Consider the following 47,872-nt stretch of genomic DNA (forward strand, 5'->3'; position numbering starts at 1 on the left):
GGAAAACGCTACTGTTTTGGAGCAGCTAGAGGAGATTTGCTACCTGGAGCAAGCTACAGCTGCCAGTGGCTACCTCGCCCCTTGGGAGTGGTACCGTTATTCTTCCGATCAGTGGTCGGTGCCGGATAGTACGACGATGCCACTGGGGGCTTTGCTGTTCAGTGCGGAACAATCACGGCGCTTGCTGGAATGGTCGACCAACCTGGCGCGTTCGCTCTACGGCAAAGAGTTGGAGATGTTTACAAGCATAGAACCCAAGGCACGCACCTTCATCGACGATCTGATTCGCTCATCGGTATTGTTGCCGCTGGGGATGTCGGTAGAGCGTCTGAGTGCTTTCGCAGCAGCGGAAGCCAATTTGAAAAATGATATCGCTGCATTAAGCAATCCGTCTACCATGCGTGGCCTAAACCCTGGTTTTGCGAAAGGAGAATTGGTGGTTATCAACGAAGCCAGCGAAGACATGGAGATCGACGCCACCAAAATTTATGTTTTCGACCACCCGCCTGCCGACCTTAAGCCAGTCGCTGGAATTGCTACGGTGTCCGAAGGCAACATGGTTTCCCACGTGCAGCTGCTTGCGCGAAACCTAGCTATCCCCAACGCGGTGCTTAGTGAAGAGAACCTCAATGACTTGAAAGACTGGAATGGAGAAGAGGTATTCTACGCTGTTTCTCCAGGTGGTACCATCATCATGAAATTGGCCAAGAAAATGTCGGATCAGGAAAAAGAACTCTTCGCCGTTGCGGAGCGAAAGGAAGAGCGGGTGACGGTTCCTTTAGACAAGATGGAATTGGATACCCGCCGGATCATCAACATGCGGGAGTTGAACGCGGCTTCTTCTGGCCGTTGGTGTGGCCCTAAAGCCGCCAACCTGGGGCAGCTCAAACAGATGTTTCCCGAGCAGGTGGTGGAAGGTTTTGTGTTGCCCTTTGGCTTGTTCAAAGCCCATATGGAGCAGACCATTCCTGGCCGCGACCTCTCTTATTGGGCGTTTTTGCAGCAAGGATTTGCCACCGCAGATAAAGAACGCTCGGCGGGCAAAAGCGAGGAAGAGATTGAAGCCAATTTACTCGCCCACCTTGGTGAACTGCGTACTCTACTGGAAACCATTCCGTTTTTACCGGGTTTTCAGCAGGAGTTTCGCGACTCATTTGCCAGTATTTTGAACCAGCCTTTCGGCGAATTGCCTGTCTTTCTGCGGAGTGATACCAATATGGAAGACCTCAAAGACTTTACCGGGGCGGGACTGAACAAGACCATCTTCAATGTTCGTGAGGAACAGAAAATATGGCAAGGCATCCGAGAAGTGTGGATTTCGCCTTATACCGAACGGAGCTTCAAGTGGCGCCAGCGTTACTTGAATAATCCAGAAAACGTTTATCCTTCCCTTTTGGTGATTCCTGGTGTAAATGTTGATTATTCCGGGGTGGTGATTACCCAAAATGTCAGCAACGGCAGGGAAGACGAGATCACTGCGGCCTTCAGCCGTGGAGTAGGGGGGGCAGTAGATGGCCAGCGTGCCGAAACCTATACCATTTTCCCTACCGGCCACATCGCGATGCTGAGCCCGGCACGGGAAGTCAATTACCTCTATCTGCCCATAACTGGCGGAACCAATCGCGGGCTTGATCGCCTGTCGAAGCCCTTACTGAACCTCAAGAACCTCACTTCTGTGAAAAATCTGAGTGATTTTGTAGAAGCTAATTACCCTCGTGAAGAAGGCAGCGAAGCTATTACTTATGATATGGAAATGGGCTTTAAAGATGATCACTTGTGGTTGTTCCAGGTTCGCCCCTTTGTAGAAAACAAGCAGGCGGCAGCCTCGGGCTATCTGCAATCCATTAACCCTCGTTATGAACCCTACCAAGCGGTAGACTTGACCCAAAAAATCTAATATGAAACGTTGTGTAATAGTATTGTTGGTATTGGCGGTAAGCGTGCCCTCTATAAGTTATGCTTACCCCATTGACGGTTATCTCTACAGCGGGATTCGCCGATTATTGAAATTGGAAAGGATTATTTTGGGCGAGCTCGACGAGAAAATGCCCCCCAATGGAGCTTTACTCATCACAGAGCAGATCAACCTCAATTTGTACAATGATGATCACGGGCCAATAATCGATTACCCCGAGGCAGACCCCGAGTTGCAGGAAGCACTCAATAGCCTGTTTCCTAACCTCAACGAAAGTTATTCGGTTGCACTGTTTGATGTGACTCCTGGCCGGCCAGTACGTTATGCAGACCGGCAGCCTACCCGTGGTTTTCAACCGGGAAGTGTGGGTAAATTGGCGGTGTTGGCAGGGCTGTTTTGTGAGTTAGAAAACATCTATCCGCATAGTTTCGACGACCGCATAGCTTTGCTCAAAGAGCGGGTGGTCTCTGGTGGGCCGTTTGCGGTATATGATGAACATACTGTTCCGTTTTACGAATTGGAAGGTGGTAAGCATTACAAGCGGCAAGTCAAAGAAAGTGACCGTTTTAGTCTTTTTGAATGGGCCGACCACATGGTCTCTGTTAGTAACAATGGTGCTGCGTCGGTGCTGTGGCGCGAGGTACTTTTGATGCGAGTTTTTCAGTCGGAGTACCCTTGTCTCAATGAAACGGACGTTCAGGAATACTTGAAAAATACGCCTCGAAGAGAGTTGATGGATTTGGCCACTGACGTCGTAAGCTGTCCGCTTGTTTCACTAGGTATTGAGCCGGAAGAATGGCGGTTGGGGCAAATGTTTACCCGTGGTGCAACTGGCATCATTCCCGGCCAAGGTGGAAGTATCGGCAGCCCCAAAGGATTGATGAAATTCCTCATCGCAGTAGAGAGTGGCCGAGTGACAGACCCTCGTTCTAGCCTGGAAATCAAGCGTCTGATGTATATGACGGATCGGCGTATCCGCTACGGCGCTTCTGATGCATTGGACGATGCAGCCTTGTATTTCAAATCAGGAAGTTTGTACAGTTGTGACCCCAACAAGAGCGGCCCTTGTGGTAAATACGCGGGCAATCGCTTCAATTATATGAACTCGGTAGCGATTGTGGAACAACCTGAAGGTGCTAAATACATCGTTGTGTTAATGAGTAATGTGCTGAGTAAAAACTCCAATTTCGATCACCGCCGCTTGGCCGGTCAAATTGATGAAATCGTGAAGGTTGATGTTGAAGAGGCTACTGAGGATCAATAAATTCAAGGGTTTCCTGAGCGATGGTGCGTAAAAGTGGCTGCGTAGAGTTTAGTAGTGGTCGCACCATCGAGGCATAATGACTGGCTTTATCCTGCCGTATCAACGTGAGTAGGCTCATACTCAGTTGATGGTCGTTGAGGGCGAAAATTTCTCGATAACACGTTTCTTCTTCCAGTAATTTCAAGGGGAGGTCTTTGTCTTTACTGTTTACAGAAAGGTCCATGACGACCAACTCCGCTACAGGAAGGATAAGCTTCATGAGCGATGGTTCGAGCAAGTTTTCCAAGAACTCAAGAGCACTGCTACGCTGATCGGGTTGTCCATCTTTTAAGTTGACGTAGATCGTCAGGAAATCGTTGGAGGAATAGCGTAGGTCGAGCAAGCGGAAGATACGTTCGATATTGCGATCAAGGCGGGATTCAAGGAGTTCCAGTAAATTTCGTCGGGCGTTGCGCAGGTGTTCTTCATCATTGGGGTAGGCTTGCAGCTGAGCGTAGAGCAAAGACAGCATTCGTTGAAAAAGCGAGGCTTCTTCCAGTAGCTGGCGCTGAAGGCGCTTACGGTCAAAACGAACTTGTGGCCATTCCGATTGGATTTTACAAAGTGCATTGATGGCTTCATCCCTGATCGCTTGATCAGGAGAGTTTAGCCAATCTAGCAGAAAGGCTACAGCTTTGGGACTAGGTAAATTGCCTAATATCCGTGGCGCAAGATGGAGCTCTTCCGGAGATTCTTTTTGCAGCTTTTCTTCTAAAAAGGGGAGCAGTATATCTTCGTCAAAAGCAGCGAGAACATTAGAAGCCAATACCCCTTGATCTTTCTTTAGTTGATCCCAAATGAATGGTAAAAAGCGCTCGGCCTTCAGGTTTCCCATGGCCTGAAGAATACCTTTGCATACATCAAAGTTGGAGGAAGGTAGCCATTCTTCTAGTTTATAGAAGAAGTCAGGTTCTCGAGCCGCCTCGATGGCCCTTACGGTGATGAGTTGAAGCTCATTGCGATGGGTGCCGGAGGGGAGCATGCTCACCGTAGCGATCATGGTTTCGAGTCGGCTCTTAATTTTTAGTTTCTCCCATAGAACGGGATTACCGCTCACTTCTGCCACCAAGGTCAGTAATGCCACATCGGCGAGTAGATCATTTTCATCATCAAGAAAATCAACCAATTGCTGAAGCTGCTGGTGAGGTTGGCGGCGGACCAGGTAAAATAACGCCTCTACTTTTACAGAAATAGAAGGATCATTTTCTAATAAGTCCATGATCTTTTTGTCAATGCGAACCCTTTTGTAGTCTGTCAGACAAGTGATTGCCCGCACCCGGATTTCAGAATGGGGGTGATCCAGGAGGTGTACCAGTGGTTGTTCAAAAATGTCTTGAGGGCCGACACTCGGTAGCTTTTTTAAGACATAATTCATTTGGCTAATACTCCCTTCTTCGAGTAATTTCGCCATACCCGGCAAAATTTTACTTTTCTTTAAGCTCAGCCCAGGAACAACATCTGCTATATCTCGTTTATTGAGCCGCAAACGGAAGGTGTTCAAATAGGCCTTTCCTAAATGAACGGTTACCCATACCCATATCAGTAATAAGCCAATCGTAAGTAAGGTGACTGCCTCTGTAGGTAAAGCGGCTTTTCGTACAAAAAAGATGAGTAGTAATCCACTGATGCCTGTAGCAATGCTATCCACAAAAACATCAATAAAAGTTTTGCTGAATTTCTTTTCGGCATTGGGTAGCGGCAAGAGTAGGAGCTCAAATGCCGATTTGTGCAGTGATTGCTTAAACCCACCGTCGATAGCCCGAGCAATAACAACCGCCCAAAGGAGCGGAAAAAACAAAAGGATCAACATTGCTGCCAGCAAGCCCAGGGGGAGCATTTGCAAACTTTTGCTAACGCCTATGTTCTTCAGTGCATATTTGGTAAACAAGAGCTGGACACCTAGTGAGAGCAGGCTGATTGTCGACAACCAAAAGCCAAAGAAGGCCGCAAGGTCTTCCACATCTTTGTAGGTTTCCAACGCAAAACTGCTGTATTGATATTCAACGAGCTTGGCGACAATGACAGCAAGAAATACAATACCTGCTACTAAATGAAGGTAATGTGATTGTCGGAAATATTGGAAAGGATACCAGAATTCCCGCCAAACAACAGACAGAGAATTGACTTCCTGTGTTTGCGGTATATGGGAAAATTGCCGGAGGTAAAGTGCTGCGATAATACAGGCACCTGACAGCCCCGCCGCCGTACTGAGGAGGGTTGTACCACTGAGGAAGGTCGCCAGGACACTGGTAAGGTAACCACCAAAAACACCGCCACTAATGGCTGCAACACCCACCCATACAAAGAGCCTTTTGGCTTCTCGAATACCAAATAACTCGCCTGCCAGCAGGTAAACCTGCGAAACGGTAATAACGCCGAAGAGGTTGCTCCACACGTAGAAGATATACAACTGCCCACGCCCAGGTTCGCCAAATTTGAGCAACAGCATAAACCAAACTGTTATGCTAGCCGTAACCACATGGGTGAACTGAATGAGTGTGGTGAGTGAAAATCGTTGGGTAAGCACCGAGAAAATTAAGGTACTGACTGCAGCTGTAATCGCTACCCATAAAAATGCAATGGGCAATTGTTCGGCACCGAGTTCCGCTAAAAATAGGCTACTCGCCGTAGACTTTAACAGGATGAGGTTGGTGAGCGTCAGAAACATCAGAAAAAGCAATGGAAAGAGGCGACGGCCTTCTCCTTCGTGCATTTGCAGCTTCCTTCTGAGCTGGGGAACCGACATCTATGAGCGTGGTTTGTGGGGTTTAAAATAGACCGATTTCAGATAATCGTCGTTTCAGGCCGAACCTACGGAAATTCTCAAATAATCAACAACTTTCTCCAGTATCCGTAGGAAATTAGTGAGGATTCGTTAAATAAAAAGCGGTTCGTTACGCTTTTTGCATAACGAACCGCTTTTGTTAAAAGTTCGGTTGGTCGCTTCTAAGACTGCGCTGGAGCATTGGCCAATGCTTGTTCGATAGCCGTTACCAATTCTCTGCAAATAACTTCGCCGCCAGCATCATCAATCAATGCAGAGAGGATGTATTGGCGGTTGGGGCCCATTACCATCACTGAATCAGAGTGGTAGGTTTTCCAGGAGCCAGACTTGCGGAATACGGTCGCATCAGGAGCTATCCGATCCAAGGTGTTGACGAACTTGTGGTGCAACTCCGGATCAGCCATGATGTCCATCATCTGTTCTGAACGTTCCGGCGTAACAAATTTTTTCTGTGCCATCAGGTAGTAAAAACGGCATACCTGAGTCGTAGTAGCAGCGTGGCTGAGTCCTTTGATGGGGTCAGGGTTACGTCCGCCGCCACTGCCGTAGCGCTTGCCTACCCAAATGCCTCCACCTTGTTCAGGATCGTAGAGCTTGTAAGCGGGGTCGGTCATCACCGCTTGGATTTTGGCAAACCCCAAGCGATCAATCATGCGGGTAGTTGCTGCATTGTTAGAGCGAGCGATCATGAGCCGCATATCACTCTTTACTTCTGGTGTTTCAATGAGTTCGCCTTTTTCGAGCGCATCCATAGACGCCAGGAGGACTGCAATTTTCGGTAAACTGGCGGCGTACATCATATGGTCGCCATTAACACCAGCTAGGCGAGGGGCATCAGCTTGTGTCATGTCTACCAGACTGACGGCCATTCTCTTGTTACTAATCAGTGAGCGCCATTGTGGATTGCGATTGAGGACGGTTTCCAAGGCTGTTTGTAAATCCGCATCAGCTGTACTACGCAATGGTTGGAAAGGAGTCGTTTCGATGACCTCCTCTTCAATCATTGGACTAATCGTAGTTGCTGGGGAATTACCAAAAAGCATGCAGGCGAAGAAAACAGAAAAAAACAATAAACTTTTTGACATAAAAAAGGCTTGATGACGTATTGTTTCGGCTAAAGTCACACGCATAACGGCGTGTAGCGGCGAAAGTAACACTTCAAATATCGAATTTATTATTCAAATTTTTCAGCAATAAGTGTTAAAAGTACAATTTGTGCCTTAAATGACTGTTTTTTACGTGGTTATGACCATTGGGAGGTCGGCCCCGAAGGCCCCGTAGGGATCACTACGTGGGATGCCTATGGCAAAATCGGAAGTGTGAAGTCGGAAATAAAAGGGAAAGTTTTATACTTCCGACTTTGGTGCGAGGTGCGGGTTTGTGCGGAGTGCGAGGTATAAAGCACTGAATTAATCAACTTTCCTCTTCCGATTTTACCGAAGGCGCCGAAGGGATCGCTATGCGGCATTCCTACGGAGCCCATTTCCGACTTCCGATCTCCTACTTCCGACTTTGATAAACCCTCCTCACCATCTCCCCAATCTCTGAAGGCTGTAGCCAGCGGGTGACGATCACGAGGTCGTTTTGCTCATCTACCACGATGAAATTGCCCCCAAAGCCGGCGGCGTAGTAGAGGTGGCCGGGGACATCTTCCCAGGCGCGTTCGCCTTGGTTGAGCCACCACATATAGCCATAGCTGGTATTGGCCGGGGTGGGCGTCTGAATCATGTCTGTCCAGGATTTTGCGATCAGTTGTTGGCCAGCCCATTGTCCCTTGCGGGCAAACAAGAGGCCCAGGCGGGCGTGGTCCAGTGTATTGATGAAAACCCCGCCGCCGTGATGGCCACCACCACTGACAGATTGCATCTCTATGCCATCTATATTGACCCAAGTATTGTCGTAACCATACCACCGCCAGGTTGTGCTGGCCCCGATAGGGTCCATGATCCTTTCTTTGAGGATTTGCGGGAGGGGGCGACGCCATACTTGAAGCAGTGAATATGCCAGTACATTGACGCGCACATCGTTGTATTTGTAATACGTGCCTGGCTCGTGCAATTCGCGGTAGCGCCATTCGTCGTAGGAGCCTTTGCGGTCAGGGCGGTCGGCCCAATCATAGAGGCCAAAGAGTGCGCCAGACCAGTCTGAGGTTTGGTGTAGCAGGTGCTCCCAGGTAATTTTACTGTTGTGCTCGCCATCGAAAGTGCCGTCCCAGACGTAATTCTTTACGGGGTCTTTCACCGATTGGATAAGCTGATCTTCAATAGCCAACCCTGCCATGGTCGACAAGTAACTTTTCGTGACACTGAAAGTCATATCTACCCGCTGCAAGTCGCCCCACTGCGCTACAATATAACCATCTTTGATGATCATTCCGGCGGGGCCACCTCGCTCTTTGGTGGGCCCTTGGAGTGCATGCCCCGGCTCACGACTGAAACCTTCGAGGATAGCGAGCCGCAGGTCTTTTTGTCCGCTATATTCGTTGTTTAGCGCAAAGCTTACTGCCGAATCGAGTAGCGCTTCGTCAAAACCGAGGGAAGCTGGCGTCCGCTCTTCCCATTCCCATTTTTCTGGATAGTATTGGGCATTGAGTTGTACAAAGGCGAAGACCAAACATACGAGGAGAAAGGAGTTGCGATTTTTCATATAACGAAGATAAGCGATTGTGGTATAATCCCATTAGCCATTGCAATTTTCAATTATCTTTGGTGAATTGTGACTGCCAGGCCTTGGCAAAACCGAACCCATTATGGCTAGTAAGAATTTTGATAAAGTTATAAAGTTACTCCGCCGCTATAAGTCCTACGTGGTGCTTGCGATAGGCGTATTGGTGGCTGTAATAGTAGCTTCCTTGTTGATTTACTACCTGGTAGAAGAGGGCCATCTCGAGAGTGAAGTTTGGCTTAAATTCGCAGACTTGTTGATGAATATTGGCGAAACGATGATTGGAACGGTCGTGATTGGTGGAGGGTTAGGAACCCTGATCAACTTCATCTTTGAAGAAATGAAAAAGGAGGAAGAAGAAGCCAAGGAACGAGTGAAAGACTGGCAAGACAAGCGCGAAAAGAACAAGCTCTTCCGGTGGGAAATGCAAAACAAGCTACAGGAAGCCCACGATCATGTAGAGTTGGCGCGTATTTTAATAAAATCGCACAAGTCTGGCAAAACCTACGGTGAACAAATTCGCAATCGGATCATGCCCAGCCTGATCTCCCTACAGGATTTTAAACGCAAACTGGCCCACGCTGAAGACCGAGAGCTGGTGAAAAATATGGATTACTTACAGGTCAGTCTGACCTATATGATTGCTTACCTGTCGGTGCTGATTGAAGAATTTGAGTGCAGTTACCTGAAGATTTCTAACCTGCAAAATTACCAGGATGCGCTGGCTAACCGGATGCGTACCCTGTTTACGGAAGTGACGGAAGGCAAAAAAGAAGAAGCCATTACACTAGAGAAAAAGAAAGTGTTCTTAGAGAAAGCAGAAGAACTATTTGGCAACATTGATATCCCTTCCAACATCGAAGTCGTGTGGCAGGCAATGGGTGAGTTAGACTATATCTGGGATTTTATTGACGAACTGAGAAACGACAAAGGCCAGAAATCACTTTACAATCAATTCTTTCTTCAACATTATTTCCATTGCCTCAAAATTCTCAAAACGAAGCAGAGTTCTATCAACGAAAAGATGGTAAAAAAGCCCAAGTTTGTTGCCAATATGGAAGAGTTGAAACGCATTGAGGAAAAGAAAAGCAGCGACCAGCCGCTTACCAACCAAGATAGCCTGACGCGTAAAATCATGCGAGAAGAATTGCATTTTGACTTTGCAACAGCGAAACGGAAGAGTGTCTAAAAATCGGAGGTCGGAAGTATTTGAATCAATGTTACTCTGGACACTTTTTAAGCGAGCTTCAAATTTAGAAATAAGTAATTTGTCCGAATAGTTCCATCGTAGAATGAGCAATACACTATTAGGCTACACATTGCAGTCCACTTTCGTAAAACCTTGTGTAAAAAACACTTGTCAACGATCCTCTAGCCCCATCCCCCAACCCTTTTCATTGTCAATAAAGGCGCCGTTTCGGGATGCGTGCCGCAGGGAAAGAGAGGTTTTGTGCAAAATCGGAGTTCGGGAGTGGGAAGTCGGAAGTATTTAGCGTGCCCAAATTTCCATCAACCATCAATCCCCAACGATCAATCCCAAAAAAGAATTTTCTTATCTTGTTCACTCACTCTTATTGTATTGCACAAAATAAGCTCTTAGCAACTATCCATGAAGAATATAGCGCTACTACTTCTGTTGAGCCTGTTGGCGATGACAGTTCAATCCCAGAATATAATTACATCTACCGTTAGTGACTACCCTCTAGCCACTTTTGAAGACGTAAATTTGGTAACAGAGGCCAGCCCTATAAACGCATCTTTTCGCCAAGCCAACCCCGCTTTGGACCATGGTATTACATTTACATTATCACAGCTAGATATAGACGAATTATTGCTTCGTAGAACGGGGCGCATTCGCTTGCCATTCCTTTTTCCTGACGGGCAAACCCGTAATCTCTTACTGATTCCTGCTAGAAGCCAAAGTCCTTCGTTTGCGGTATATAATCAAGACAGAAGATCGTATACGCCTACCGAACAGGATGCGCATCACTACTGGGGGATGGTAGAAGGAGAAGTACATTCGATGGTTTCGATCAGTGTTTTTCATGAGCAAATGATTGGTATGATCATGAGTGAGACTGGAGCGTACAATATTGCAGCCTTGAAGGATGATCCGGAAGGTCGCCACCTGCTTTATCGGCAAGAAGATTTGAATGCCGCCCTGGATTTTGAGTGTGGCGTTGATGAGCCTGTTGATTTTGAGGTAGATCACCAGGCAGTTATCAATCGAAGCTCGACGAATCCCGGTAATTGTGTGCTGATGTATGTGGAGGTTGACAATGATATCACTGTTGACAAAGGCGGTGTGGCCAATACTACGGATTATATTACGGGCTTATTTAATCAGATTAGCCTGATGTATTTCAATGAAGCTATCAATCTGAATATTCACCAACTAGTGGTTTGGGATCAAACAGATCCCTATACTGGCCCTTCAACGTCCAACTACTTGTCGCAATTTAGGACAGCAACCGGCTTAGACTTCAATGGTGATCTCGCTCATTTGGTCGGTTACCAAGGCGGGGGCGGTATCGCTTCTTTAGATGTACTTTGTAGCACTTTTTATAGCAAGCATGGTTACTCCGGAATCAACCCTAATTACAATGATATTCCGGTTTATTCCTGGTCTGTAGAGGTCGTGACCCATGAAATAGGACACAATTTAGGATCACGGCACACCCATGATTGTGTTTGGAATGGTAATAACACCGCTATTGATCGTTGTGGTATCGAGGCGGGTTATGGTACCAATCAACCTTGTAATCAAAACGCCGGACTACCTGTTGATGGTACGGTCATGAGTTATTGTCATTTAGTTGGCGTAGGCATTGACTTAGCGCTTGGCTTCGGTCCACAACCTGGTGATCTGATTCGTGATCGCGTCTATAATGCAGAATGCTTATCACCCTGCGAACCCAGTCCGGAGGTTTGTAATGATGGTTTTGACAATGATTTTGATGGCCTGACGGACTGTGAAGACCCCGATTGTGATGAATATGTAGCTTGCCTACCTTGTGAACAAAGTGTTTTCAACTTTAGCCTCACTTTTGATAATCGCCCTACAGAGACCTCCTGGGAGCTGACCAACCAAGATGGCGATGTGGTAGAGAGTGGAACGGCTTATGCTAATAATTTGATCGGGCAGACCATCACCGAAGAGTTTTGCCTGGATGAAGCTTGCTATACTTTAACCATCTTCGATAGTGGAGGAGACGGTATCTGTTGTAATTATGGAGAAGGAGGCTATACCCTAACGGATGTCGATGGCATGATTATCGCCAACGGTGGAGTATTTACTTCTGAAACGAGCATCGATATTTGTGACGGTGTTGTCCAGGAAAATTGCTATGATGGTATAGATAATGATTTGGATGGACTAGTAGATTGTAATGATCCCGATTGTACGGAGAACGCCGACTGTCTTGCTTGTCTGGAAAATGTACTCAACTTCATTATCACCTTTGATGACCGTCCAGAGGAAACAAGCTGGGAAATTCTGGATGGAGATGGAATGGTTGTGCATTCCGGTGCCGGTAGCACTGATATTCCGGATGGTGCAACCCTTCAATATGATTACTGTTTGTCAGATGGATGTTATGATTTCCGCATTATGGACAGCGGTAATGACGGTATCTGTTGCATCTTCGGCCTGGGTACTTACGTGCTACAAGGTTCAACAGGGGCAGTGTATGCTGCCGGTGGAGAATTTGCTTCGGAGGAACTGACTAGCTTTTGTACAGAAGTCTCCGTTTGCCCACAGGGTACCACCTTTACGGTAACGACTACCCAAGATAGTATAGCCGGGAGCTTGCGCCAAGCTATTAACTGTGCCAATGCGCTAGCTGATTTGGATACAATCGTATTTGACTTGGCGCTGGATGATACGCTCTTTATTAATGGGGCACTCCCTTCAATTGTAGATGACAATATCCTTATCGATGGTGCTGGTGAACGTATCATTGTGTTTGATGATACTCAGCCATTGTTTACAGTAGCCAGTAATTTCAATACGATTCAAGGCTTTACCCTATTTCATGCCCGCCCAGGTTTTGGCCGAGCGATCCTGCTGGAGGAAACGTCAACTAACTTCAATATAAGAAACAATGAAATTGAAGATTTTCGCGAGTTGATAGATATCAGAGGGCGAAGTGGGTTAGTACGAAATAATACCCTTTCTGGTTTTGATGGGCAACGTATGATCACGGTTCTAGCCAGTGCTAGTCAGATTCTTATTGACAGTAATACGATTAGCAGTCCGTCGCAGGCCACTGGTGTTTATGTAACCACTGATGATGTGGAAATTCGAGGCAATGAAATGTTCAATCTCCGCAATGGCGTGCAGACATCCCGAGCTAACCGGATACTGATAGCAGGCAATACCATGTACGATAACTGGTGGGGGGTGAATATAGATGGCATCCAAGGCGATGGCCAATCGCACCGGATTACGCAAAACAGCTTTTACTGTAACCGATTCAATGGCGGCATACAATTACGAAATGGTGCTAACGGCGATAAGGCATCACCTGTTTTAACGGAAGTAAACGAAAATGAATTATACGGTACCGCCGCACCTGGTGACCTGATCGAAGTTTTCCTGGCGCATGATGGCAGCTGTGCTTTCAATGTGCTTTGCCAAGGGAAAACGTACCTCAATACTACTTTTGCTGATCCCGATGGCAATTGGATATTGGATGGACTGAATTTAACAGGGGATGAAGTATTGACAGCTACTGCCACTGATAGTGATAATAATACCTCTCCATTTGCCGAATGTTTAACCTTTGTGCCCAGTTGCCCGGAGGTGGTTTTAAGCCTGGAAGTCAATCGCTCTGTATTGTGCCCGGGAGATGGTGTTGAGCTATCCCTTTCGGGGGATATTGCCTGGGGCGGTAGCTTTAGTTGGATATTAGAGGTAAATGGTGAACCGCAAACGGTAGTCGATTTTACATTGGCAGATATCTTAGTACTTTATCCGGAACTAGCCACCGAATACAGCTTGGTAAGCGCCGTCAATACTTTTGATTGCGACCTGGAATTGGGCAATACATCCGTTATGGTAGATGTGGTAAATGAAGAAGATTTGATGAGCTCTCAGACGATAGAAATCTGCTCAGGAGAGAGCGTTACCATTGACGGAGAAGAGGTGGATGAACCAGGAATGTACACCGCCACCTACGCTAGCGTGAATGGCTGCGACTCTTTGGTACAGATTGAATTAATCGTATTTGAAAGTCAGCAAACGGAAGAAGAATTGTCCATTTGTGAAGGCGAAGAAATTGAGTTGTTTGGCGAGGTCGTTACCGAAGCAGGTCTCTATCAATCGACTTTTGATGGGCAAAATGGCTGCGATTCTACCCACAGTATTACCCTTTCTGTGTTTAGTCCGGTTAATACCGACGAGATGCTCCAAATTTGTGCCGGAGAAAGTGTAGAACTCTTTGGTGAGGAAGTAAGTACAAGTGGCACCTACACGGGCAGCTTTACTTCTGTTAATGACTGTGATTCTACGCATACTGTCGTCCTGACGGTAGTGGATCAAATAGAGACCTCAGAAGCACTTTCACTTTGTTCGGGTAATAGTGTGATGCTGTTTGGCGAAGAGGTGAGTGAAGCTGGAACTTATGAAGGAACATTTCTGTCAGCAGCAGGTTGTGACTCTATTCACCAGGTAACGGTCACACTGATTGATGTCGTAAACACGTCTGATATGGCCCAAATTTGTACAGGCGAAAGCATTGAACTGTTTGGTGAAGTAGTCAGCGAAGCCGGAGAATACAGCGAGACCTTTGAGAGTAGCTTGGGCTGCGATTCTACCCACACGATCACGCTGATAGTGGCCGAACCCTTCTTTACGGACGAAACCATACAAGCTTGTAGCGGGCAATCGGTGACCGTCTTTGGCGAAACCTATACAGATGATGCTTCGGCAACAGCCACCTTTACGGCAAGCAATGGCTGTGACTCTACCCATACGGTAGAAATCGTATTTGCCGAACTCATTGAGACCAGCGAGATGCTGAGTATTTGTGAGGGAGAATCTATACTCATCTTTGGAGAAGAAATCAGTGATGCTGGCGTGTACGCCGAATCATTCGTTTCTGCTGCTGGTTGTGATTCTATCCATGAGGTAAATCTAATGGTGTTTGAGCACGTAGCCATCGAAGAACTCATTGACATTTGCGAGGGTGAAAGCGTGGAAATATTTGGAAATATGGAAAACACCAGTGGCACCTACGAGGCGACCTTCGTTACCAGTAATGGCTGTGATTCCACCCATACCGTCGTGTTAACAGTGACGGACCAAATAGAGACTTCAGAAGCACTTTCACTCTGTTCCGGTAATAGTGTTGTGCTGTTTGGTGAAGAGGTGAGTGAGGCTGGAACTTATGAAGGGACATTCCTGTCAGCAGCAGGTTGTGATTCTATCCATCAGGTAACGGTCACACTGATTGATGTCGTAAACACGTCTGATATGGCCCAAATTTGTACAGGCGAAAGCATTGAACTGTTTGGTGAAGTAGTCAGCGAAGCCGGAGAATACAGCGAGACCTTTGAGAGTAGCTTGGGCTGCGATTCTACCCACACGATCACGCTGATAGTGGCCGAACCCTTCTTTACGGACGAAACCATACAAGCTTGTAGCGGGCAATCGGTGACCGTCTTTGGCGAAACCTATACAGATGACGCTTCGGCAACAGCCACTTTTACGGCAAGCAATGGCTGTGACTCTACCCATACGGTAGAAATCGTATTTGCCGAACTCATTGAGACCAGCGAGATGCTGAGCATTTGTGAGGGAGAATCTATCCTCATCTTTGGAGAAGAAATCAGCGATGCTGGTGTGTATACCGAATCATTTGTTTCTACTGCGGGCTGCGACTCTGTTCATGAAGTGAGTTTGAGTATTTTAGCGCACATCGTAATAGAAGACTTTATTAATATTTGCGAAGGAGAAAGCGTGGAGATATTTGGCAGTTTGGAAAATGCCAGTGGTACTTACGAATCGACCTTTACGGCAAGTAATGGTTGTGACTCTACACAAGTCTACTACCTCGATGTATTAGCACCCACTTCTTCAGATGAGGAACGCTATGTTTGTGAAGGAGAGAGCACGGTCATCTTTGGCGAAGCCCAAAATGAACCCGGTTTGTATACCGCGACTTTCACCGCTGCTAATGGCTGTGATTCGGTAGCAAATGTTGAATTAAGTTTTTACGACTTACCGACGATAGAAGTACTCACGACCCCCAGTTGTGCAGGTGAACCCAATGGTACGATTACTTTGACAAGTGATCAAGCTACAATAGACTATCAATGGGCGCATACGCCTGAAAATACGCCTACGCTAGATGGATTAACGCCAGATGAGTATGTGGTTACCATAACGGACGACAATGCTTGTGAAAGTGTATGGGAATTCTTGGTAGAAGAACTACCGTTCCCGGAATACGAGATAGAAATTAGCGAGGTAAGCTGTGCGGCCAATACCGATGGTTTGATCGAAATCATTAGTAATGACCCTGGTTTGGAGATCAGCTTTGCAGGTGGTCCTTTTATGTCCAATACCATTTTCGGTGGGTTGAGTCCTGACACTTATATGCTGAACATCCGAACGGCAGAGGGCTGTGAATCCACAGAGGAAATAACCTTGGAAGCATCAGAGAGCGTAGAGTTAATGGCAACAGAGGTAGAAGAACCGACCTGTGCTGGACAGGAAGATGGCAGTATTACCCTGGAAGTAGCTGGTGGAAATGCAGGCCATACTTTCATGTGGAATACAGGGCAGTCAGGGCCACAATTGAATAGCCTCGATGTGGGTACCTATATTGTTACAATCACAAATGCCAATGGCTGTAGCCTGGAAAGCAGTATCGAATTGCTCGGCGAGGCGCCTATAGCTACCAACCTTCAGGTATTGTTGGGTTGTGGAGATGGAGAAATCATTGCGATAAGCCAGCCAAGCGCTGGTCAGCCGCCTTATGAAGTGACCTGGAGCAATGATCAGAGCGGTAATGTAGCTTCTAACCTCACCGCAGGAATGTATGATGTAGTGCTAACAGATGCCAATGGTTGTACTGTAACAGAGAGTTTTGAGGTGCCTTTTGTTCCACCATTTGAGGTCGATTATATAGCCGTTGATCCAGCTTGTGCAGATGATAATGACGGGCAAATAAATCTACTGATTAGTGGAGGCATCCTTCCTTATAATATCTCCTGGAGCAATGGCAGCGACAGCCCTGTTTTAGAAGGACTTTCCACCGGCGTGTATACCTATAATGTGAGTTCCGCCAGCTGTGGTTTGTCAGCTAGTGTCCAGATACAGGCACCGGCCAACTTGGGAGCTATCGTCAACTTCTCTGTTGACGCTCAGCAAAACGTACAAGCTACGGCTTTAGCAAGTGGAGGCACTCCGCCATACAGTTTCCAGTGGAGCAATGACAGTACAAACAATCCGCTTAACGGCTTACAGGCAGGTCAAGTGATAGCACTGACAGTTCGAGATGCCAATGGCTGTACATTTACAGAAAGCTATACCGTCATGCTTACCAATACGCTAAGCCCGGAAGCAGCCACCCTGCGGATTTTCCCAAATCCTAGTTCCGACCGTTTATTTATTGAGCATGATAATGCCAATAGTTGGTCTTACGACTTGGAACTGTATGATATTAATGGAGCAGCATTGCTAAAAATGCCAGCAGTGCGGACAATAAGCCAGGAGCTCTCCTTAAGCACATTCCCTCCAGGCGTATACCTGTTGGTTTTGTCAAATGACAGTTTCCGGCGCGTAGAGCGAATAGTGGTTATTCGTAATTAAAGAAATGGAAAATGAATTTCATCCAAGAAATAAGAAAAAGATATGCATCAGATGCCATTGAATCAATTCGGCAGACCACTTGGAAGAATTATGGTAATCTACTTTTTGGATCTCGGATAAATTCATTTCAAGAATTTACGGATTTTCAGGCATCCTTTCTGTCACTGATGGATGAAAAATGGGTGGAGTTAATTTATCCTTTAATCCAAAATAATGTCAAAGCCGAATTTGATGATTGGTATGAAGAGGGTGGATCATACAAGGAGATTCGCTTGCAAGCCATAGATTTGAGAGAATTAGAAAGCGGGATGTGGCAACTATTGTTTGAAGATGACAATGTAGACGTGATTGTCCATTTATACATGAAGGAATGGGAATTTGATTATACTGTAAGAACAGGATAATCAAATTTCCATTGTCTTTGCTGTCGAATTCGTGAATTTAATCTATAGATACGGCCACTTTTACACCCTTACACTTAGGCTGCACAATCTGATATTAAAGGAGAGTGACGACTTTAGGCTTGTGTTCACGACCCACCCTCTAATTCTCTCCCTTGTGATGGAGGGAGGATTTTAATTCATAAAATATTGATTATCAAGAGATAAGTGATTCAAAAGCCCCTCGCCTGACTAGGGAGGGGTTGGGGTGGGTTGTGAATTAAAGCCCAAATAAGTCTCAGCCCAAACAGGTCACATTGAACATTCTACCCTTACACTCACTCAACCTTTACACCGTTGATCAGGCTCAATACAACAATTACAACCAACCATATTATTAAGCCCCAAAAATTGCCAATAGCGTATTTAGCTGTTCCTCAAGGTAGCCTGAATACCAGGCGATTCCATACTCCACAATTAAGGAGCATAGGAATATAAGGCCAACTATACCCAGAATGAACGAGACATTCTGGCTTTTCTTTCTCTTCCCAAAAAAGAAGGTAAGCAAGGCATACAAAAACCATGCACCCAAAACATTAAACCCTGTAAACAAACCAGCCATGTCGTTAATATTGAATCCGTTTTCAACCATCAACCATTTTTCAAATGCTTCCTGATCATAGCCCATTCAAAAATACGGGGGAAGAAACGCGGCATAATTCCCGTTAGTTTACCGAGTAAAGAAAGGGTCTGCTTGTATTTCCGCTTCTCGATGCCGCTCACAAAATATTGAGCAACTTCCTCTACCGGCATCTTTTTAAACTGGTCGCGCACTGGCATGGTCACCACCTCGCCCTGCTCGTTGAGGTATGTTTTGGTGGGGTCGTTTTCGGCAAAACCGATGTAGTTGATCCCTACATGAACACCCGTTCCAGCCAGCTCTATCTTGAGTGATTGCACCAAAGCCGTCAGCGACATTTTCGAGGCCGAGTAGGCCGAGTAATTGGGGATACCCATAAAGCCAGCGATGCTGCCCGAAAAGACGACGCTCCCTTTGGTCGCTTTCAAATGAGGAATCGCCGCCTTGGTAGGGTAGAGGACTCCCAGAATGTTGGTATGAAAAACCTTCTGGAAAGCATCAGCCGGAGCATCGGCAATACTGCCTGTCATCGCTAGCCCGGCATTGTTGACCAAAATGTCTAAAGCACCGTATTGGGCGACAGTCTGAGCGATCAACCGTTCACAATCTTCGTAGATGCCCACATCTCCCTGGATGGGAAATACCTCCAAACCTTGTGCTTGTAGCTCATTTGTAGTACGGGTAAGCTTTTCCAGGTTGCGACCATTCAAAACCACTTTCACCTGTTTGTTGGCCAACGCGATAGCTACCGCTTTACCAATACCCATACTTGAGCCCGTAACAATGGCTACTTTTCCTGCTAATGTTGACTGACTCATTTACACTTTGTTGAGATAACCATTCTCCTGAAACCAATTAAAGGCCTCACGAACGGCGATTTTGATGGGCGTTTGTGGTAGTTTTAACTCTTTTACTGCTTTAGCAGCAGTGTAATAATTGGTGTCCAGGCTTATCTGCGCCACGGCATAACTCACCACCGGTGGCTTGCCCGTCAGGTAAGCCCACATTTGCGAAACTGCACCGTAAAGCAAGATAAAAGGCTTTGGAATCAGTAGCTTAGGAGGCTGAACGTTCAGTTCGTCAGCTACCAACTGGTTGAAATCCTTGTACGACAAGTTTTCATTGGCCATGATGTAGCACTCGCCGCTCTTGCCCATGGTCAGGGCGTTGGCAGCAGCAACAGCCACATCTTTCACATAAATAAAATTGCGGCCACTGGCCGTATATCCCGGTATCTTTTGGTGGTACAAGGCCAGCAATAATTCGCCACTACTGGGCTTGGTGTCGTATGGCCCTAGCATAAAAGTAGGGTTGATGATAACCGCATTAAGACCATGGTTTTCGACATGGTCAATGATGGCTTCCTGCGCATCCCGCTTCGAGTCGATGTAGTCCAAACCATATTTTCCAGCCGCAAAAGGCGAACGTTCATCGCCGGGATTTTCCAGCGAACCATTGCCAAACGAATTGGCCGAACCCACCGATACCATACGTTTCACCTTGGCCTGCAAAGCCGCCTTGATAACGTTCAAAGTACCTTCGTAATTCACTCTACGGGTAATCTCCGACCGCTGCGGCCAGATCGAAGTGTTCGCTGCTGCGTGAATAATATAGTCGCAGCCTTCGGCCGCTTGAGCGACCTCCTCGGCATTGAGCAGGTCACCATATCGCTTGGTAATCGATAGCTCATCCAAGGTCTTGATGTGTCTTCCTTGCTGTATAAATGCGTAGACTTCATGCCCGCGACCCAATACTTCCCTGACAATATTATTGCCCAAGAAACCATCGGCTCCTGTAACCAATACTTTCATTATTAATGCTATAGGTGAGTGAAGGGGTGTAGGCGTCCAAGTTTCGCAAACTACTCCAGTATTTGCGACGGGCCGAAAGATAGGGAAAATTACGTGGGGTTTTGCTTTTCCATGAGGTCGTAACAGCGGTTTAGGAAAGAAGGCCACTAGCAAATTAGTATAAAATTCTCTGCTTTTGGGGCCATGCCTTCTCCCGCCCCGACTTTTCTAGTCGGGACGGGATCGGCACCGGGCTATCCAGTCGCTACCGCTCCTTTTTATCCCTTGTCCTCGGTCGCTCCGCGCCCCGCGCTCCGGCCTGTTGGCCTACGCGTTTATATGCTGTTCGTTACAAGCTGCACCTACGTCACTGATAACTCCTAAAGCCCTGTGTCTTTAGCTGTCACAGCAAGTAATGCCCTTAACGACATCAGCGTTTTGCCCAGCAGGTTTTGGCCTCGCCAGTTTGCGGAATCCAGTATGTTATCATCTTTAGCACCCAGCCCCACGCCCCAAATGAGATCATAGGGCGAAGCTTCGGCTAAAATTTTATCACCTGTCTGCAATAGCCTTTCTTGCAAATCGGGATGCTGTGTAAATTTTAAATAATTTCCGTACCAAACGATTCCGAGCTTATGTTTATCCCATAATTCTGCCTTGAATCCGCGAATCAATCGGCCCATTTTCTGCTGTGCAGATGGATCTTTTTCAGCAAGTAGCTGTTGGGCTATTGCTTTATCCCCGAAAAGAATGGCTTTCTTATACATCATAAATTGCTCACAGCAATTGTATTCTATGCCATCGACATCTACCATATTCCTAAGTGTCCATTGGCCAAATTGGTGTTTCCAGAAAAAGTAATAATCGTCGGTTTCTCTCATGTGTCTGGGCGATTGAAGTGATTGGATTAACAAGACATATGTACAATGTTATGACAAAGTATTCAACTCTTTCTCCCCGCATCAAAAACTTTCTCCTAAATTTGCCCAACGGCTTGTTGTAGGTTGCACCTACGTCGCTGACAACCGATAATACTGCATTCATGAAAACCGTTGCTACTTATTTTCTCCAGGGCCTCCTGTACCTCACTCCGATTACGGTCACAGGCTACGCGCTGTACTGGAGCTTTACAGAATTGGACCAACTGCTCGGGTTCAGTTTCCCCGGTGTGGGAATTTTGCTTATGTTGGTAGGCGTGACACTGGTGGGCTTCATAGGTAGTTTTCTCATCAAACTGCCCTTTTTTCATTTTCTGGATCACCAACTAGAGCAGGTACCTTTCATCAAGACCATCTATACCTCGGTCAAGGACATGCTCAAGGCCGTAGTAGGCCAAAAACAAGGTTTTAACCGCCCGGTTTTGGTGAAGTTGGGCAACGATACCGAAATCCGCCGCCTCGGTTTTGTGACCGACGAAGGGCTCAAATTCCTCAAGACAGAACAGCAATTGATCACCGTTTATGTGCCTTTTAGTATCTCGTTTAGTGGGCAGCTGTTTCTTGTTCCTCCGCATTATTTGCAGCCAGTAGCCGCCAAATCCTCAGAAATAATGAAGTACGTCATGGCCGGCGGGGTTACTACTTTGACAGAAGATTTGTCGGAGGAGAACGATGGGGGAGAGAAGAATAATAGCATATAAAGCTACGTGCGTGAGTAGAAATGGCACATGAATCAGCAAAATAATCAAGCACCGTATTGTTTTATAGACTACATTGCGCCGATTTTTGAGGAGAAATAACATCTCCGAATAACTTGTCTCTTTCAACCATTTATTGCGACTATGATTCATCCAAATACGGAGCTTAGATTCATCAGTGAATCTATCGGTTACGGGGTGTTTGCAACCAGTGATATCCCCGAAGGAACCATCGTTTACGTCAAAGACAGCCTGGAACTGGTGATTAGCCCCACCGACTATTTATTGCATACACCAGAAATGCAAGAGGTCGTTGAGAAGTATTCCTACATTGATGAAAAAGGCAATCGGATTATTAGCTGGGATTTTGCCAAATACGTCAATCATTGCTGCAATTGCAATACCATCAGTACGGGCTACGGTTTTGAAATTGCCATCCGCGAAATCAAAAAGGGAGAACAAATCACCGACGAATACGGCATCTTTAACCTCGATTACCCAATGACCCTCGTCTGTGGAGAACCGGGCTGCCGCAAAGTCATTCAGCCCGAAGATTTTGACAACTATTACGAGCAATGGGATCACAAGATTCGCCAATCGATTGGCCACCTCTTTGCGGTAGAGCAACCGCTGATGCCTTTCGTTGAAAAAGAAACCCGCGAGCAACTGGATGCCTTTTTTCAAAACCCAGAACATTACAGATCGGTGTATTCGCTTCGCTTGAAGAAATAAGCTTTTCAAGAGGTAAAAGTGTAAGGGTTGGAGCGGTGTAAAGGTTTTAGACCTAAGCCAAAAGCAGTTCGTGAAATTCCAGGGCAAGTGCTTAACTTTAGCCTACGATGATAAAAAGAATTCTCTCCTTCCAGCGTGTTTTCCTATTGCTACTACTGGGCATTCTCTTCCTTGCTTGCCAGTCAAAGGAAGCACCACGTTATTTGTTTTTCCTTCACAACCGCTTCCTGGAGGATCATCCGCTTGAAGCAGAACACCTCCAGTATGGCCGAACGGAATATGAAGAGATCAAAACTGCTTTTGCCAATGCAGGCTTAAAGGTTGTTAGCGAAAAACGGCCACCAAATACGAATGCCCGCACCTATGCTTCAGCAGTTGTTCGACAAATTGACAGCCTGATAACCTTGGGTGTACCGGCAGATCATATCACGATAGTGGGTACTTCAAAAGGAGGCTATATTGCGCAGTATGTTTCTACGCTTGCCGCAAATCCACAATTAAGCTTCGTTTTTGTAGCTTCGTTTCAAGACAGTGACATTGAACAAATTCCGGAAATTAACTATTGTGGTAATATCCTGACGATCTATGAGTGTAGTGATCGCTTTGGCGTATCGGCCATTCGCCGTAAGGAGACATCAAACCTACCTATCCCTCGATTTGAAGAAATAGAACTAAACACGGGGCTTGGACACGGATTTCTGTTTAAGCCCTTGCCGGAATGGATCGTACCAACGATAAAATGGGCAAAGGCTGAGGGTTAAGGGGCTTGCTAAAGCTTGCGGGCGCTTACCAGTACGGCACCTTTCACTTTAGTTGTAATGCAATTATCTTATGCAAGCAGTGAAGTTTGAAGAATAATATTTCGAAATAAGCGCTTATCTTTGGTTCTTGTAAATACAACACTAAGTGTTAGTGAGTGTGCATTACCAAAATTTAAAACCTAATCATCGTATGATCCACTCCTTGAGAAATTATGCCTTCCTGGGGATGATAGCCCTTCCATTCCTGTTTTTGGCGTGCGAAGCACCTGCTGCTCCCGTCGAGGAAGAAACCGAGAAAGCACCTGATATAGAAGCTGCCATTGATTCACTCATGAGCCAGTTGACATTAGAAGAAAAAGTGCACATGATTCACGCCAGTTCTGCTTTTACAAGCGGTGGGGTAGAACGTTTGGGTATTCCTGAGCTCATTATGTCGGATGGCCCTCATGGTGTACGCCACGAGCACGGCCGTGATTGGGTGAAAGACGAAGGTGTAAGAGATAGTAGCACCTATTTACCTGTAGGTACCGCCTTGGCTGCCACCTGGAACCGTGATCTTGGTTATGCCTTCGGTAGTGTTCTTGGCAGCGAGGCCAATTATCGCGGCAAGGACGTTATTCTGGGCCCCGGTCTCAATATCATTCGTAGCCCACTCAATGGTCGTAATTTTGAATACTTGACGGAAGACCCTTACCTCAATGCTGAGATGACCGTAGGGTACATCAAAGGTGTACAAGACCAAGGCGTAGCCGCTTGTGCCAAGCACTTTGTGGCCAATAACCTGGAATACGAGCGCGAGCAAGTGAACGTAGAGATGGGCGACCGTGCTTTGTACGAAATCTACCTCCCTGGCTTCAAAGCTGCCGTGCAGGAAGGTGGCGTTTACACGGTAATGGCTGCCTACAATAAATTTCGGGGCGATTACTGTGCGCACAGTGAATACCTGCTAGATGGTATCCTGAAAACAGAATTTGGCTTTGATGGTGCTGTTATCAGTGATTGGAATGCGGTTAAAAACACGATGGAAGCCGTCAACGCCGGGATCGACCTCGAAATGGGCTCCGATCTGCCCATGCTGGCTATGGGGGATCCAGATTATAGCAAATTCCACATGGGCGATACGGTCGTTACCTTGGTTAATAACGGTACGGTTGATGTAGCGCTCATTGATGCGAAAGTACGCCGTCTGTTGCGGACCATGTACCGTATTAATGCTTTTGGCGAACGTGATCCTGGTGCTTACAATACGCCGGAGCACCAAAGAATTGCTCGCCAGATTGCCGACGAAGCGATCGTCTTACTCAAGAACGACGGTATGTTGCCATTAGATCAATCGGCGACCAAAACGTTAGCGGTCGTAGGTGCCAATGCTACTCGTAAGCATGCCGGAGCGGGGGGGAGCTCTCAAGTAAAAGCTTTCTACGAGGTGACGCCTTTGGATGGATTACAAAACCTCTTGGGCGAAAGCACGGCCGTTTCTTATGCGGAAGGTTATACCGTTAGCCGCGAAGGCGGCAGTGATGCAGACCTCATTGCCGCAGCAGTAGCGCAGGTCAAGGATGCTGGTGCAGCCATTTACGTAGGCGGCTGGATTCACGGTTTTAGCGATGAATGGAACGACAACGCCTACGATGCAGAAGCAACCGACAAAGCAAGCATGGAACTTCCTTTTGGGCAAAATGAACTGATAGAGGCACTTCTAGCTGCTAATCCCAACACAGTCATTGTACTGATGGGCGGTGGACCAATCGATATGCGCAAGTGGCAAGGTAAAGCCAAAAGCATTGTCCAGGCTTGGTACCCCGGTATGGAAGGCGGCAATGCCTTGGCAGATATCCTTTTTGGGAACCTGAATCCTTCAGGAAAATTACCGATGACCTTTCCTGTAAAACTGGAAGACAGTCCTGCGCATAAGCTGGCCGTTACTGGGTTTGAGTCGCTAGAGCAGGATTATACGGATGGCATTTTTGTGGGTTACCGCTATTTCGATTCTTACGAGGTGGAACCTGCGTTTGCTTTTGGTCACGGACTTTCCTACACCTCTTTCGGCTACGATAATTTAACGGTTTCCAAAGAAAATGGAACTGTAACAGTGAGCCTGGATGTTACCAATACAGGAGATGTCAAAGGTGCAGAAGTAGTGCAGGTCTATGTAAAAGATGATGAATCGAACTTGGAGCGCCCTGCTAAAGAGCTGAAAGCCTTCCAGAAGGTTAAACTAGAACCTGGTGCCAGCCAAAATTTGACATTTGAACTAGACGAAGATGCTTTCTCGTACTACGATGACAAGCAGAATAAATGGGTGTTGGAGCCCGGTACCTTTACTATTCTAGTAGGTAGTTCTTCTCGCGATATTCGCCAGGAAGGGCAATTTACTTGGTAAACGTTCTATTGAAATAATACAGAGAGGCTGTTTTGCGAAAGGAAATTCCTTTTGGTAAACAGCCTCTTTTAATTTGTATATTTATGATCATTCGATTCACAAAAAAAGAACACCGCTGCCAACTCACCTATCAACGCCACGATGGGGAGATGCTCGTTGCTGATTTAGGGCCCGACTTACCTGGTCATGATCTGGCTCATTTTGTGATGGAACAAAAATTGGGGATGCGCGCGGGTTTCTATGGCAACCTTTACGCTGGATACACCATGGCGCAATTAGGCGACAAACAGGTGATCTTCCAGTTGCCGGTTGAAACCATGATCGCGGAAGTGGCCACCAGAGCGCTACAGTCTTTAGCAGGAGGTGCCTGTGAGCCAAAGGAATTCAATGAGTTGATCAACCTGGAACTGAGTGGTATGTCTACCGATTATCGTATCAACTTGCCTCCCGCAGAGATTACCCAACTAATGAATGATTATCGGCATCTGATAAGCCAGTGGAATGTACTGCCAATGGGGGAAACCCTGGAATTGGAAATACAGTTTTGATTATTTTTTGTGAACTCTCTAAAGCTTAATAATATGCGTCTCTCTTTCTTTTTTTCTCTTGGTTTTCTTCTGATCATTTTTGGTTGCGAACAATCATCATCCCCGCCTGAAGTGATGGAAAGGGTATCGGAAACAACGTTTTTTGAGGAACTTGAAATGGCCAATCCTACCCATGTTTATGAAGTGAATTCGGAACAGGAAGTAAATTTGACGACCCCAAAAGGGGTGGAACTCTACATCGAGCAAGGAGCATTTGTGGATGCCAATGGTGTGCCTGTAGTTGGTCAGGTGGATATTAGTATTAAGGAAGTCTTTTCAAGTTCCGAAGTCTTTATGGAACCAATAGTGACCACCTGCAACGGTGCTCTTATTGAAACCAGAGGGATGCTTAAAATTACGGCCGAGCAAAATGGGAACGAGTTGGCCTTAGCCCCAAATAAAGCCATTGAGCTTACTTTTCCTGGCCCTTTGGACCAGTACGAAGGGGCAAGCTTGTTTTATGGTAAAGAAGGACCGAATAACCAAATAACCTGGGAGGAAGCCGGCCCCAAAAGCAGTGGACTAAGAATCGATACGGTGTTACTGGAAGATGGAACGATGATTATGGATACGTTGGCCAATGTATTGGGTAGAAATGGTATTGGTAATGAGAATAACGTTGATGTTAGGATTCAATATTACGCTACAGATGATCTAGATGTAGATGATTCTTTTTCTGCTTTACAAAGTAAGCTTCTCGCCTTTTTTTCAAGGGATAAGATTGCTGCGATTTTAGAAAGCGAGACAAGTCAGAACCCCAGCGTACGGGTGCATTGGACACTGTTCAGTGATGGTGATTTGGAAGTGTTTGGTCTGGAAGGAAATCTATCTGACCCTATGAAAGCAGCTTTAGTTCAGGATATTAATAATGGAGAAGATTTACCCACATTTAGCCGAGGTGGAGACCGTGCGGATGTTTCCGGATATACGGATTTAGGCTTGGTATCAGAAGAGAAGACTATCCTTGATAAGTTTACCCTCAAATCTTATGATTTAGGTTGGGTCAATTGCGATATCTTCTGGCGTACGGAAGCTCCAATGGTGAATATGGAGGTATCCGGCGTGGAGAGAGGAAGTATCGTAAAAATGATCTTTGCTAACTTTAAAACCATTGTTGAGGGAGTTAGAAAGAGTGATGGGACTTTGGTTTTTGAAAATATCCCGCAAGGAGAAGAGGTAAATATTGTTGCCATAAGAAAGAAGGAAAAGCAAGCCCTCCTTTCGATTACAACAACAACCGTGATGGAACAAGGCCCGGAACTGCAACCTTTCAGGGAAGTGACGAGCGAAATGCTGACATTGGCATTGGACGATTTTTTTGAATAGCATCAGGCTTATACTCCAGGAACTATTTTAAGCAAATACTCCTTGGTTAAGTCAATAAACACTAGTTCTAAAACACCTTTTCTCTCTCTTTTACCTATGCGCGTTCACTTGCCCTCTGAAAACCCGATTACCACTTTATCTTACCTCAATGTTCCCCCTGGCGGGCGTGGCCCACGCGGCGAGCGGCCATTGGAACAAGTAGAGCTCCCTATTTTAGCGGGCACCATCGCTGAGCTCAACGACGATTGGGATGCCTTGATCCTCGCCTCTGACCTACAAGGAACCCTTCCCGGTGAAGACGAACCTCTTTTACTGGGCTGTGCGCTGGCCGATTATTTGCCGGTCGTCTTTGAGCTCTATTTCTCTGAAATTCCTTTGGATAGGGTAGGGGTTTTGCTCTGCGGTGATCTTTACGCTCGTCCTGATCGCCGCGGCGGCTTGGGAGATGTGCGCCACGTTTGGCGAGCCTTCAACGAACACTTTGCCTTTGTGGCTGGGGTAGCAGGCAACCATGATAGCTTTGGCACTGCCGATGAGTTTGCCGCTTTTCAACGAGAAGCCGGTATCTATTTTCTGAATGGCAACATTCGTAAGATTGGCGGAATGGAAGTAGGTGGTATTAGTGGTGTGATAGGCCAGCCAGGTAAACCCAATCGGGTCGCCGAGAAAGATTTTCTGGCCCAACTGAAGCGGATCGCTCTCAAGCAACCAGACCTTGTTTTATTGCACGAAGGGCCCAGTCACCTTTCTCCTGAACAGATGGGAAATGAGCAAATCAGTAAGATGTTGGCTTCTTCTCCGAAAAATACCGTTTGTTGTGGCCATAATCATTGGCCTGTGACTTTGGTGGAAACCCCCAAAGGAACACAAGTCCTTAATCTGGACGCCAAGTGCCTCATTTTGGTCAATGAACCCGACGGAACCACCAAAGGCACTTGACAGGGTCAATTCACGAATTTACCCGACTTATAGTTTTGAAATTTTCCTATCTTGCTATCCTCCTATTAAAGCCGGCATTCCTCAATGGGTTTGTTTAGCCTGGCATGAATGAGCGAAAGTGCAGCAATTTTTATTCTGAATGAGGCAAAAAACGTAGGCGATGCCTAAGCATCGGCGAGGCTTTTAACGAAATACAGGATAGAAATTGGCGCTTGTAGCCATTTGATGTTAGCTTATACAAGCCTAATAAAACGTTGTTTTATGAACGGTTCGCCTTTTCATTATTTACTACTAAGTTTAATAGCCCTTAGCTTCCTTTTTTCTTGCGAAACTGCTGAAAAAAACGAAGATTCCTCTACCACAGAGGTGCCTGCTTTTGAAATGCCCCGCTTACCGGATTGGCACAAGAATGCTACTATTTACGAAGTCAACCTACGACAATACACGCCAGAAGGAACTTTCAATGCTTTTGCAACCCACCTGCCTCGGCTCAAGGAAATGGGTGTCGATATTTTGTGGCTGATGCCCATCCACCCGGTGTCTCTGGCCCGACGGAAAGGAGAACTGGGTAGCCCTTACGCAGTAGGCGACTATCTGGATGTTAACCCTGATTTTGGGACAATGGATGATTTTAAGGCCTTGCTGAAGGCTATCCACGACCAAGGGATGTATTGCATCATCGACTGGGTACCCAACCACACTGGCTGGGATAATCCCTGGATTACTGCACACCCAGACTGGTATACGCAAGATGCAGACGGCAATATTGTAGACCCTCTGAATCCAGAAACGGGCGAATCTTGGGGGTGGACAGATGTTGCAGACCTTAATTATGACAACCCTGATATGCGTCGCGGCATGATTGACGCGATGGCCTTCTGGGTGAAGGATATTGGTGTTGATGGTTTCCGTGTAGATGTAGCCCACGGCGTACCCCTGGATTTTTGGGAAGACTGCAATAAAGAGCTTTACCAGATCAAGCCGCTGTTTATGCTGGCCGAAGCAGCTATTCCTGACCGGCGCAACAGTGGTGGATTTGTTATGGATTACGCATGGGAGATGCACCACCTGCTGAACGAAATTGCTAAGTACCAAGGGGCCAGTCGTAGCGACAATAAGCAATTGGTGCAAGGAAATCTCGTAGAAGGAAAGGACCAACACATGGAACCCAAAACGGCCCTCGATATTGACACCATCCTGGCGAAAAACAAAGTAGAATACCAGCAAGGCTACTTTATGCACTTTACTTCCAACCACGATGAAAACTCCTGGGCCGGTACAGAGTTTGAGCGGATGGGAGATGGCCACCTGGCCTTCGCGGTATTGACGGCGACGTTTGACGGGATGCCGCTGTTGTATTCAGGCATGGAGTCCGCGATGGATAAGCGACTCGAATTTTTCAAAAAAGACGATATAGCATGGGGCGATTATGAATACGCTCCTTTTTATCAAAAACTCTTCGACCTCAAGCACCGTAATGAAGCCCTCTGGAATGGTGAAGCTGGCGGTGCATTGGTGAAAATCCCTACCGGGAATGATGAAAATATCTACGCCTTTACCCGTGAAAAGAATGGTGATAAGGTAATCGTAATCATCAATCTTTCAGCGGAGGAGCAAGCACTGAAATTAACGGGCGATAATTTTGAGGGCACCTATTCCGATCTGTTTTCCGGTGAAGAAACAATACTCACCAAGGGTTGGGCAACGAAAATGGCTCCTTGGACTTATCACGTACTGCACCACGAAGAGTAAGTAAGCAGGTTGCGCGGGCTTTAGTCCGCAATGAGTTATCTCCGTACTATGAGTACGGGCTAATGTCTGCGCAACCTACAACTACTCTGGTTTCCTATACAAACGGTGTCGGCTCCCTAACTTAATCCGCCTTGATGAATTCCTTAACATCGAAGCTCCCCTTACTAACGGTTTTCAAAATATACCCCCCCGGTTTTAGATCACTAAGGCCTACTTTGACCTCGTTTTCATAGGCGGATACGGGAATGCTTTTTAGCAAACGCCCCTCCAAATCGTATAACTCGATGCGTTCCATCTGCTCTCCTTTTACGGAAAGTATTTCTCTTGCAGGGTTGGGGAATATTTCAATGGTAGGATGATTAATTTTAGCGATAAGCATCCCCGTAAAATCGGTGTGGCCATCTTGCTCTACGCTTTTGATGCGGTAATAGTTATTGCCGGAAACGGGAGCAGCGTCTAAAGTACTGTAATGGTAGGCTCTCTGTTGAGCAGGAATTTTTATTAAGGCTTGCCAGTTGACGGCATCAATACTGTACTGCACTTCGAAGTAATCCAAATTTTCCTCCTGTTCGGTGATCCAGTGAATGGCAACCTCCTTGTTTTGTTGAATAGTCAGCCATAGTTTGGCGTAAGCAACAGGAAGAAAAATGGCACGGGCAAAGGTGAAGTCATCGAAGCAGAATTCACCTGTTTCATCGCCAATGTCTAGGTTGAAAATAGCTGTAGCCGTTTCTGGCGCTGTAAATACGAAAGTGTAATTTTTCCAACTGGTGGTTAGGTTGAAAGTAGTGCCAGCATACCAGGCGTAGGTGCTTGCGTTGATAAACGCGAGGTCTATATCTCTACCTAATTGATTGGCTTTGGCCCAAAAAGAAAGGGCGTAATCCTCTCCGGAAGTGAGGCTGATATTGGAGCGGCCTAGTTGAATATCCCAAACGTTGGCACCTAAAGAAAGAGGGGTGACGCAAGCTGCCTGACTCCCTTCATAGACATTAGAAGTGATGATCTGAAAATTGGCATCCGTTCCGTTGAATTCATTTCTACTCCAATGGCTAAACTCATCTTCAAAACCAAAATTGAGCCATTGATTTGGCGTGACCTCAACGGCTAGGTCAATGGCTTGGTTTCCACACGGCGAGTTGACCATAGCAGCAATATTGCCACCGGTATTGCCCCAATTGACGGTGATCTCGTTGGTGCCCTGCCCGCCCACGATACTTGCTCCTGTGGGGACCGTCCAGGCGTAAGTTGCACCAGTAATACTCGGTAAGCTGTAGATCTCACCGTTTGATTGAGGTTCCAGAATGTCCGATCCTGTTATTTCTGTATCTGATAAGTTTTGATAAACACGGACCCAGTCTACTTCCATTGTTTGGGGGAATACGGTAGAGCCATCCGGTACTCCAGGCCAATTACCACCCACCGCTACATTGAGGATAAAATGAAATTGCTGGTCAAAAGGCCAGGTGTAAGTCTGAAAATCGGAATGGGAACTGTTTGTAGCATGAAATTGTGCCCCATCTAAATACCAACGTATTTCGTCAGGTTCCCATTCAATTGAAAAGGTGTGGAAGGCATCAGGGAAAGTGCCACTTCCTAAGGTTGTAGAGCTGCCCTGGCTCCCGCGGTCACCAGGCGAGTTGCCGTAATGACAGGTGCCGTAAGTTTTGGTTGTCTCATGCCCGAGGTATTCCATGATGTCAATTTCTCCGGAAGAGGGCCAGGTGCCATACGTATCGTCGGTCGGCATCATCCAGAAAGCGGGCCAAATACCCTGGCCTTGTGGTAGTTTTATACTGGCTTCCATCTTGCCATAGCGCCAATCGCCGAGGCCTTTTGTTCTTATTCGGCTAGAGGTATAGTCATTGGCAGGGTAGGTGTTTCCGGTATCTTCTTCTGCCGTAATCTTAAGGGTGCCGCCCGAGACGGTTACATTGTCACCGTTGGTGTAGTATTGGAGCTCATTGTTACCCCATCCATTCCCTCCTGTTTGGTATTCCCAATTGGCTAAATTGAGCGAGGAACCACTAAATTCGTCTTCCCAAACAAGGTTCCAGCATTGGGCGTTTAAGCCATTCCATTGATGCAAACCCAATAGTAGGAAAAAAGCGATTTTCCGAAAGTTCATATCAAAGTTTTATCTAAGAAATAGCACGAAAATAAAAAGCGATTTGGCTACGCCGCTACTACGTGGTCGCTCCGCGTCTACTACGTGGTTGTTTTTCAAATAGTTGAATAGAAAGTTCATTTTGAGTGTTTTAACTGTTTGGGAGGCTTAGAAAAGTCGCAGTTTGTTTTCTGCGCGGGACACACTATTTGGGATGCTTCCTAAGGTTGTCTCTTCTTTTATTGGTCGGAATTTTGATGGTAAAAGTGCTCCCCTGTCCCGCAGAGTAAACATTGAGGGTGCCGCCCATTTTTTGTACAACCTTGCGGCAAATGGCTAAGCCAATACCAGTGCCTTCGTAGGTTTGCCGAGTGTGTAAGCGTTTGAAAAGATCGAATATTTGTTCTTGGAAAGCTTCTTCTATTCCTATACCATTATCGGTAATTGAAAATTGGTGGGCATCGGCTAGCGCTTTGTAGGTGATGTTTATTTCTGGTGATTCACTTTCATTATAGGTGATGCCGTTGCTGATCAGGTTTTTAAAGACCAAAAACAATTGTTGGGGGTTGGCAATGACAACGGGCATTGTGGCAGGGGCGTAGGAGAGCTGAACGTTCTGTTCTTTAATAATATACTGAAGCGACTGGACAACTTCTTCAAGGGTGCTTTTGACAGCTATGGGTGCTGTTTGAGCTGCTTCGGCTTCCAGGCGAGAGTACTCTAATATATTTTTGATCAACTGATCCATCTGAGAGGTACTGGTACGAATGTACGCCAGGTATTCCTGGATAAGCTCGCTGTTTTGTGAAGAGGAATCCAGTTTTTTTTGAATGAGGGTAGAGAAGCCGGAAATACTTCGCAGGGGTTCTCTCAGGTCATGCGATGTGATATACGCAAAGCGCTCCAGTTCCGTGTTGGAGGATTTTAGGGCGGCATTTGTATCTTGGAGTTTTTGAGTCTTGGCGTTGACTTGTTCTTTGAGTTGCTGGTTGAATTGCTTGTTTTTTCGATGATAAAATAGAAGAAGAATTATAAAACTAATCAATAGCCCCACTACCGTGGTCATCGCAAGCGTGACTTTCCGGCTTTGCTTGGATATGACTTCGTTTTGGGCCTGTTGCTCTCTAAGGTAAAGGTTCTCTTCCTCTTTATCTTGGATAGCATCTTTCACTTCCTGAGCTATGATCACTTTATTTAGTTCAAGCTGGGTAGTACTATCGCGAATAGCCAATTGCTGGAGGAGATATTTGTTGGCACCTAGATAATCTCCCTGTGCGGTTTTAGCTTCGGAAAGGATAGCATAGGCAGTTTCCAAATCATGAAAAAAGTTGTAATGATGATGAAGGGCCAGGTAGTTTTGTAAGACATCAATACATTGCTGATAGTTTTTCATTTCTAATAAAACCGAAGCATAGTCATTAGCTGCAGGCAATACAAGGTCTAAGTTGCCGGATTTTTCCAATAAGAGGAGGGCTTCGCGGCTGGATTTTTGTGCTGCCGAGTAGTTGCTTTTGTGCAGTTGGATAAAACTTAGATCGGACAAGAGAAAGGAACGAGTTACCAGAGAAGTAGCCTCTTTGAGTGCAAGTTGTAAGTAAAACTCCGCAGAATCAAGCAATAACAGGTTCTTAAAATTACGTGCCTTGGAGAAGAAGGGGTAGAATCTTACGTTATGATTTTTATGCTTAAAAGCTAAATCGGTAGCTTGATCAAAATATTCCTGTGCTTTTTTTTCTTCTCCCAGGTTTATAAATAATATACCAATATTCTCCAGGCAATAAATGATTTTTTCACTGTTGGTGCGCTTGTAATGAGTGAGTGCTTCTTGATAAGATTTCATGGCCTGTTCGAGCAAGTTGATCTCGGAATAGGTAATGGCGATGTCGTTGAGAGCGTTGGCTATTAGTAGGTCATCGTTTAGGTTACGGCCAATTTTCAGAGAGGCATTGTTGTTTTCAAGTGCTTTTTGTGTGTCACCTCTAACATCATAAGCAATGGCGCGGTAATTGAGTGCTTGAGCAATACCTTTTTGAAAATTGATGGCGCGTGATTTTTCTAATGCCAACTCACTGTAATAAATCGTTTTTTGAATATCCAGGCGATAATATTCGAAACTCAATTCGTTCCAGGTATTAATAAGTGCTGTATCTGATTTTAACTGGGGGAGCATTTGCTCCAATAATAGAATATGCTCGTTTTGAGCAACGAGAATCAGGTTGCTGAATAGCAGAAAAAAAAGGAGTCTGTATTTGACAGGTGCTTGAGTCATATTTTATTTCATATTGGAATATACCGATCTGTAAATAAAAGAAATATATCTGACAGTGCCTTTGGTGGTTCAAAAAGAACAAGAATTCCCGCGCCGGTTAAATTCGTGAATTTAACCTATCTAAAGGGGGGGCTTATAATCTCTTATATTTCCTGATATGGTTCAAAAAATCACTTAGGTGCCTTTGGTGGTTCGAAAAAGCAAGAATTCCTCCAAAAACTGCTACCTTTGCGCCGTGAAATTTACAGATTTTAACCTTTCGAAGTCGCAGCTCAAATCACTGGCAGATGCCGGATTAGAGACGCCAACGCCCATTCAGGAGCGTGCCTTTTCCGTGATTATGTCCGGCAAAGATGTTATTGGTATTGCCCAAACAGGTACTGGGAAAACGCTGGCCTACCTGCTACCGGTACTCCGTATGTGGAAGTTCCAGAAACACCGCTTACCGCAGGTGCTTATTATGGTACCTACCCGCGAACTGGTCATGCAGGTGGTAGAAGAAATTGAACGCATTACGTCTTATCAGAATGTGGCAGCTGTAGGTGTTTTTGGTGGGGTCAATATGAAACGTCACCAAGCAGCTATAGAAGATGGCTTGGATGTACTGGTAGGAACGCCTGGCCGAATTTTTGACCTGGCTCTCCAAGGCTCACTGCGGTTTAAAGAAATTCGCCACCTTATCCTTGATGAGGTTGATGAACTCTTGGCTCTCGGGTTTCGGCCACAGCTGACGAAGATCATTGATATCTTACCCAAAAAACGCCAAAACCTGCTCTTTTCTGCCACCATGACGGAAGATGTTCAGGAAGTGATCGATACCACTTTTGATTACCCTGTAATTATCGAAGCTGCCAGGGTGGGGACCCCATTGGAGAACATAGCCCAGGCGGTTTATAATGTTCCCAACTACAAGACAAAACTCAATCTCCTTCAGTATCTCCTACAGGATAAGGAAACTTATCAGCGTGTCCTCGTTTTTGCACCCAGCAAGCGGCTCGCGGATATGGCTTACGAGCAACTGCTGGTCGATTTTGAGGAAGAAATGGGCGTGATTCACGGTAACAAAAGCCAGAACTTTCGCTTTGAAAGCCTCCGTAAGTTTCACGCTGGTGAAATCCGAATTCTTATTGCCACAGATTTGATCTCCAGAGGTATGGATATCGATGATGTATCTCACGTTATCAACCTGGATACCCCGACTACGGCCGAAGATTACATTCACCGTATCGGTCGTACCGGCCGTGCCGATAAGGATGGTATTGCCATCACCTTTGTTAGAGAAGAGGAGCAAGAATTATTGCAGGCAGCCGAAGCGCTCATGCAGAAAACCGTAGAGGTACTCCCCATGCCTGAAGAGGTAGAAGTGACGGAAGAATTGATCCCCGAAGAGATGCCCAATCTGCGGGTACCCAATGTGCGGGTCAAGATGGCTCCCCGAGGCGAAGGTGCTTTCCACGAAAAGAAGTACAAAAACACAAAAGTGAACCTCACCCGCCGCGAACTGGAAGAAAAACGTGGCCGCAAGAAGGCCGATCGACGTAGCAAAAAGAAGAAAAAGAAGAGGTAGGCCCTGCCACTGGCGAGTGGGAGGAGATCACCGTGCCCTTGGCAGAGATGTACCCCACCTTTAGAGGCCTATTCTTTTCTATCAATATTCTACCTCTTCGAGGTGTGTTTTCTTGATCCTATGCTGGTTTTGTTTAAGATGTGTTCCAATCGTATAATCGCAATAGTACGATTGGGGGGTAATCGTATGATCGCACTGGTACGATTGGCGCAAAATGGCGCGCAAGCCAGCGGCTGAAGCGCGAGGCGCGGAGCGACTAAGGACAAGGGATCGTAGCGGTATGCAATGCGCAGCACTGCATGAGAGCGAAGAGCCCGGTGCCGATCCCGTTCCGACTAGAAAAGTCGGGACGGGAGAAGGCATGGCCCCAAATAACCTGAAAGCTACTTTAGGTACTTCCCGTTGCCGCTATGTATGAAATATGATGAAAATCACATGTTTCGTTGATGGAAATCAATGACTTCGCTGTTATAGTCGGGTAGTTTTGTGATGAATATTATACCAGCGATATGAAAAATCTCTTAATCTTAGGTGCGGGTACAGCAGGAACGATGATGGCCAACCATCTCGTCAAGAAGTTGCCGGCCAACGAATGGCAAATCACGATTGTCGATAAAGAAAAAACGCATTATTACCAACCAGGGTACTTGTTTGTTCCCTTCGATATCTACCAACCAGAACAGATTGTAAAGTCAATCGACCAGTTTATTCCTAAGGGAGTGAAGTTGGTGCGTGAGCCAATCGACCGGATCGCTAAAGACGAAGACCAAGTGTATCTGGCCAATGGTGAGGTGCTGAATTATGATTTGCTCATCGTTGCTACAGGTACCGACATTGCCCCTGACGAGATAGAGGGGATGCTGGGCGAGCACTGGCAAGAGAGTATCTTCGACTTCTACACCTTTGATGGTGCCAGTAACTTGCGTAAAAAACTGATGAACTGGGAAGGCGGTAAAATGGTTGTTCACATCTGTGAAATGCCGATCAAATGTCCGGTGGCACCCTTGGAGTTTGCGTTTCTCGCAGATTCTTTCTTCAAGAATAAAGGCATGAGGGATAAGGTGGAGCTCACCTTTGTGACACCGATGGACGGTGCCTTTACCAAACCACGAGCCACCAAAGAACTCAACTACCTGCTGGAACAGAAAAACATTCGCATTGTACCTAATTTCAATGTAGAGCGGGTAGATGGCGAAGCGCGAAAAGTATACGACTATGGTGGGCAAGAGGTAGATTACGATCTGCTGGTGACGGTGCCAACCAATATGGGCGACCCGATGATCGAGCGTTCTGGTATCGGCGACGACCTGAACTTTGTACCAACCAATAAGGCCACACTGCAAAGTTTGGTGAAGGACAACATCTTTGTGATCGGCGATGCTACCAATGTTCCAGCTTCTAAAGCGGGTTCTGTAGCTCACTTTGAAGCAGAGATATTAACAGAAAACATCCTCGCCTACGTAGCGGGTAAAGAACTGAAAGGAAGCTTTGATGGCCACGCCAACTGTTTCGTGGAAACGGGCAACGGCAAAGCCCTTCTCATCGACTTTAATTATGAACAAGAACCGGTAACGGGAACCTTCCCGCTGCCTGGCGTAGGCCCACTGCGGCTACTCAAAGAGAGCCGGGTGAACCACTGGGGCAAGCTGGCTTTCCGCTGGATTTACTGGAACATGCTCATCACAGGAAAACCGATTCCCTTCGTTTCTTCTGCGATGATGACCGCCGGTAAAGACATCGAACCAGTAGCTGCTGAGGTAGGATAATAACAGTACCACTGCGACTAAACAATCAACTAAAAACTAACAACAATCAACCAATAATATTATGGCAACGAGAGCATATGCAGGAACTAATGTAGCTTGTAACGACGAAGGCTACCTCACCAACCTGGAAGAATGGACACAGCAGGTAGGAAGAGAAATTGCTACAGAAGAAGAGGTAGAGATGACGCCCAAACACTGGGAAGTGATCAGCTTCCTTCAGGATCAATACCGCGCGGAAGTACCGCTGACGATCCGTAAGATAGGTAAGAGTGGTGTGACCAGCATTAAGGAATTTTATCAGCTGTTTCCTAATGGGCCCCTCAAAAAAGCGAGTAGAATAGCTGGGATACCCAAGCCTGTCAGCTGTATTTAACCTTTCCTCCTTTGGGAAATTCTTGCGAGAGGAAAGTATGCTAAAATAAAAAAGCAATAATGGAAAAGAATAATAAAGTAAAGAAAATGATGCTCATCTTGTCTAAGGCGACTTTAGACAATGTGTACGCCTGTTTTATTCTGGCCAATGGTGCCCGGATGGAAGGGATTGAATCTGAGATTTTCTTCACCTTCTTCGGCCTGGAAGCCATCCAGAAGTCTAGACTAGAGCATCTGCATGTAGCTACGGTAGGTAACCCGGCCATGCATATCCCAAGTATGCTAGGCGGTTTGCCGGGGATGGAAGCTATGGCGACCAAGATGATGAAGAAAAAGATTGAGGATTTGGATATTCCTCCCATTGGTGAGTTTTTGGAAATCCTGACGGCATCTGGGACTAAAATCTGGGCCTGTAAGTTGGCCATGGATATGTTTGACCTCGAAGAGAAAGACCTCATTGATGACCTAGATGGCGTGCTGACCGTAGGTGATTTCTACGGTCGTGCCGAAGGAGAGGGTACCCACGTGGTGTTCATCTAGTAATAGCAAACAAAGTCGGATATATAAAACCGGGGGGATGCGTCAAGCTCCTTCCGGTTTCTTTTTTGAAACCCCCAAGGGCAAATTCATGAATTTGCTTGAACCATATCAGGAAATGTTAGGGATTACAAAGAGGATGGTCGATAGGTTAAATTCACGAATTAGACCTACTAGGGTTTTGTTTTGAACCATATAAGTTCATGTAAGGAATTATAAGGTTTCTTAAATGACCTTATATTCCTTATATGGTTCAAACCATCATCCAACCAGTTAAAAACTGCTATTTTGCGGGCATGGAAATACCGCGTCGCATTCTGCCCATTATTGTTATTGCTCAATTTTGTTGCACCTCCTTGTGGTTTGCCGGTAATGCGGTGATGGCCGATTTGGTGGTGGATTTTTCCTTGCCGGTGAGCGCGCTGGGGAACCTCACTTCAGCGGTGCAATTTGGATTTATTGCGGGTACGCTGTTGTTTGCGCTGTTGACGATTGCAGATCGGTTTTCACCAGCGAAGGTGTTTTTTTGGTGTGCGGTGCTGGGGGCGTTATTCAATGCTGTTTCCATTGGCGGGTACAATACGCCGTTTACCTTGCTGTTGTTACGTTTTTTGATGGGATGCAGCTTGGCTGGCATTTACCCTGTAGGTATGAAGATTGCTGCTGATTATTACGCGCAGGGTTTGGGCAAATCGCTAGGTTATTTGGTGGGGGCGCTGGTGCTGGGCACGGCATTCCCGCATCTATTGCAGGCCTTCAGTGGCGACTGGCCCTGGCGATATGTGCTGTTGATCACTTCTGGGCTAGCGCTGCTGGGTGGTACCTTGATGTTGGTATTGGTGCCGGATGGTCCTCACCGCCGGGCAGGGCAGGGGCTGGACGTTGGCGCCTTCTTTAGTGTGTTTAAAGACCGTTCCTTTCGGGCGGCGGCTTTCGGTTATTTTGGCCACATGTGGGAGCTGTATGCCTTTTGGGCTTTTGTGCCGGTGGCATTGTTGGCTTACACGCAACTGCATCCGGCGGTTGGTTTTAGTATCCCTGTTTTGTCCTTTGTGGTTATCGGTATTGGTGGCTTGGCGTGTGTATTGGGCGGCTATCTGTCGTTGCGCTTTGGTGCCCGCAAGATAGCGGCGATGGCCTTGGCGCTGTCTGGGGTATGCTGCTTGCTTTCACCGCTGTTTTTCCTGTACGCGCCTGCGGTTGTATTTGCTTTGTTTCTTGTTTTTTGGGGAATGGTAGTGGTGGCCGATTCACCGCTTTTTTCTACGCTGGTAGCGCAAAATGCCCCTGCTGAAAAGAAAGGTACCGCTCTGACGATTGTCAATTGCCTCGGTTTTTCCATCACCATTCTGAGCATCCAGTTACTCAATTGGTTGCAATTGGAGGTGGCCCCGGCATATTTGTTTTTGGCGTTGGCGGTAGGGCCGGTGTTGGGGTTGTGGGGATTGCTGCGGAGGAGAATTTAAGATGTAGGATTTTTTAAACTATCAATCAGCTCTTCTACTGCTTTTTCGTATTCGTTTAGGAGGGCAACCTTGCGGTCTGTTTTCATTGGGTTTATAACATCGTTAATCGAATCAGGAACCCATTGTCAGTGTTGATTTCTAAACGGGCACCAATCTCTTTAGCCCGCATTTGCAAGTTGGAGATGCCCAAGCCAGACGTTTTGAGCACTTTGTTTTCTATACGACCATTGTCTTGGATAATCAATTGTATTCCATTTCGTCCGTGTTTCAGAAACGTAATTTGAAACTCATCTCCATTGGAATGCTTGGCAGTATTAGTAATAGCTTCTTTACAAATGAGGTACAGGTTCTGCCGTATTTGAGTAGGCATTTTTTTGTCTAGCGAAATGTCAAGTATTTTTAAGTCGAACATTATGTTTTTCAACTCAAGTGTTTCCATCGCATGTTCCCGAATTCGATCCAAAAGATTTTTAAATTTATCTTTTCTGGCATCAATGGCCCAGACGGTGTCTCTCATTCGAGACATAGCACTCCGGCTCATCTCACTAATTCGGTGTAATTTGGGTTTGCGTTCTTCAGAAGCGGTTTGTGTTAGGATTTCTGTTTGCATCGTTAAACCTGCTAATACACTGCCAACATCGTCGTGTAAATCGCTGGAGATTTTGACGCGGATACGTTCGATCTTCAGGGCCTGTTGTAAGCGATACATCGCAATGCTGTAAACAATCGCAGATACAGTAACTAGAGATGTCAGATAAAACCACCAAGTTTGCCACCAAGGTTTTCTGATAGCTATGCTTAAAGAATAAGGTTGCTCATTCCAAACACCATCCGCATTGGATGCTTTTATTTTGAATTGGTAATCACCAGGGGGCAAATTAGAATAGCGAGCAAAGCCATTCTTCTCTGCATCTACCCAAGTATCTTCATGGTTTTTGAGCTGGTATTGAAGCCGATTGTTTTTAGGGTCGCTATATTCTAAGGCCACAAAATCAAACGACAGGGTATTTTCATGATAATCTAATTCCAGTTCTTTTAGCTCGCCGATTTGTTTTGCTGTGACAAACAACTCATCATTGACCTGTAAGCGGGTTATTTGTATCTGTGGGGCGTAGGGAGTGTTTTTTATATGCTCTGGAGAAAACCGGTTTAGTCCTTTGGTGCCACCCAACCAAATTTCACCATTGCTGGTTTTCAAAAAAGCATTGGTATTGTACTCATAGGCCTGTAGACCATCAAAAAGCGTGTAACGGTGATGCCTTTTTTCTTCCGGAAAATAGCGAATGACTCCTTTATTACAACTCAGCCAAAAGCTGCCAGAAGCATCTGGAATAACACAATAATAATTTTCATTAGGGATACCGTCCTCCGCTTCATTCAATAATTCACTCGCGCCATCCTTTTTGTTTATTTTGAGTAGCCCGGTAGAGGTAGCGATCCATAAAAAATGCTCCTCTTCTTGATAATCTTTGGCATAGCCAATGCCTTCAATTTCTCTACTGACCATATAATTATTACCATCAGCTTCTAAGATCAGAACCTTAGAAGCATTTACGGCTAAATAGAGCAGCCCATCTTGCGTTTCATAAATAGATGTTGCCAATGCTTGCTGGTGTTCTCCTAATGCTTGGAAGGGTGTAAAAACGGTTGCATTATCAATGATCTCAAACTCATAGATGCCCGAATAAGTAGCAAAGAGGGTGCGCCCATCTCGAAGCTGATAAACATATAAAATGTAGCTGGGCAAGTTCTGAATGTACTCAAATTGTCGTTGCGCTTTATTCCACTTTAATAACCTGTTTAGATCTGTTGCCCATAAACCATCATTACGCTCAAAGAAAAACTGAATAGACTTTTTATTGGCTAAAAGTACAGGGCTAAGTTCTTCGTGCTTTTCAGCTGTTGGATAATAAGTTGTAAAGCCTCTGCCGTGGCTGCAGAAAAGTTCTCCGTTACCGGTTTCAAAAATCGCTTTGACATTTTGACCAATAAATGCATCTAAGTTGTCGAACTTTTGCTTGGTTAAATTGGTGTAATTCACACCAGATGAAAAACTACTTATCCAAATGTTTTCTTGATGATCCTTGTATAGTTTATTCACTGTCCTGACACTTAACCCTAGTTTTTCAGGATTGTTGGCAGAAATGCGCCCTGTAAATTGTGCTGTTTTTTTGTTGAAAAAAAGAATACCCAGGCTAGAGCTTGCTACCCAAGCAATAGAATCATTAATGCTTACACTTGAAGTAACCTGACCTATTTCCAAGTCATTAAAGGTATCGAAGATGCGATAGCTTTGCGATTTGGGATAGAAGAGTACAAGTCCTTTTTTTGTTCCTAAAAACCAGACGTCTTCCTCTTCTTTAACTTGATTAAAATGGATGACCTCCATTGTTGCTACTTCCGTTTGAGTTTTACCAAAAAAAGTAACGAGTTCGAAAGGAGCCTGGGGGGCTAAAACGGTAATTCCACCATTTGCATTAAGGTTACAAGAAACGATCTGTTTAATCTCTCCTGTTTTATCTAGTACAGGAAAGTTATGCTGCCCGTCAATAGCACAGCGTAAAACGGAAGTATTAGCTTGAGTATTAAATAAGTAAAGCTTCCCTTTAGCACCTATTCCAACTCTGACCCAAAGTTGATCTTGCTGGTCTAAATAAAAAGCGTGATAATCTTCCTGCAGAGATACGCCTTGTTTGTCTTTAATTTGAAAGTGTTGAAAATGGTCTTTTTCCCTGATGTAGCAATGAATGCCTTCATAAGATGTAAACCATAGGTTGCTTTGCTCATCTTCGTAGAAATTACTGGTAATAATATTGCCTAGCAAACTGGTAGAATCACCTGAAATGGATTTATAAACCTTCACCGACTTTCCATCGAAGCGGTTTAAGCCATCAATTGAACTCAGCCAAATAAAGCCCTTGGAGTCGTGGTAAATAAAATCATTTGAGGCTTGGGATAAACCTTCTTCCGGCGAGAGGTAGTGGAAGGTTTGGGTTTGGGCATAAAAAATGCCAGGGCTGATCGCAAATAATGCGATCAGCCATAGTAGATGAACGTTTATTTTAGTAAGGCTAAACAAATGGCATCTTTAATTTTTAACAAGCGTTTGTTCGTTACCATAAGCACCACCACCACAATTGGGAGGGCAAGGCAAGAAGCTCATTCTTGAAAAAACTTCATCGTTTTTATACTTTGCAGTTCCAATAATAGTTCTTTTCAGCTCATCCGTATCCGATAATTTAACGTCAATGACCTCAAACATAATCTCATCGAAATCTTGATCCGTGAAGAAACTACCGTCAAATAACACTTTAAGTCCTGTTTGATAACGGACTTTATTTAAATCATCAACAATTTTTGTTCCTGATCCATTCCCTGAAACAAGGGCACTTGCAAGTGCAGTTGGAACTTGCTCTACTCCCTCAATAGTAACAGCACCATTAATGGAAACAGTCCCCTGATCATTGCTGGCAAGGCAAAAGTAGTCTGGCCCAATCAAGTCATCTTTCCCATTGGTACCCCAGGCAATCATTATCAATTCATTGTTATTGACTGCTGGATACATCCGGATACCATCACAATTATCCATGGCTAATAATGCCTTTAAGCTATCTTCGCTAAAAGATGCGGTTAAATCAGAAGGGCTATCTGAAATGGATTGAATATGTGTTTCACCCGCTACTCTGAACTTATCATCTAACAAGTTACTCAGCGTTAAATTAACTTCAACGGTCTTTCCCATTATTTTCGGTTTTAGAATGTTTAAGTAGGTAATTACTGATTGTCACAGCTCACCATCCATTACTTTTTTAATCACTTCCATTTTATTATTTACCTCTAGTGTGCGGTAAATTCTTTTGATGTGATCTCTTACCGTATCTAAAGAAATGTCCAATTTGTGGCCGATCATTTTGTAGGACAAGCCATCTACTAATGCCTGAACAATTTGCATTTGGCGTTCCGATAATTCATCTCCTTTCTTCTTTGCTTTAGGCATAAATCGCTGCGCAATTTTCCTGGCTACAGCAGGCGACATATAAGACCCGCCACGTGAAACGGTAAAGATGGCTTCTTGGATTTTGAGTAATGGTGTCCGTTTGGAAATATAAGAACAGGCACCTGCACAAAGCGCATCATAAATTTTATCGTCTTCCTCGAATGTAGTCAATATTATAATATCCAGGTCTGGATATTTTTGACGAATATGATAAATACCCTGTATGCCAGACATTCCGGGAAGTCCAATATCTAACAACATCACATCCACCAGCGGTTTCCTTAAAGACCGGGCCTTTTCCAGAAAAGCTTCTACACTGGTAAAACTGGCTGTGATAAGAATAGAGGGATGCTGAGGCATAAAAGTCTCTAGGCTTTCTTTGATCACCTCGTCATCTTCTATGATGGCTAATTTGATTTCTTTCATACAACAAAGATAAGGAGGCTGTACCTAGCAGTCTCCCACATTTTAATGTGGAGAGCTATAAAAATTAAGAAGACTCAATTTGTTTTTTGTGAAATATTAAGACATCAATTTTCAAAGAAAAATGTACTGTCCACATCAAAATGTGGAAGACCTGCCTGACTAAGCCCCATACCTTTGTCCTATCAGTAATTGAAACGGAATCACAGTTAGCGAAGATGAAAACTTTGATCTATTTCATAAACATCTAAAACCTAGCAAGCATGAACATCTTCCCCGTATTGCTCCAATTGCGAACAAAAGAATCGCGTGAAATTTTTTCTAGCATCTATTTTAAGGCCTCTGGTTTGCCGATTCCTGAAAGTTATTTGCACCATCCCAACAATAGGGTTTTTGGTGTCTACAAAAAACAGGAATTAATTGGCGGCTATATTTTAGGGAATAATTCCAATTTTAGAACAATAGCCCTTTTTGCACAGGAAGAGAAGCATGATATGCTTTACGAGCAGCTAGAAAGCAAGGGGGTGTTCACGGAGATTTGCTGCTTTTGGATAAAGAAAGAAGTGAGAACGCAGACTCACTTCAATTTTTTTATTTGGCTGACTATGGCCTATGCACTCAGGCGGTATGGTACGCCGTATGTGCTTTTTGGAACCTGCTCCCGTTCGTTGGCTCAGCTGTATTCTTCTACTTCAAGAGTGAAATTTCTTAGTGAAGATGTGATCAAAAGGAAGTCTACTTTCATTTTTTGGTCGAAGCAACGCTATGCCGTTTCGGGTATCTCCGAAATTGTTTTTCATAAACTGAAGCGGGTTTTGAAAATCGCGAAGAAGCCCAAAGCACTCATCAATATTTAATACCAGTGCGAATAAAGCGCTAGGGTTCAATATCATTTTACCTATTTCATTAATTTTTAACCACTTTTTAAATCAATTAAAATGGAAAATTTAAGTCGAGTTGTAAATGCCCCCAAAGAGCAATCTTTAGAATTGCTAAATAACCATCACACCTTAGATGCGCATATGTATCAGGCAATGAAAATGCTGCATGGTAGCGAATTTTCAGAAGAAATTGATATGGCAGCAGGCCGGCAGCTTTCTATGTCCAGGAGTCGTAATCTTAATAAGATATCTGCTAAGGCTTACATCTGGGGCTTCCATATTGCAATCCCGGAAAAACCATTACAAGAGTTACTCAAGGCTACAGACATAACGGCTGCCGTTATTGCACTTGGAGGGGCTGGTTTTGGTGCAGGAGGGGTTCCTCCTATTGCAGCTGTTGCAGCTGTATTAGCTGGGATTATAGGATTAGAAAGAGCAGTTATTCAAAGTATCGATGGAGGTAAAGGAGTATACCTTAGCTGGTCTTGGATTCAGGTACCCTTTATGTTTTCGCCTCCATATGTTGGTGTGCAACCTGTAATCACGCGTATCAAGCGCTAATAATTGTCTTGTGATAAAATAGCCGTTTGTAGCATGCTACAAACGGCTATTTTATAAAAAGGAAAGAATTTCAGCTTTTGGCGTTGGCGGTAGGGCCGGTATTGGGGTTGTGGGGGGTGAGGGATAGGAAGGTGGTAGTAGTTTAGGGGCTAGTTTGTATGTTAAATATGAATTTATATGTAACTTTGTTTTGTTCAGAAATGTTCTTAAAACAGATAGTATCATAAAAATACATTCATGAACACAGTGAAAGAACTCCAACATAGTTTGTCTCAGCTTATTTATTCTATAACTGATGTAAAATCTCTAAGCGAGATTAAGTCAACAGTAGATCTCTTTGTGAAAGATGATAGTATTAGTAATGATGTGCCCTGGCAAGCAGCTATTTTATCGATGAAAAAAATATCTTCATTGGAAGATGTAGCTAAGAGCCAAGGAGATAAAAAGCTAACTTTTGATGAATTATACCCATGTATTGATGAATCTGAAAATGATTACAGTGTTGATGATTTGCTAGCGGCCCTAAATTAGAGAGATACATGGACTATTTACTAGATACTAATGTCATCATTATCTACAGTAAAAATAGAGGCCGAGCAAAAAGAATAGAAGCAGACCATAAAATATTTGTTGAAGAGAATAATCTTGCTATTTCAATAGTATCCATAGCAGAAATAAACTCAGTTATTCACCAATTCAAAATAGGAGATACAAGGCGAACTGGAATAGATAAGATTTTAGAAAACACAACAAGGCTTGATATATCGTATGATGAAATCTTAGAGAAATACGAAGAAATTGATGCCTATAGTCAAGGTAAACATCGGTCTAGGAAGTCTAATTTTTCGGCAAAGAACATGGGTAAAAATGATTTATGGATTGCTGCTACAGCTAGTGCGTTTAATATCACTTTAGTTACTACTGATAGAGATTTTAACCATTTAGATGGTGAATTTTTAGATCTTAAATTTATCGATTTAAATAAGTACAAATAGAGCATTCTCTGCTCAAAATGCCCCCTCTCTAGAAAAAGGGTTCACTGTGATAATCCTCAATTATTGGCTACTTAAACACAAGTAAACAAAACGCCCCCTCAAGGCATTATAATAAGCCTAACTAATGTGTACTTTCGGCCTGCCTAAAGAATAGCACGAAAACAAAATCGCATTTTATTNNATTTTCTGCGCAATACTAAGGACGAAATGATCGAAACCAAGTAAGATGCTGAATTATATTAAAGAAGTGTTGGCTAACATGCCAACAGACTGGTTGGAGCTAACCACCCATCGACTAGATATTTTTGATGAAAAATTGGCCAAGGTTCAATTCCTGGAGCAGTTTGAAACCCTGTTTAAGAACAATAATGCTGAAACTTTTGCGCTCCGTGAATTACCTACTGCTTTTGACTATATCCGATTGGGGCATCCATTGTCTTCTGTTCTCGAATGGGCAATTGCCAAATCGAACAATCTAAAGGCAGAAAGTGTAATAAGCTTTTCATCAAAGACGGTTCCT

The 47,872-nt window shown here is 45.2% G+C and carries 33 protein-coding genes and 1 pseudogene; 23 read left to right on the top strand and 11 right to left on the bottom strand.

Annotated features, from left to right (window positions below; all coding sequences use genetic code 11):
• Both ACRBG0_RS01020 and ACRBG0_RS01025 read left to right on the top strand, forming a co-directional pair.
• Positions 1–1,897, top strand: a 1,897-nt coding sequence (locus tag ACRBG0_RS01020) for a PEP/pyruvate-binding domain-containing protein (RefSeq protein ID WP_431485074.1), incomplete at its 5' end; no start/stop codon positions are given.
• Between the two features lies 1 nt (position 1,898).
• Entirely contained in the window at positions 1,899–3,179 is a 1,281-nt protein-coding gene (locus ACRBG0_RS01025) for a serine hydrolase (protein ID WP_431485075.1), read from the top strand.
• Here the strand turns inward: ACRBG0_RS01025 and ACRBG0_RS01030 are convergent.
• The 3 genes from ACRBG0_RS01030 to ACRBG0_RS01040 all read right to left on the bottom strand — a co-directional run bounded on the left by ACRBG0_RS01030 (position 3,163) and on the right by ACRBG0_RS01040 (position 8,649).
• Positions 3,163–5,964: an Npt1/Npt2 family nucleotide transporter gene (locus ACRBG0_RS01030; RefSeq protein WP_431485076.1), complete on the bottom strand. Its 2,802-nt coding sequence runs from the start codon at positions 5,962–5,964 to the stop codon at positions 3,163–3,165. The genes ACRBG0_RS01025 and ACRBG0_RS01030 overlap by 17 nt on opposite strands.
• Positions 5,965–6,164: 200 nt before the next feature.
• On the bottom strand, positions 6,165–7,088 hold the full coding sequence (locus ACRBG0_RS01035; protein ID WP_431485077.1) for a serine hydrolase: 924 nt from the start codon (positions 7,086–7,088) through the stop codon (positions 6,165–6,167).
• Positions 7,089–7,503: 415 nt separating this feature from the next.
• Positions 7,504–8,649, bottom strand: a complete 1,146-nt coding sequence (locus ACRBG0_RS01040; RefSeq protein WP_431485078.1) for a serine hydrolase domain-containing protein — start codon at positions 8,647–8,649, stop codon at positions 7,504–7,506.
• A gap of 103 nt (positions 8,650–8,752) precedes the next feature.
• Between ACRBG0_RS01040 and ACRBG0_RS01045 the strand changes: the two genes are divergently transcribed.
• From ACRBG0_RS01045 to ACRBG0_RS01055, 3 genes are all read left to right on the top strand, one after another.
• Positions 8,753–9,856 (top strand): hypothetical protein, encoded by a 1,104-nt coding sequence (locus ACRBG0_RS01045; protein WP_431485079.1) that lies wholly within the window; start codon positions 8,753–8,755, stop codon positions 9,854–9,856.
• Positions 9,857–10,276: 420 nt separating this feature from the next.
• Entirely contained in the window at positions 10,277–17,485 is a 7,209-nt protein-coding gene (locus ACRBG0_RS01050; protein WP_431485080.1) for a M12 family metallo-peptidase, read from the top strand.
• Between the two features lie 11 nt (positions 17,486–17,496).
• Entirely contained in the window at positions 17,497–17,889 is a 393-nt protein-coding gene (locus ACRBG0_RS01055; RefSeq protein ID WP_431485081.1) for a hypothetical protein, read from the top strand.
• A gap of 627 nt (positions 17,890–18,516) precedes the next feature.
• Here ACRBG0_RS01055 and ACRBG0_RS01060 read toward each other — a convergent pair.
• The 3 genes from ACRBG0_RS01060 to ACRBG0_RS01070 form a co-directional block, all read right to left on the bottom strand.
• Entirely contained in the window at positions 18,517–19,323 is an 807-nt protein-coding gene (locus ACRBG0_RS01060) for an SDR family oxidoreductase (RefSeq protein ID WP_431485082.1), read from the bottom strand.
• Positions 19,324–20,316, bottom strand: a complete 993-nt coding sequence (locus ACRBG0_RS01065) for an NAD-dependent epimerase/dehydratase family protein (protein ID WP_431485083.1) — start codon at positions 20,314–20,316, stop codon at positions 19,324–19,326.
• 359 nt (positions 20,317–20,675) lie between these two features.
• A complete protein-coding gene (locus ACRBG0_RS01070) occupies positions 20,676–21,176 on the bottom strand; it encodes an NADAR family protein (protein WP_431485084.1) in 501 nt (166 codons plus the stop codon).
• A 161-nt stretch (positions 21,177–21,337) separates the two neighbouring features.
• On the opposite strand from ACRBG0_RS01070, the gene ACRBG0_RS01075 reads away from it, so the two are divergent.
• From ACRBG0_RS01075 to ACRBG0_RS01110, 8 genes are all read left to right on the top strand, one after another.
• Positions 21,338–21,934 (top strand): DUF502 domain-containing protein, encoded by a 597-nt coding sequence (locus ACRBG0_RS01075; RefSeq protein ID WP_431485085.1) that lies wholly within the window; start codon positions 21,338–21,340, stop codon positions 21,932–21,934.
• Positions 21,935–22,075: 141 nt separating this feature from the next.
• Complete coding sequence (locus ACRBG0_RS01080) at positions 22,076–22,663, top strand: SET domain-containing protein (RefSeq protein ID WP_431485086.1); 588 nt, start codon at positions 22,076–22,078, stop codon at positions 22,661–22,663.
• A 107-nt stretch (positions 22,664–22,770) separates the two neighbouring features.
• Complete coding sequence (locus ACRBG0_RS01085; protein ID WP_431485087.1) at positions 22,771–23,424, top strand: alpha/beta hydrolase; 654 nt, start codon at positions 22,771–22,773, stop codon at positions 23,422–23,424.
• Positions 23,425–23,614: 190 nt separating this feature from the next.
• Positions 23,615–25,807 carry a glycoside hydrolase family 3 C-terminal domain-containing protein gene (locus tag ACRBG0_RS01090; RefSeq protein WP_431485088.1) on the top strand — a complete coding sequence of 731 codons (2,193 nt, stop codon included), beginning with the start codon at positions 23,615–23,617 and terminating at the stop codon, positions 25,805–25,807.
• A gap of 83 nt (positions 25,808–25,890) precedes the next feature.
• Entirely contained in the window at positions 25,891–26,355 is a 465-nt protein-coding gene (locus ACRBG0_RS01095) for a hypothetical protein (RefSeq protein ID WP_431485089.1), read from the top strand.
• 33 nt (positions 26,356–26,388) lie between these two features.
• The gene (locus ACRBG0_RS01100; RefSeq protein ID WP_431485090.1) at positions 26,389–27,720 is read left to right on the top strand and encodes a hypothetical protein; all 1,332 of its coding nucleotides are present in this window, start codon (positions 26,389–26,391) and stop codon (positions 27,718–27,720) included.
• A gap of 96 nt (positions 27,721–27,816) precedes the next feature.
• Positions 27,817–28,659 (top strand): metallophosphoesterase family protein, encoded by an 843-nt coding sequence (locus tag ACRBG0_RS01105; RefSeq protein WP_431485091.1) that lies wholly within the window; start codon positions 27,817–27,819, stop codon positions 28,657–28,659.
• 261 nt (positions 28,660–28,920) lie between these two features.
• Positions 28,921–30,411 (top strand): alpha-amylase family glycosyl hydrolase, encoded by a 1,491-nt coding sequence (locus ACRBG0_RS01110; protein WP_431485092.1) that lies wholly within the window; start codon positions 28,921–28,923, stop codon positions 30,409–30,411.
• Between the two features lie 121 nt (positions 30,412–30,532).
• On the opposite strand, the gene ACRBG0_RS01115 is transcribed toward ACRBG0_RS01110, so the two are convergent.
• Both ACRBG0_RS01115 and ACRBG0_RS01120 read right to left on the bottom strand, forming a co-directional pair.
• Entirely contained in the window at positions 30,533–32,539 is a 2,007-nt protein-coding gene (locus ACRBG0_RS01115) for a family 16 glycosylhydrolase (RefSeq protein WP_431485093.1), read from the bottom strand.
• A gap of 184 nt (positions 32,540–32,723) precedes the next feature.
• Positions 32,724–34,787: an ATP-binding protein gene (locus ACRBG0_RS01120; RefSeq protein WP_431485094.1), complete on the bottom strand. Its 2,064-nt coding sequence runs from the start codon at positions 34,785–34,787 to the stop codon at positions 32,724–32,726.
• Positions 34,788–35,022: 235 nt separating this feature from the next.
• On the opposite strand from ACRBG0_RS01120, the gene ACRBG0_RS01125 reads away from it, so the two are divergent.
• The 5 genes from ACRBG0_RS01125 (at position 35,023) to ACRBG0_RS01145 (ending at position 40,495) form a co-directional block, all read left to right on the top strand.
• Complete coding sequence (locus ACRBG0_RS01125) at positions 35,023–36,354, top strand: DEAD/DEAH box helicase (protein ID WP_431485095.1); 1,332 nt, start codon at positions 35,023–35,025, stop codon at positions 36,352–36,354.
• 509 nt (positions 36,355–36,863) lie between these two features.
• Complete coding sequence (gene sqr / locus ACRBG0_RS01130; protein ID WP_431485096.1) at positions 36,864–38,120, top strand: type III sulfide quinone reductase, selenoprotein subtype; 1,257 nt, start codon at positions 36,864–36,866, stop codon at positions 38,118–38,120.
• A gap of 61 nt (positions 38,121–38,181) precedes the next feature.
• The gene (locus tag ACRBG0_RS01135) at positions 38,182–38,493 is read left to right on the top strand and encodes a TusE/DsrC/DsvC family sulfur relay protein (protein ID WP_431485097.1); all 312 of its coding nucleotides are present in this window, start codon (positions 38,182–38,184) and stop codon (positions 38,491–38,493) included.
• Positions 38,494–38,552: 59 nt separating this feature from the next.
• Positions 38,553–39,032 (top strand): DsrE/DsrF/DrsH-like family protein, encoded by a 480-nt coding sequence (locus tag ACRBG0_RS01140; protein WP_431485098.1) that lies wholly within the window; start codon positions 38,553–38,555, stop codon positions 39,030–39,032.
• 293 nt (positions 39,033–39,325) lie between these two features.
• Complete coding sequence (locus ACRBG0_RS01145) at positions 39,326–40,495, top strand: MFS transporter (protein ID WP_431485106.1); 1,170 nt, start codon at positions 39,326–39,328, stop codon at positions 40,493–40,495.
• 91 nt (positions 40,496–40,586) lie between these two features.
• On the opposite strand, the gene ACRBG0_RS01150 is transcribed toward ACRBG0_RS01145, so the two are convergent.
• From ACRBG0_RS01150 to ACRBG0_RS01160, 3 genes are read right to left on the bottom strand one after another with little or no spacing between them, the layout of a single operon-like run.
• Positions 40,587–43,574: a ligand-binding sensor domain-containing protein gene (locus tag ACRBG0_RS01150; RefSeq protein ID WP_431485099.1), complete on the bottom strand. Its 2,988-nt coding sequence runs from the start codon at positions 43,572–43,574 to the stop codon at positions 40,587–40,589.
• A 9-nt stretch (positions 43,575–43,583) separates the two neighbouring features.
• Positions 43,584–44,237, bottom strand: coding sequence for a hypothetical protein (locus ACRBG0_RS01155; RefSeq protein WP_431485100.1), 654 nt, complete (start codon positions 44,235–44,237; stop codon positions 43,584–43,586).
• 42 nt (positions 44,238–44,279) lie between these two features.
• Complete coding sequence (locus ACRBG0_RS01160) at positions 44,280–44,918, bottom strand: response regulator (protein ID WP_431485101.1); 639 nt, start codon at positions 44,916–44,918, stop codon at positions 44,280–44,282.
• A gap of 260 nt (positions 44,919–45,178) precedes the next feature.
• Between ACRBG0_RS01160 and ACRBG0_RS01165 the strand changes: the two genes are divergently transcribed.
• The 5 genes and pseudogenes from ACRBG0_RS01165 to ACRBG0_RS01185 all read left to right on the top strand — a co-directional run.
• Positions 45,179–45,772, top strand: a complete 594-nt coding sequence (locus ACRBG0_RS01165) for a hypothetical protein (RefSeq protein ID WP_431485102.1) — start codon at positions 45,179–45,181, stop codon at positions 45,770–45,772.
• Between the two features lie 81 nt (positions 45,773–45,853).
• Positions 45,854–46,357 (top strand): hypothetical protein, encoded by a 504-nt coding sequence (locus tag ACRBG0_RS01170; RefSeq protein ID WP_431485103.1) that lies wholly within the window; start codon positions 45,854–45,856, stop codon positions 46,355–46,357.
• A 237-nt stretch (positions 46,358–46,594) separates the two neighbouring features.
• On the top strand, positions 46,595–46,888 hold the full coding sequence (locus tag ACRBG0_RS01175; protein ID WP_431485104.1) for a hypothetical protein: 294 nt from the start codon (positions 46,595–46,597) through the stop codon (positions 46,886–46,888).
• Between the two features lie 8 nt (positions 46,889–46,896).
• Entirely contained in the window at positions 46,897–47,352 is a 456-nt protein-coding gene (locus ACRBG0_RS01180; RefSeq protein WP_431485105.1) for a type II toxin-antitoxin system VapC family toxin, read from the top strand.
• Positions 47,353–47,578: 226 nt separating this feature from the next.
• Positions 47,579–47,872 (top strand): annotated as a pseudogene (locus tag ACRBG0_RS01185) (cystathionine beta-synthase); the annotation flags it as partial.

It is taken from the genome of Lewinella sp. (assembly GCF_050633125.1).
GTDB lineage: Bacteria > Bacteroidota > Bacteroidia > Chitinophagales > Saprospiraceae > Lewinella.

Coding starts and splice junctions, on each gene's coding strand:
- ACRBG0_RS01030 (WP_431485076.1), bottom strand. CDS start 5,964: ATGTCGGTTCCCCAGCTCAGAAGGAAGCTGCAAATGCACGAAGGAGAA.
- ACRBG0_RS01180 (WP_431485105.1), top strand. CDS start 46,897: ATGGACTATTTACTAGATACTAATGTCATCATTATCTACAGTAAAAAT.
- ACRBG0_RS01055 (WP_431485081.1), top strand. CDS start 17,497: ATGAATTTCATCCAAGAAATAAGAAAAAGATATGCATCAGATGCCATT.
- ACRBG0_RS01170 (WP_431485103.1), top strand. CDS start 45,854: ATGGAAAATTTAAGTCGAGTTGTAAATGCCCCCAAAGAGCAATCTTTA.
- ACRBG0_RS01105 (WP_431485091.1), top strand. CDS start 27,817: ATGCGCGTTCACTTGCCCTCTGAAAACCCGATTACCACTTTATCTTAC.
- sqr (WP_431485096.1), top strand. CDS start 36,864: ATGAAAAATCTCTTAATCTTAGGTGCGGGTACAGCAGGAACGATGATG.
- ACRBG0_RS01050 (WP_431485080.1), top strand. CDS start 10,277: ATGAAGAATATAGCGCTACTACTTCTGTTGAGCCTGTTGGCGATGACA.
- ACRBG0_RS01025 (WP_431485075.1), top strand. CDS start 1,899: ATGAAACGTTGTGTAATAGTATTGTTGGTATTGGCGGTAAGCGTGCCC.
- ACRBG0_RS01165 (WP_431485102.1), top strand. CDS start 45,179: ATGAACATCTTCCCCGTATTGCTCCAATTGCGAACAAAAGAATCGCGT.
- ACRBG0_RS01040 (WP_431485078.1), bottom strand. CDS start 8,649: ATGAAAAATCGCAACTCCTTTCTCCTCGTATGTTTGGTCTTCGCCTTT.
- ACRBG0_RS01075 (WP_431485085.1), top strand. CDS start 21,338: ATGAAAACCGTTGCTACTTATTTTCTCCAGGGCCTCCTGTACCTCACT.
- ACRBG0_RS01060 (WP_431485082.1), bottom strand. CDS start 19,323: ATGAGTCAGTCAACATTAGCAGGAAAAGTAGCCATTGTTACGGGCTCA.
- ACRBG0_RS01090 (WP_431485088.1), top strand. CDS start 23,615: ATGATCCACTCCTTGAGAAATTATGCCTTCCTGGGGATGATAGCCCTT.
- ACRBG0_RS01035 (WP_431485077.1), bottom strand. CDS start 7,088: ATGTCAAAAAGTTTATTGTTTTTTTCTGTTTTCTTCGCCTGCATGCTT.
- ACRBG0_RS01110 (WP_431485092.1), top strand. CDS start 28,921: ATGAACGGTTCGCCTTTTCATTATTTACTACTAAGTTTAATAGCCCTT.
- ACRBG0_RS01065 (WP_431485083.1), bottom strand. CDS start 20,316: ATGAAAGTATTGGTTACAGGAGCCGATGGTTTCTTGGGCAATAATATT.
- ACRBG0_RS01045 (WP_431485079.1), top strand. CDS start 8,753: ATGGCTAGTAAGAATTTTGATAAAGTTATAAAGTTACTCCGCCGCTAT.
- ACRBG0_RS01100 (WP_431485090.1), top strand. CDS start 26,389: ATGCGTCTCTCTTTCTTTTTTTCTCTTGGTTTTCTTCTGATCATTTTT.
- ACRBG0_RS01135 (WP_431485097.1), top strand. CDS start 38,182: ATGGCAACGAGAGCATATGCAGGAACTAATGTAGCTTGTAACGACGAA.
- ACRBG0_RS01155 (WP_431485100.1), bottom strand. CDS start 44,237: ATGGGAAAGACCGTTGAAGTTAATTTAACGCTGAGTAACTTGTTAGAT.
- ACRBG0_RS01175 (WP_431485104.1), top strand. CDS start 46,595: ATGAACACAGTGAAAGAACTCCAACATAGTTTGTCTCAGCTTATTTAT.
- ACRBG0_RS01140 (WP_431485098.1), top strand. CDS start 38,553: ATGGAAAAGAATAATAAAGTAAAGAAAATGATGCTCATCTTGTCTAAG.
- ACRBG0_RS01085 (WP_431485087.1), top strand. CDS start 22,771: ATGATAAAAAGAATTCTCTCCTTCCAGCGTGTTTTCCTATTGCTACTA.
- ACRBG0_RS01145 (WP_431485106.1), top strand. CDS start 39,326: ATGGAAATACCGCGTCGCATTCTGCCCATTATTGTTATTGCTCAATTT.
- ACRBG0_RS01080 (WP_431485086.1), top strand. CDS start 22,076: ATGATTCATCCAAATACGGAGCTTAGATTCATCAGTGAATCTATCGGT.
- ACRBG0_RS01070 (WP_431485084.1), bottom strand. CDS start 21,176: ATGAGAGAAACCGACGATTATTACTTTTTCTGGAAACACCAATTTGGC.
- ACRBG0_RS01115 (WP_431485093.1), bottom strand. CDS start 32,539: ATGAACTTTCGGAAAATCGCTTTTTTCCTACTATTGGGTTTGCATCAA.
- ACRBG0_RS01095 (WP_431485089.1), top strand. CDS start 25,891: ATGATCATTCGATTCACAAAAAAAGAACACCGCTGCCAACTCACCTAT.
- ACRBG0_RS01120 (WP_431485094.1), bottom strand. CDS start 34,787: ATGACTCAAGCACCTGTCAAATACAGACTCCTTTTTTTTCTGCTATTC.
- ACRBG0_RS01160 (WP_431485101.1), bottom strand. CDS start 44,918: ATGAAAGAAATCAAATTAGCCATCATAGAAGATGACGAGGTGATCAAA.